42 protein-coding genes, 2 tRNA genes, 1 other RNA gene and 2 pseudogenes are annotated in these 46,372 nt (G+C 63.8%); 19 read left to right on the forward strand and 28 right to left on the reverse strand.

Features of this window, described 5'->3' with window-relative positions:
- The 7 genes from HMPREF2559_RS12665 to HMPREF2559_RS02450 form a co-directional block, all read right to left on the reverse strand.
- A partial coding sequence (locus HMPREF2559_RS12665) for a DUF3558 domain-containing protein (RefSeq protein ID WP_148138762.1) occupies positions 1 to 614 on the reverse strand: 614 nt, incomplete at its 3' end.
- 237 nt (positions 615 to 851) lie between these two features.
- Positions 852 to 1,217: a hypothetical protein gene (locus tag HMPREF2559_RS02425; RefSeq protein ID WP_066488496.1), complete on the reverse strand. Its 366-nt coding sequence runs from the start codon at positions 1,215 to 1,217 to the stop codon at positions 852 to 854.
- Between the two features lie 76 nt (positions 1,218 to 1,293).
- Positions 1,294 to 2,703 carry a ribonuclease catalytic domain-containing protein gene (locus HMPREF2559_RS02430; RefSeq protein ID WP_070539432.1) on the reverse strand — a complete coding sequence of 470 codons (1,410 nt, stop codon included), beginning with the start codon at positions 2,701 to 2,703 and terminating at the stop codon, positions 1,294 to 1,296.
- A gap of 28 nt (positions 2,704 to 2,731) precedes the next feature.
- Positions 2,732 to 3,151, reverse strand: an RNA gene (gene rnpB, locus HMPREF2559_RS02435) — RNase P RNA component class A.
- An 11-nt stretch (positions 3,152 to 3,162) separates the two neighbouring features.
- Positions 3,163 to 4,314, reverse strand: a complete 1,152-nt coding sequence (locus HMPREF2559_RS02440) for a bifunctional RNase H/acid phosphatase (protein WP_070539434.1) — start codon at positions 4,312 to 4,314, stop codon at positions 3,163 to 3,165.
- A 21-nt stretch (positions 4,315 to 4,335) separates the two neighbouring features.
- Entirely contained in the window at positions 4,336 to 5,043 is a 708-nt protein-coding gene (locus HMPREF2559_RS02445; protein WP_068802216.1) for a zinc ribbon domain-containing protein, read from the reverse strand.
- A gap of 3 nt (positions 5,044 to 5,046) precedes the next feature.
- Entirely contained in the window at positions 5,047 to 6,180 is a 1,134-nt protein-coding gene (locus HMPREF2559_RS02450; protein WP_070539436.1) for a Nif3-like dinuclear metal center hexameric protein, read from the reverse strand.
- A 46-nt stretch (positions 6,181 to 6,226) separates the two neighbouring features.
- Between HMPREF2559_RS02450 and HMPREF2559_RS02455 the strand changes: the two genes are divergently transcribed.
- The 4 genes and pseudogenes from HMPREF2559_RS02455 to HMPREF2559_RS02465 all read left to right on the forward strand — a co-directional run bounded on the left by HMPREF2559_RS02455 (position 6,227) and on the right by HMPREF2559_RS02465 (position 8,997).
- Positions 6,227 to 6,727: a low molecular weight protein-tyrosine-phosphatase gene (locus HMPREF2559_RS02455; protein WP_066488471.1), complete on the forward strand. Its 501-nt coding sequence runs from the start codon at positions 6,227 to 6,229 to the stop codon at positions 6,725 to 6,727.
- A gap of 11 nt (positions 6,728 to 6,738) precedes the next feature.
- Positions 6,739 to 7,725, forward strand: a complete 987-nt coding sequence (locus HMPREF2559_RS02460) for an SURF1 family cytochrome oxidase biogenesis protein (protein ID WP_068801943.1) — start codon at positions 6,739 to 6,741, stop codon at positions 7,723 to 7,725.
- Between the two features lie 340 nt (positions 7,726 to 8,065).
- A pseudogene (locus tag HMPREF2559_RS13215) lies at positions 8,066 to 8,367 on the forward strand (helix-turn-helix domain-containing protein); the annotation flags it as partial.
- A 204-nt stretch (positions 8,368 to 8,571) separates the two neighbouring features.
- Positions 8,572 to 8,997, forward strand: a complete 426-nt coding sequence (locus HMPREF2559_RS02465) for a hypothetical protein (RefSeq protein WP_070539439.1) — start codon at positions 8,572 to 8,574, stop codon at positions 8,995 to 8,997.
- Between the two features lie 702 nt (positions 8,998 to 9,699).
- Here the strand turns inward: HMPREF2559_RS02465 and HMPREF2559_RS02470 are convergent.
- Both HMPREF2559_RS02470 and HMPREF2559_RS02475 read right to left on the reverse strand, forming a co-directional pair.
- A tRNA-Val gene (locus HMPREF2559_RS02470) sits at positions 9,700 to 9,775 on the reverse strand.
- A 77-nt stretch (positions 9,776 to 9,852) separates the two neighbouring features.
- Positions 9,853 to 10,263 (reverse strand): DUF3052 domain-containing protein, encoded by a 411-nt coding sequence (locus HMPREF2559_RS02475; protein ID WP_066488459.1) that lies wholly within the window; start codon positions 10,261 to 10,263, stop codon positions 9,853 to 9,855.
- 276 nt (positions 10,264 to 10,539) lie between these two features.
- Here HMPREF2559_RS02475 and aceE point away from each other — a divergent pair, with 276 nt between their 5' ends.
- The gene (gene aceE, locus HMPREF2559_RS02480) at positions 10,540 to 13,296 is read left to right on the forward strand and encodes a pyruvate dehydrogenase (acetyl-transferring), homodimeric type (protein WP_070539441.1); all 2,757 of its coding nucleotides are present in this window, start codon (positions 10,540 to 10,542) and stop codon (positions 13,294 to 13,296) included.
- A 71-nt stretch (positions 13,297 to 13,367) separates the two neighbouring features.
- Here the strand turns inward: aceE and HMPREF2559_RS02485 are convergent, their stop codons facing one another.
- A complete protein-coding gene (locus HMPREF2559_RS02485) occupies positions 13,368 to 14,336 on the reverse strand; it encodes an alpha/beta fold hydrolase (protein WP_066510289.1) in 969 nt (322 codons plus the stop codon).
- Positions 14,337 to 14,374: 38 nt separating this feature from the next.
- Between HMPREF2559_RS02485 and HMPREF2559_RS02490 the strand changes: the two genes are divergently transcribed.
- Positions 14,375 to 14,683 (forward strand): acyl carrier protein, encoded by a 309-nt coding sequence (locus tag HMPREF2559_RS02490; RefSeq protein ID WP_070539443.1) that lies wholly within the window; start codon positions 14,375 to 14,377, stop codon positions 14,681 to 14,683.
- Here the strand turns inward: HMPREF2559_RS02490 and HMPREF2559_RS02495 are convergent.
- On the reverse strand, positions 14,653 to 15,030 hold the full coding sequence (locus HMPREF2559_RS02495; RefSeq protein ID WP_066488431.1) for a hypothetical protein: 378 nt from the start codon (positions 15,028 to 15,030) through the stop codon (positions 14,653 to 14,655). The two genes, HMPREF2559_RS02490 and HMPREF2559_RS02495, sit on opposite strands and share 31 nt — an antisense overlap.
- Positions 15,031 to 15,334: 304 nt before the next feature.
- Here HMPREF2559_RS02495 and HMPREF2559_RS02500 point away from each other — a divergent pair, with 304 nt between their 5' ends.
- Positions 15,335 to 16,321 carry a CE1 family esterase gene (locus HMPREF2559_RS02500; RefSeq protein WP_070539445.1) on the forward strand — a complete coding sequence of 329 codons (987 nt, stop codon included), beginning with the start codon at positions 15,335 to 15,337 and terminating at the stop codon, positions 16,319 to 16,321.
- Between the two features lie 59 nt (positions 16,322 to 16,380).
- Here HMPREF2559_RS02500 and HMPREF2559_RS02505 read toward each other — a convergent pair whose 3' ends face one another.
- Positions 16,381 to 17,178 carry a serine hydrolase domain-containing protein gene (locus tag HMPREF2559_RS02505; protein WP_066510285.1) on the reverse strand — a complete coding sequence of 266 codons (798 nt, stop codon included), beginning with the start codon at positions 17,176 to 17,178 and terminating at the stop codon, positions 16,381 to 16,383.
- Positions 17,179 to 17,317: 139 nt separating this feature from the next.
- On the opposite strand from HMPREF2559_RS02505, the gene HMPREF2559_RS02510 reads away from it, so the two are divergent.
- A complete protein-coding gene (locus HMPREF2559_RS02510; RefSeq protein ID WP_070539447.1) occupies positions 17,318 to 18,574 on the forward strand; it encodes an amino acid permease in 1,257 nt (418 codons plus the stop codon).
- Positions 18,575 to 18,661: 87 nt separating this feature from the next.
- Here the strand turns inward: HMPREF2559_RS02510 and HMPREF2559_RS02515 are convergent.
- From HMPREF2559_RS02515 to HMPREF2559_RS02530, 4 genes and pseudogenes are all read right to left on the reverse strand, one after another.
- Positions 18,662 to 18,943, reverse strand: a pseudogene (locus HMPREF2559_RS02515) (SDR family oxidoreductase); the annotation flags it as partial.
- 37 nt (positions 18,944 to 18,980) lie between these two features.
- Entirely contained in the window at positions 18,981 to 20,105 is a 1,125-nt protein-coding gene (locus HMPREF2559_RS02520) for a trimeric intracellular cation channel family protein (RefSeq protein WP_066488409.1), read from the reverse strand.
- A gap of 103 nt (positions 20,106 to 20,208) precedes the next feature.
- Positions 20,209 to 21,870, reverse strand: coding sequence for a mechanosensitive ion channel family protein (locus HMPREF2559_RS02525; RefSeq protein ID WP_070539452.1), 1,662 nt, complete (start codon positions 21,868 to 21,870; stop codon positions 20,209 to 20,211).
- A gap of 466 nt (positions 21,871 to 22,336) precedes the next feature.
- Positions 22,337 to 22,410, reverse strand: a tRNA-Ile gene (locus HMPREF2559_RS02530).
- 228 nt (positions 22,411 to 22,638) lie between these two features.
- Between HMPREF2559_RS02530 and HMPREF2559_RS02535 the strand changes: the two genes are divergently transcribed.
- Complete coding sequence (locus tag HMPREF2559_RS02535) at positions 22,639 to 23,604, forward strand: DUF1906 domain-containing protein (RefSeq protein WP_066488403.1); 966 nt, start codon at positions 22,639 to 22,641, stop codon at positions 23,602 to 23,604.
- Here HMPREF2559_RS02535 and HMPREF2559_RS02540 read toward each other — a convergent pair.
- The 6 genes from HMPREF2559_RS02540 to HMPREF2559_RS02565 form a co-directional block, all read right to left on the reverse strand.
- On the reverse strand, positions 23,601 to 24,440 hold the full coding sequence (locus HMPREF2559_RS02540; RefSeq protein ID WP_148138763.1) for a hypothetical protein: 840 nt from the start codon (positions 24,438 to 24,440) through the stop codon (positions 23,601 to 23,603). The two genes, HMPREF2559_RS02535 and HMPREF2559_RS02540, sit on opposite strands and share 4 nt — an antisense overlap.
- 147 nt (positions 24,441 to 24,587) lie before the next feature.
- On the reverse strand, positions 24,588 to 26,240 hold the full coding sequence (locus HMPREF2559_RS02545) for a solute symporter family protein (RefSeq protein ID WP_066488399.1): 1,653 nt from the start codon (positions 26,238 to 26,240) through the stop codon (positions 24,588 to 24,590).
- A gap of 3 nt (positions 26,241 to 26,243) precedes the next feature.
- Positions 26,244 to 26,576, reverse strand: a complete 333-nt coding sequence (locus HMPREF2559_RS02550; RefSeq protein WP_066488599.1) for a DUF485 domain-containing protein — start codon at positions 26,574 to 26,576, stop codon at positions 26,244 to 26,246.
- 390 nt (positions 26,577 to 26,966) lie between these two features.
- Complete coding sequence (locus HMPREF2559_RS02555) at positions 26,967 to 27,830, reverse strand: aldo/keto reductase (protein ID WP_066488396.1); 864 nt, start codon at positions 27,828 to 27,830, stop codon at positions 26,967 to 26,969.
- A 194-nt stretch (positions 27,831 to 28,024) separates the two neighbouring features.
- Positions 28,025 to 28,384 (reverse strand): FKBP-type peptidyl-prolyl cis-trans isomerase FkpA, encoded by a 360-nt coding sequence (gene fkpA / locus HMPREF2559_RS02560; protein WP_066488386.1) that lies wholly within the window; start codon positions 28,382 to 28,384, stop codon positions 28,025 to 28,027.
- A 168-nt stretch (positions 28,385 to 28,552) separates the two neighbouring features.
- Positions 28,553 to 29,848 carry a citrate synthase gene (locus HMPREF2559_RS02565; RefSeq protein ID WP_077210084.1) on the reverse strand — a complete coding sequence of 432 codons (1,296 nt, stop codon included), beginning with the start codon at positions 29,846 to 29,848 and terminating at the stop codon, positions 28,553 to 28,555.
- 245 nt (positions 29,849 to 30,093) lie between these two features.
- Between HMPREF2559_RS02565 and serC the strand changes: the two genes are divergently transcribed.
- The 3 genes from serC (at position 30,094) to HMPREF2559_RS02580 (ending at position 33,343) form a co-directional block, all read left to right on the forward strand.
- The gene (gene serC / locus HMPREF2559_RS02570; protein ID WP_066488376.1) at positions 30,094 to 31,230 is read left to right on the forward strand and encodes a phosphoserine transaminase; all 1,137 of its coding nucleotides are present in this window, start codon (positions 30,094 to 30,096) and stop codon (positions 31,228 to 31,230) included.
- Positions 31,231 to 31,296: 66 nt separating this feature from the next.
- Complete coding sequence (sepH, locus tag HMPREF2559_RS02575) at positions 31,297 to 32,430, forward strand: septation protein SepH (RefSeq protein WP_066488373.1); 1,134 nt, start codon at positions 31,297 to 31,299, stop codon at positions 32,428 to 32,430.
- A 46-nt stretch (positions 32,431 to 32,476) separates the two neighbouring features.
- On the forward strand, positions 32,477 to 33,343 hold the full coding sequence (locus HMPREF2559_RS02580) for a DUF6928 family protein (RefSeq protein ID WP_066488372.1): 867 nt from the start codon (positions 32,477 to 32,479) through the stop codon (positions 33,341 to 33,343).
- A 211-nt stretch (positions 33,344 to 33,554) separates the two neighbouring features.
- On the opposite strand, the gene HMPREF2559_RS02585 is transcribed toward HMPREF2559_RS02580, so the two are convergent.
- The 3 genes from HMPREF2559_RS02585 to HMPREF2559_RS02595 form a co-directional block, all read right to left on the reverse strand.
- Complete coding sequence (locus HMPREF2559_RS02585) at positions 33,555 to 34,364, reverse strand: TrmH family RNA methyltransferase (protein ID WP_066488370.1); 810 nt, start codon at positions 34,362 to 34,364, stop codon at positions 33,555 to 33,557.
- Positions 34,365 to 34,398: 34 nt separating this feature from the next.
- Entirely contained in the window at positions 34,399 to 35,802 is a 1,404-nt protein-coding gene (locus HMPREF2559_RS02590; RefSeq protein ID WP_068801954.1) for an NCS2 family permease, read from the reverse strand.
- A gap of 91 nt (positions 35,803 to 35,893) precedes the next feature.
- A complete protein-coding gene (locus tag HMPREF2559_RS02595) occupies positions 35,894 to 36,553 on the reverse strand; it encodes a DUF3027 domain-containing protein (protein WP_070539454.1) in 660 nt (219 codons plus the stop codon).
- 44 nt (positions 36,554 to 36,597) lie between these two features.
- Here HMPREF2559_RS02595 and HMPREF2559_RS02600 point away from each other — a divergent pair, with 44 nt between their 5' ends.
- Both HMPREF2559_RS02600 and HMPREF2559_RS02605 read left to right on the forward strand, forming a co-directional pair.
- Complete coding sequence (locus tag HMPREF2559_RS02600) at positions 36,598 to 37,464, forward strand: glutaminyl-peptide cyclotransferase (RefSeq protein ID WP_083297755.1); 867 nt, start codon at positions 36,598 to 36,600, stop codon at positions 37,462 to 37,464.
- Positions 37,465 to 37,489: 25 nt separating this feature from the next.
- Positions 37,490 to 38,062 (forward strand): DUF2771 domain-containing protein, encoded by a 573-nt coding sequence (locus HMPREF2559_RS02605; protein WP_066510266.1) that lies wholly within the window; start codon positions 37,490 to 37,492, stop codon positions 38,060 to 38,062.
- A 60-nt stretch (positions 38,063 to 38,122) separates the two neighbouring features.
- Here HMPREF2559_RS02605 and HMPREF2559_RS02610 read toward each other — a convergent pair whose 3' ends face one another.
- The gene (locus HMPREF2559_RS02610) at positions 38,123 to 38,503 is read right to left on the reverse strand and encodes a cold-shock protein (protein ID WP_066488595.1); all 381 of its coding nucleotides are present in this window, start codon (positions 38,501 to 38,503) and stop codon (positions 38,123 to 38,125) included.
- Between the two features lie 406 nt (positions 38,504 to 38,909).
- On the opposite strand from HMPREF2559_RS02610, the gene HMPREF2559_RS02615 reads away from it, so the two are divergent.
- Complete coding sequence (locus HMPREF2559_RS02615) at positions 38,910 to 39,554, forward strand: resuscitation-promoting factor Rpf1 domain-containing protein (protein ID WP_070539457.1); 645 nt, start codon at positions 38,910 to 38,912, stop codon at positions 39,552 to 39,554.
- Positions 39,555 to 39,758: 204 nt separating this feature from the next.
- Here HMPREF2559_RS02615 and HMPREF2559_RS02620 read toward each other — a convergent pair whose 3' ends face one another.
- Positions 39,759 to 39,947 carry a hypothetical protein gene (locus tag HMPREF2559_RS02620; protein ID WP_066488345.1) on the reverse strand — a complete coding sequence of 63 codons (189 nt, stop codon included), beginning with the start codon at positions 39,945 to 39,947 and terminating at the stop codon, positions 39,759 to 39,761.
- A 65-nt stretch (positions 39,948 to 40,012) separates the two neighbouring features.
- Between HMPREF2559_RS02620 and HMPREF2559_RS02625 the strand changes: the two genes are divergently transcribed.
- The 4 genes from HMPREF2559_RS02625 to HMPREF2559_RS02640 are packed head-to-tail and all read left to right on the forward strand — an operon-like array spanning position 40,013 to position 45,480.
- On the forward strand, positions 40,013 to 42,079 hold the full coding sequence (locus HMPREF2559_RS02625) for a helicase-associated domain-containing protein (RefSeq protein ID WP_070539459.1): 2,067 nt from the start codon (positions 40,013 to 40,015) through the stop codon (positions 42,077 to 42,079).
- 10 nt (positions 42,080 to 42,089) lie between these two features.
- Positions 42,090 to 43,730, forward strand: coding sequence for a DNA repair helicase XPB (locus tag HMPREF2559_RS02630; protein ID WP_066488334.1), 1,641 nt, complete (start codon positions 42,090 to 42,092; stop codon positions 43,728 to 43,730).
- Complete coding sequence (locus HMPREF2559_RS02635; protein WP_066488329.1) at positions 43,727 to 44,368, forward strand: DUF3239 domain-containing protein; 642 nt, start codon at positions 43,727 to 43,729, stop codon at positions 44,366 to 44,368. Before HMPREF2559_RS02630 ends, HMPREF2559_RS02635 begins: the two co-directional genes overlap by 4 nt.
- Positions 44,368 to 45,480, forward strand: a complete 1,113-nt coding sequence (locus tag HMPREF2559_RS02640) for an aminotransferase class I/II-fold pyridoxal phosphate-dependent enzyme (RefSeq protein ID WP_070539460.1) — start codon at positions 44,368 to 44,370, stop codon at positions 45,478 to 45,480. The genes HMPREF2559_RS02635 and HMPREF2559_RS02640 overlap by 1 nt, the downstream gene beginning before the upstream one ends.
- Here the strand turns inward: HMPREF2559_RS02640 and HMPREF2559_RS02645 are convergent.
- A complete protein-coding gene (locus HMPREF2559_RS02645) occupies positions 45,461 to 45,817 on the reverse strand; it encodes a DUF2200 family protein (RefSeq protein ID WP_070539462.1) in 357 nt (118 codons plus the stop codon). The genes HMPREF2559_RS02640 and HMPREF2559_RS02645 overlap by 20 nt on opposite strands.
- Positions 45,818 to 46,372 lie beyond the last annotated feature (555 nt).

The raw sequence follows: 46,372 nt of genomic DNA on the forward strand, positions 1-46,372 counted from the left end.
ACTACGTGTCCACGATTTGCGGGCAACCCCACTGACAAGTTCCGATAATGAATAGCGACCGTACCGCGCTCCGTTTCCAGCGCTACAAGACAACCTCGATCCTTTGATGAGTCAGAATTCTGACCTATCTTTGCAGCAGGTACTCCACTTACAGTGTCATCAAGTATCGCTACGCCGCGGCTCGGAAGATCGTCAACCGGAAAATCTTCAGAAGTCATGAACAAATTACCGCCATGCAGATCTCGCTGAAGTGGAACCAAAACACAGGGGTATGGCAGCAGATCCGAGACGGTTATTTCTTGAGTTCGGTATCCCAGTCGCTGCAACACTTCATCTGGGATTTCCTTACACGGCTCGAAAGGATCTGCTTGATAGGTTGCCAAATCAAAAGGTCCCGGTTCAGGCATCGACCAGCCGCCCAAATCAATTGACGCTTGGTCCTCTCGTGCTTCGTCGTCAGCGGTGTCTGGTGCAGGCGCCGCGGGGCTTGCGGCGGCGGCAGTTCCGACGGCAGTTCCGACGGCAGGCTGTGGCTCGGCGTCGCTGACGGTGCAGCCTGTGAGAAAGGCTGCAACTATGCCAAGGCACGCCACATTATGCAGTGGTCTTAACATGTATTTTCCTTAAAACTTCGATCAACAAATAAACGTTGGGGAGTTCAAGGAGTTCAACGCCGTCGGCTGGGGCCCGAAAGGCGTCCCCCTCTGCCCACCAAGCATGCCTGAAACTCGATGATTTGTCGCGTTGGAAACCAAAAATTCACTTTGCGCTGGCGGAAGGTTGAGCGGATAAAAAGAAGCGTGGGACGAACAAGTCGTTCGTCCCACGCTGTTGCACGCTGGCGCGGATGATTAGAAGAAATTCTTATAGCGAATCTGGAATTCTTCCTCGGTTTCACACTCGCCGTCGCCGTTCATTTCCCGCATGCCCTGTTCAAGGATGGCGTCGTACTCATCGGGGTCGTCGGGCACTGGGATGGGCGTGATGGTGGCCAGACGGTCCTCATGGGCGCGGCGCTGGCGTTCGCCTTCGACGACCTCGTCGATGTACTGGGCTTGGACGACTTCGCGGGCCACGGTCTCATTCATGCCGGTGGCGACAAGCTGGTTGAACGCGCCGCGGACGGTCTGCCGATACTCATCGACTTTGCTGTCATCACCGTAGAGTGCAGTGCATGCCTTCACGAGGCTGGCCTCAGATACTGGATAGTCCATCATCAATCCGGTCCTTCCTACTCAATGGGTGGATGGACCGACAGGCTAACAATCGCCCCTGCCACGAATGCCAGGAAAGCTAATCCGCAGGCCAGGCGAAGGCAACAGAGCGCGCGGCGGGATTGGCGCGCACGAGAGAGATGGCGGTTTCGGCGCCGGATTCGGGCGCACCGATGACGTCGGCGACGATGGGCGGCGTGGTGACGAACGCGCGGGCCTTGGACTTCTCGGGATCCGAGTCGAGGATGATCGAATCGAAGTTGGTGCCCACCCACGGGGCGAGGACGGTGGCCTCGGTGAGCTTGAGACAGGCGCGGTCGACTTGGGAGGCGACGGTGTTCGTGCGCTTCATTGTTTCCAGGAGATCATCTGCGCGGGAGGAGACCCACTCGGGCACAGGCTCGCCGGCAGACAGGGCGAGGCAGACCTCGGTGGCGAAGCGGTCCGCGAGACGGCGCAGCGGCGCGGTGACGTGGGCATAGTAGCCGCCGATACCGGCGTGGACCTCAGGCTCCTCGTCAGGGGTGAGCCACTGGTAGCCGGCGCCGCGGAGGAGGTACTGGGCTTCACGCATCGCGGCCATGCCACGCGGGGTATCGGGATCGACACTGAGCAAAAATTCCGAAATCGACTGGTCCGTAAGGTCGAAACCGAGTGCGGCGACTTCGGAGCGAAAGGAAGCCTCGGACTCAGGCGAAGCAGCCGGCAAGGTGCGCAAGAGCCCGACGCCGTGGGAGGCCATGAGCTGGCCCGCGCACATGCCGGTAAGAAGGGAGATCTCCGAGTTGAAGTCCATCACCTCGTAGCGCGGCTCGGCGAGCAATTCGAAGACAGTCTCGCCGGACTCGGTGGTGGTCTCCTCGACGGATTGGGAAGGCACGCGCAGGTTGATGGCGGAGCGGCGCAGGCTCGAAGCCTGGCGCAGGGCGCCGACCTCGGGCAGGAGCGCGATGGAGGAATGCAGGTGGCCTGCCACGAGATCGGCGTGGACGGCCTCGTAATCAAGTCGGGCGCGGGATTGGACGAGGGCGCGCTCGACGTCGAAGGAGGACACCTCGCCGGCAGAGTCAAGCTGGAAGGTCCAGAGGACGGCGGGGCGGGGTGCATCGGGAAGCAAGCTGGCGGCGTCCTCAGACAAGGCTGCGGGATGCAGGCGTGCGGGTTCGTCCGGCAGGTAGATGGTTTGGCCGCGCTTGAAGCCCTCGACTTCCAGCGGCGAGCCCGGCGCAATGAACGCCATAACATCAGCGATGGCGTAGTGGACGGTGTAGCCGGTGGCGGTGGCCTCGATGTGGACGGCCTGGTCCAAATCCATGGAGCCGGCCGGGTCGATGGTCACCAGCGGGGTGTCGCGCGCGTCGCGACGGATATCAGCGAAGCGGTCGCGCGCGTTGCGGGCTTCCTCCTCGACAGCGGGCGGGAAGGCACGCTCGATGCCGAATTCCTCGGCGACGGGTTGGAAATCGAGCGGGGCGGCATACAGCTTCATAGTGAGCCAGCCTAGCCGTTAAAAAGGGCGAATGAGTCGACCTATAAGCCGGATTCTGTACGCCGCCCGTGTGGGTGGCGCGACGAACATCCATCTAGACCAACCGTTGCCAGTTGGTTCAAGCAGCTACCTTCAGGCTTGGGCGAGCAGCCCTCAATCACCTGAGCAGGCCCGCCAGTGGCGAGCCGTGATGCCTTGCTCCCAGTGGGGTTTACCCAGCTACCGCCATCGCTGACGGTACTGGTGCGCTCTTACCGCACCGTTTCACCCTTACCGGGGACATCGCAAACGATGTCCCCGGCGGTCTACTTTCTGTTGCACTTGCCCGCGGGTCGCCCCGGGTTGCTGTTAGCAACCACCGTGCTCTGTGGAGTCCAGACTTTCCTCGGCGTCCGCTGGCCGCTGTCAAAGCGGTAGTTCGGCGCGTCGCGTTCGTCCGGTCGGCTCATTCGCGACTTTCTAGTTTAGCCCCAGGTGCGAGACATCGTTAATCGAGCGGACGAGCGAGCCTGAATCCCAGAACTCGACAACGGAGACGGAGGCCAGGTCGAGGAAGATGTGGTTTACGGTCGCGGCGCCGGTGCCGAGGGCCTGGCGCAGGAGATCCTTGATGGGGCCCACGTGGCTTACCACGAGGACGGTCTTTCCGGGGTACTCATCGACGAGGGCGCGGCGGGCTTTGAGCACGCGGCGGTGCAGCGCCTGCTGGGACTCGCCGCCCGGCGGGGCGATGGACGTGTCCTCGAGCCACTCGGAGTGTAGTTCGGGGTCGCGCTGGTGGGCTTCGTCGAAGGTGTGGCCTTCCCAGGCACCAAAGTCCATCTCGCGCAGGTTGTCGGCGGTGAGCACGGGCAGGTTCACAGCGGAGCCGACAGCCTGCGCGGTGTCGCGGCAGCGTTGCAAAGGGCTCGAGACGATGGCATCTATGCTCCAGCGGGAGGCGGCGCGGGCGGCGGCCTCGGCTTGGGCGCGGCCCGCGGAGGACAGCTCAGCGTCGGTGCGCCCGGCGTACTGGTGGGCCTCGCTCATGGCGGTGGCACCGTGCCGCAGGAGGATGAGGCGCGTGACGGGTCCGCGCTCCCCGAGCCAGGACAGGTTGGAGGCAGGAATAGGGGTCTCCGAGTCAGAGGCCGGCGCGGGGGCGGGAGACGGAGTCTCGGTAGCGGGGGCATCGGCACGCTGGACAATGCCGACGGGGTGCCCGGCAGCACAGGCGTCCATGGCGTCGTTGGACAGGGCGTCGGCCACCTTGTTCTTCGCACGCGGGACCCAGGTAATGGAAAAAGACTGGAAGCCAGAGATGATCCGGCGGGCCTCGAGCGCGAGCTTTTGCATGTCCGGGTGCTTGATTTTCCAGCGCCCGGAAATCTGCTCGACGACGAGCTTGGAGTCCATGTAGGTCTCCACCTCGGTGGCACCTAGGTCGCGGGCGGCCTCGAGGCCACGCAGGAGTCCGTGGTACTCGGCGACGTTATTGGTAGAACCCTTGCCCACGACGTAGGCGATTTCACGCAGGACGGTGACTCCGTCCGCGGCGTAGACGACGGTGCCGGAGCCGGCGACGCCGGGGTTGCCGCGCGAGCCGCCGTCCGTGTACATGACGACCTTCATTGACCAGCCTTTAAAAAATAGTTAGCGAACGAGGAGCGCGCCGCAGTCCGGGCACTCGGGCAGCTCTTCTGGAGCGGCGCCGCGGATGGAGCCCACGGCGGCCGGCGGGAGCTCGATGTAGCAGGATCCGCACGCGCGGTTCTTGAACTTCGCGGCGCCCACGCCGTTTTCGACGCGGAGGCGGTCGTATTCCTCGAGCACGTCCGTGGGCAGCAGGTCGCGCAGCTCAGAGATGCGCACCGTGGGATCCGGCTGGGCCTCGAGGGCATCGCGGGCAGCCTGAGCTTCGCGGCGGGCGGCCTCAAGCTGACGCTCGGCCTCGGAAATCTGGGCGCCGTGGACGTCCACGTTGTTGCGCAGCGCGTGAATCTCGTTGTGGGCTTCCTGCAGCTCGCTCATGAGATCCGCAATGCGAGACTTCGCGGTGTAGCGGTCGTGCTCCAGGTCACGGCGCTTTTCCGGGTCGAGCTCCGCGGTGAGCTGCGCCTTGTCGTCGCGCTCGCGGCGACGCAGCTTGCGCTCGTCAGACTGGATGCGCAGAATCTCCGCCTCCATATCGTCCACAGCCATCTGGGCCGAACCCGCGGCGTTGCGCAGGCGGGCGAGCTTCTGTTCCTGCTTGGCGACTTCCTTCTCCTCAGGCAGCTGTTCATCTACAGCCACGCCCTGGGAGCGCTGAAGGTTCGCCAACTCGAGCAGTACCTCGTGCAGTTCTACGCGCAGTTTCATAGTTCAGTTCTCCTTGTGTGCGCTGATCGTCCATGGGTCGGTGCGCAACTCGATAATCTCGGCGCTGACGCCGGTTGCCTCCACCACAATATCGCGCGCCTGCCCGGTCCACGGAAATTCGCTCGCCCAATGTGCGGCATCGATCACCGCGATATCGTGTGCGCGCAAGGTCTCATCCACCGGATGGTGGCGCAGATCCGAGGTCACGTACACATCCGCGCCGAGCTTCGCCGCCGCCTCCAGGAAGCTATCGCCCGAGCCGGAGCTCACCGCGACGGTCTCCACCGTCCGGTCCGGGTCGCCGGCCGCGCGCACGCCCCACACCGTCTCCGGCAGAGCATTGGCCACCTGCTGCGTAAATTCCCGCAGACGCATAGGCCGCTCAAGCTTGCCGATGCGCCCCAGCCCCAGCGCCGTGTCCAGGTCCTTACGGCCGACTGTCTCGACGATCTCGAAAGCCGGCACCTCGTACGGATGCGCCTCAAAGATCGCCTGTTCAATGGCACCGCGCTTCGAGGAGGGCGCGACAAATTCCACGCGCAGTTCGTCGACGCGCTCAAGCTTTCCGATGTCCCCTTCCGTCGGGTTGGCTCCCTCCACCGGCTTGAATTGGCCCTGGCCCGCAAATTCGAAGGAGCACTCGTGGTAATTGCCGATGGCGCCAGCGCCCGCGGCGAAGACGGCGGCCTTGACGGTCTCGGCATCCTTGGCCGGGACGTGGAGTCCCCAGTGGTCGATGACCTCAGGGTCGACCGGCACGATGGGACGGCCAGGCTTTATGCCCACGAGCTCGGCGAGGCGATCGTTCACACCCGGGCGGGCCTTGTCCGCGTTGGTATGCGCGGCGAAAAGGGCAACCCCTCCGGCGAGGAGGGTGTGGACGACCTTGCCCTTAGGGGTATCGGCAGCAACGCTTGTCACGCCGCGCAGCAGCAGAGGATGATGGACGATGAGCATGTCGGCGCCGATCGCCACGGCACGCTCGGCGACGGCCTGCGTGCAGTCGAGCGCGAAGGCTACTTTCTTCACCTCGGCCGCGGGGTCGCCGCAGATAAGCCCCACCGCATCCCACTTCTCCGCCAGGTGCGGCGGGTAGGCCGCATCCATCACCGCGCGAATGTCGCCAACAGTAGTCATAATCTCGCTTTCTCGTTTCAGGCTCTGGCCCACTATCCTAGACGCCATGACCACACCTCATGTCGACTCCGGCGAGCCGGATAAGCGCCTGCACCTCGTCTTTGTTTGCACCGGCAATATCTGCCGCTCCCCCATGGCCGAGGTCATTGTCCGCGACGCCATGGAAAACGACATGCTCGATCTCGCCGCCCGTACCTCTTCGTGCGGCCTCGGCGGCTGGCACGTGGGCCAGGGCGCGGACGAGCGCGCCATCGCCGAACTGCGCCGCGCTGGCCACGACGGCGCCGCCCACCGCGCCGCCCAGCTGGGCGAAGAACACATGGACGCCGACCTCTTTATCGCCATGGACTCCGGCCACCGCGAGGAACTCCTCAAGCGCGGCGTTGATCCGGAGCGCGTCGTCCTCATGCGCTCCTTCGACCCGAATGCGTCTGGCCCCGATGTCGCTGACCCGTATTACGGGACGGAGGACGACTTCACGACGACCCGCAAGAACATCGAAGCGGCGGTTCCCGGGCTACTCGATTGGATTCGCGAGAACGCGTAGACTTCCCAACTGTGTTGAAGACGTTTCTCAAGCCCCAGTGGGTTCTGCTCACGCTCTTCGTCGTGGTCTTTTCCTACTTCGCATTCACCACGCTCGCGCCGTGGCAGCTGGGCAAGGACCACGACATCGTCGAGCGCAATCACGAGATCGAGGCCGCCTACGAGTCCGATCCCGTCCCGCTCATTGATGCGGTGACGTCCACCGGCGAAATCGCCAACAAGGAATGGACCCGCGTCACGCTGCAGGGTCGCTACCTCGCGGACAAGGAAGTCCTCCTGCGTCTGCGCCCCGTCGAGTCCGGCCCCACGTATCAGTCGCTCGTGCCCTTCGAAACGAACGACGGACTCACCATGCTCGTCGACCGCGGCTGGGTCGCCGCCGGCGAGGGCAACGCTGTGCCGACCATCGAGCCGGTACCCACCGGCGAGGTCACGCTCACCGCGATGCTGCGCACCGCCGAGCGCGTCCACACCTCCGCCCCCATCGAGGACCAGGGCTACACGCAGGTCTACTCCATCAACCCCGGCCAGGTGGGCAAGCTTGAGAACCTCACGCTGGGCACGGACTACGTCCAAATTTCCCACGACGACCAGCCCGGCGTGCTCAACCCCATTCCGGTCCCCCAACTCGACCGCGGCTCGCACCTGTCCTACGGCTTCCAGTGGATCGCCTTCGGCATCATGGCTCCGCTAGGCCTTATCTACTTCGTCTACGCCGAGCTGCGTGAACGCCGCCGCCTGCGCGAAGAAGAAGCCGCCATGGCTGCCGCCGCGACGACCGACGCCGAGGCCGCGGGTTCCGCGCCGGAGCCTTCGCCAGAACCGGCTGAGTCCTCTGAGTCTGCGGAATCTGCTCAAACAGCTGCAGCGCCTGCCGAGACCGCAACACCCGCGACCACCCCCGCTGCGCCCGCGTCGCGCCGTTCCCGCACGCGCTACGGCGACGCGAAGCCGGACTACTACGAGAAGTTCAACAAGCGCGGGCGCGAGCGCTTCTAGCCAGACTCTGGGACGCCCTCGCCACGTCAGTTGATTGAACCTAAGGACGGCTTTCGCGACGGCGGACCGGATTAAGTTCAAGGAAGTGTGCGGCTCATACACGAAACCCCGTTCTGGGAGCCAGAACGGGGTTTCTTGTGGTGCGGCATGAGGTGTCTGGTTCCGTGACATCGATCCGCTATGTCTCGCGACATCGATCCGCCCACCCACGCCCCTGATGTCCGACAACACCGTTCCGCTGTTCCACCCAAACTAAGCCGGCCTGCACAAATGAGTCCAACTGAAGCCCCCGGCGATGTAGCGAGACATCGATCCGCCCATTTCCAGCCACAATCAGCACATGGGAAAGCAACAAACCTCCAACTGCGTCATCGTCGAGACCATCCTTATGACCGGCATGAAACACACCGACGCAGCCGAACTCTTCGGCGTAAGCACCCGATGGATCCGCACCCTCCTAAGCGCTACCGCCACGGCGGCCTACAAGCCCTAGAACCCCAATCCAAACGCCCGCACACCAACCCCCGAGCAACCCCGACACAGATCGTTAAACGCATCCTCGAACTGCGCCAGGAACTCACCGACACCGGCCAAGACAACGGCGCCCACACCATCCGCTGGCACCTCGAAAAAGAAGGAACTGAAGTGCCCCGAGTTTTGTTCCTAGGCATTTGCCTTGATCGTTATTATTTCCTGTGGCGGGATCTGCTTCCAAAAGGTCAAGTCCGCGTCCGTGGTTCGGGCGCTTGCCCGCATCCACATGTTGTTTTCGTCCTACGCCGCACCCCTGCAGGCGCTGGTAGCGTTTATACATACCGCAACCGACAGCCACGGGAGGCCTATTCTATGAACGGCGATGTTACTGTGCTGCTTGTATGCGCCGGGTTAGTGCTTGTCATGGTGCTCTACTGGACCTACTACATCCGGTGCGTGCGGAGGCAACCCAGATCGGAAAAGTGGTACGACGACGTCGACTTTGTAGGCGCAGAAAGTGATGGGGTCCTTTTCATTTATCCTTACTGCTCGCTCATTATGGGCGTTGGCGGCGCCATGGGGTTGGTCGCAAGTGCCAACCCTCCCGAGTTTGTCTACACGGTGCTGAAGGTTCCGCTCGTGGCAGCTTTCGTTGTCGGAGTCATTGGATTTACGGGCGCGGTTGGGGTTCCACTTCCGTGGCCTTTTGTTCCGCGTTGGGTCGTCGATATCCGCAAAGCAAAGCGTGCCCAAAGGCGTGAGCGCAGACAAGCCAGAAAAAGAGAAAAGGCAGAATAGGCCTGGCAGCTTTTCCCGTGTTCGAAGTTCGTCGGAAATCTCCGCTATCTGGCTGCAGGTTCTCCAGCCCAGTAGTAAAGCAACTGAAGATGGTTTGAGGCGTTTGGGGCCAAACTCTGCTTTGGTGATGTACATCAACACGGAGAGGAATCCGTAGATGAAGGCCGCTAGAGCAGTAGTCGTGGTAGTCAACGGGTTTGAGTATTCAGAGGTTGGAGAGCCCGATTCTCCTTTGGATGGGGCTTTAACGGCGCACCGTGATGCAAAACAAAGCTTTGCGTGACCTGGGTACGGGGCTAAGGAATAGAAGGGGATGCGGACGAAATCTTAGATGTCGACGGGCACTATTCCACGGTCGTGTTTCCCGATTGGGTCATTGAGCCCACCGGCGTCATGGGTGAGATGAGGCAAAGTAACCCTCAGATGGAAAGGGCAACTGCGCAAACTCTACGTCGGACGAAAACACGCAACAGCCGACATCAACCTCGTATGCATCAACAACAACATCACAGCAGTAGACCCTCACACCGGAGAAATATGGGACAAACACAAACTCGACGAATCAAAGAAATACCACCCAAACTTACTGGGTCAGGACCCACCAAATGAGGCTTAAGGGACATTGTCCCTTAACCCATGAACCCCCGAAAAATAATTAAAATCTCGCGACATCGATAGGAACGATTTCGCGAGACTTCAGAGTGGTGCGGCATGAGGGGCTCGAACCCCCGACCTACTGGGTGTAAACCAGTTGCTCTCCCAGCTGAGCTAACGCCGCGTGAATGCCGGCCGCGCGGAGCGCGTCACAACACTCAAGAAAGTGTATAGGACGCGCGACGCCGGACAAAATGGGGGTTATTTCTTGGTGTAGCCGCGGCCGACGAGGCAGGAGCCTTGCCAGTCGCCGAGACGCTCCGCCTTGGTCTGGACGAGGCCGGCGAGCTGCGCGGACTCGGCAATCACGCCAGGGGCGATGGTGCCAGACAGGCCAGCACCCGGGGTCAAAAGCCAAATGGTGCCGTGGTCGGCGAGGGGGCGCAGTGCATCGACGAGGCCGTCGACCAAGTCGCCGTCCTCCTCGCGCCACCAGATGACAACGACGTCACACAATTCATCAGTTTCTTCATCGAGGAAATCGTCACCCAAGACATCTTCAATGGCTTCGGAGATGGCAGGGTCGCAGTCTTCGTCCCAACCCAGTTCCAGGGCGACCTGCCCCTCTTCGATGCCTAACTTGCGTGCGTAATCCTCCAATTGAGTGGTCATATCTGGGCACTTTAACGCATTATTAGGGAAAATTCTCGTTGTCCACGCCACTTTCGGTGGTTGCGGTGGGCAGGACACGGTGGGGCGAGGGGGCATCGGAAAGCGGGGCCGCAAAGGTAAAGGCCACAAAGTTAGCAATATTCACAGGACGACCGGGATTAAGCTGCAGGATTTAACACGAGAGATTCTTCACTTATCCTTAGCAAAGCTCCGGGGTCGTTTACGCGTATTCTGGAACGTACTGTTTTAAAAGCCCACCATTTGGAGGAATGCACCATGGCAGAATTGGAATCGCTCGGCAGCGACTCTAACTTCCCGCTCATCCGCGACGGCGTCGCGTCGTACATGCACGACACTGACCCGGAAGAAACTCGTGAGTGGATGGATTCTCTCGACGGTCTGCTGGAGGACAACACCCCGGAACGCGCGCGCTACCTCATGCTGCGCCTGCTGGAGCGTGCGTCTGCGAAGCGCGTGCCCATGCCGTCGCTGACCTCCACTGACTTCGTGAACACCATCCCCACCACCCTCGAGCCCGAGTTCCCTGGTGATGAGGAACTGGAGAAGCGCTACCGCCGTTGGATCCGCTGGAACGCGGCCATTATGGTGCACCGCGCGCAGCGCCCGGGCGTTGGCGTGGGCGGCCACATCTCCACGTACGCAGGCGCAGCTCCGCTCTACGAGGTCGGCTTCAACCACTTCTTCAAGGGCAAGGACGATCCGTCCGGCGGCGACCAGGTTTTCTTCCAGGGCCACGCCTCCCCGGGCATGTACGCGCGCGCCTTCATGGAGGGCCGCCTGTCCGAGCATGACTTGGACGGCTTCCGCCAGGAGCACTCCCGCGGCGAGGGCGAGGGCCTTCCCTCCTACCCGCACCCGCGCGGCTTGCCGTGGTTCTGGGAGTTCCCGACCGTGTCCATGGGTCTCGGCCCGATTAACGCGATTTACCAGGCACGCTTCAACAAGTACCTGGAGCAGCGCGGCATCAAGGACACCTCAGACCAGCACGTGTGGGCATTCCTGGGCGACGGCGAGATGGACGAGCCGGAGTCTCGCGGTCTGCTGCAGATGGCGCCGCTCTACGGCCTAGACAACCTCACCTTCGTCATCAACTGCAACCTGCAGCGTCTCGACGGCCCGGTGCGTGGCAACACGCAGATCATCCAGGAGCTCGAGTCCTTCTTCACCGGCGCAGGCTGGGACGTCATCAAGATCATCTGGGGCCGCGAGTGGGACAAGCTCATTGAGGCCGATAAAGACGGCGCGCTCATCAACATCATGAACACCACGCCGGACGGTGACTACCAGACGTTCAAGGCGAATGACGGTGCGTACGTGCGTGAGCACTTCTTCGGCCGCGACGAGCGCACGCTCAAGTTGGTCGAGGACATGTCGGATGAGGAAATCTGGGCGCTGCGCCGCGGCGGCCACGACTACCGCAAGATCTACGCCGCCTACTCCAAGGCGCTGGAGAACCGCGGCACCGGCAAGCCGACCGTCATCCTGGCCCACACGATTAAGGGCTACGGCCTGGGCCACAACTTCGAGGGCCGCAACGCCACCCACCAGATGAAGAAGCTCACGCTGGAGGACCTCAAGCTCTTCCGCGACAAGCAGGGTATCCCGATTCCGGATGAGGTCCTCGAGGCCGATCCGTACAACCCGCCGTACTTCCACCCGGGCATGGATGCACCGGAGATCAAGTACATGCTCGAGCGTCGTAAAGAGCTGGGCGGCTTCCTGCCGGAGCGCCGCGCGGACTTCGAGCGTCTGCACGTGCAGGACATCGACAAGCTGCGTTCCGTGCGCAAGGGCTCGGGCAAGCAGAAGGTCGCCACGACCATGGCTCTGGTGCGTACCTTCAAGGAGATCATGCGCGACAAGGAGATTGGCAAGCGCATTGTCCCGATGATGCCAGACGAGGCCCGTACCTTCGGCCTGGATTCCTGGTTCCCGACGCTGAAGATCTGGAACCCCAAGGGCCAGAACTACGTGCCGGTCGACCACGACCTCATGCTCTCCTACCGTGAGTCCGAGACGGGCCAGATTCTCGCCGAGGGTCTGACCGAGGCCGGCGCCACCGCGTCGTTTACCGCGGCGGCGACGTCGTATGCGACGCAGGGCGAGGCCATGATCCCGCTCTACATCTTCTACTCGATGTTCGGTTTCCAGCGCACCGGCGACGCATTCTGGGCGGCGGCGGACCAGATGGCCCGCGGCTTCATCATCGGCGCCACGGCTGGCCGCACCACGCTCACGGGCGAGGGCCTGCAGCACATGGACGGCCACTCCCCGGTGCTCGCGTCCACGAACCCGGCGGTCGTCTCCTACGACCCGGCGTTCGCGTACGAGATTGCGCACCTCGTCCACCGCGGTATTGACCGCATGTACGGCGACAACGACGAGGCCATCATGTACTACCTCACCGTGTACAACGAGCCGGTCCACCAGCCGGCCGAGCCGGAGAACCTCGACGTCGAGGGTCTCCATCGCGGTATCTACCACTACTCCACCCCGGAGAAGGGTTCGATTCCGGCCAACATCCTGGCTTCTGGCGTGGGTGTCCACCAGGCGCTGCGCGCACAGGAGATCCTGGCGGAGAACTACGACGTTAAGGCCTCGCTGTTCTCCGTGACCTCGTGGGTCGAGCTGGCCCGCGATGGCGCCGCCAAGGCCAAGGCTGCTCTGCAGAAGGGCCAGGAGCCGGAGAAGGCGTTCGCCACGCAGCAGCTCGAGGGCTTCGACGGCCCGTTCGTGGGTGTCTCTGACTTCACCACGGACCTGCAGGAAATGATCCGTCCGTACGTCCCGGGCACCTATATCGCGCTGGGTACCGACGGCTTTGGCTTCTCCGATACACGTGAGGCGGCTCGCCGCTTCTTCAACTCGGATACCGAATCCATCGTAGTGGCCGTGCTCTCGGGCCTGGCCCAGGACGGCACGATCGACCGCTCCGTCGCCGAGCAGGCTGCGAAGGACCTCCACCTGGATGATCCGACGAAGACCTACTCCACGAGCACCGACGAGGAGTAATTCCACGCCGCGCTCATGAAAAGCCCGTCAGCAGTTCTGCTGGCGGGCTTTCGGCATACGCGGTGCGTATGTCAGCGTTGAGCGAGGACCGGCTCGATAAGCTCGGCGAGCGCTTGGGAGACGGCCTCGGGTTCTTCGAGGATGACCATGTGGCCGGAGCCGTCGACGACGCGGAGCTCGGCCTCGGGCCAGTGGGAGCAGATGAGCTCGGACTGGGAGCGCGGGGTGACGATATCCATGGAGCCGACGAGGACGATGCCGGGCAGGCCGGCGAGGCGGTCCGCGGCGGCGAGCTCGGAGTGGTCGACGAGGTCGTCGAAGAAACCTACAAAGGAATCGAGCGGGGTGTCGAGCAGCATGTCGACGTGGAATTCGAGGCGTTCCATGCGGGGATAACCGGTCACGCCGGCGGCGAAGATGGGCGCGATGATGCGCGCGATGCGCTGGCGGGCGCGGTTGACCTTGTTGGGTAGGCGCTGGGCGGCGTCGTAGAGGGCTTCCGCGGCGTGGGTCTGGAGAAGCGCCGCGACGCCAGTCTCTGCGAAGGGACGCATGGACGTGGAAATAAGAAGCACCCCGGCGATGCGCTCGTAGTCCTCAACAGGCAGGCGGCGAATGAGGTTTTCGACGACCATGCCTCCGAGCGAATGGCCCACGATAATGAGCGGCCCGGTGGGTGCCTGGGCGGTAAGGATGGCAGCGACGTCATCCGCGGCGTCGTCGACGGTGCAGTCCTCGGCCGGGACGCGGTCCGAGCTGCCGTGCCCGCGAAGGTCGAGCAGCACCGCACGCACGCGCGGATACGACGCGCGCAGGAAGTCAACCTGGTCGTAGAAGCTCTCCGCCGCGAGACCGTAACCGTGAACGAAGATAACGGTGACGGGGGCATCGGAAGGCTCGGGGCCCGAGGTATACCAGGCGATGCCATCGGACATGTCGTGGGAGTACGGCTGTGTGAGGCCGGGGTGGCGGTCGTGAGTGTGGCGGCGGCGCCAAACCTGGGTGGCGGTGCGCACACGGCGGCGGGATGGGGTGGACATAACACGTCTAGTCTAGTCGCTCACTTACACTGGTACGCATGGCCGATGGACAAGACTTTGCCGCGCAGCTGCGCGCAGCGCTGGGAAGAGAAGAACACGAGGATAAGCCCGCCGCGATGGATACGTATGGGGAGCTCGCGCGGCTCATCACCCAGGTCGCGGGGGTGGAGGAACCGGCGCGTGAAGACCGGCTGGAAGATGTGGGGATTACGTCGCTCAACCTGATTGAGCTGACGGTGCGCGCGGAAGAGCGCTTCAAGGTCCGCTTCGATGAGGGCACCGCCGCGGCCTTTGAGACCGTGGGCGAGGTCGCCGACTACATCGACACGCGGACCGAGAAGCAGTAGCGCTGCGCGAGATCGCGCACCGCCGTCTCCAGCGCGTGCAGCTCCGCTTGAGTACCCGTGAGTACCTGGCGGCAGCCAATGCCCGGCGGCACGGCGTCAAACTCGCTGCCTGCACCTGCGGCAAGAGCCGCGAGATCCTGGCCCGGCCAGTCCTTGTACCAGCGGGTACACCACTGAGCCGTGAGGGGATCATCGCCCGGGATCTCCCACGTCGACGCGCTGGGCAGGCACGTGACCATGAGCTCTTCCACGCGCGGGCGCAGTCGAGCAGGCATACTCTCAATGATGAGCACGCCGGAGGTTATCGGGCGCACTGGCGCCGAGGGTTCGGCGGCAGTGGTTTTCACGCATGTTTCCACAAGCCGAATACCTTTCATTTCCTGTTACAAGACGAGCATCGTCTTCCCCAACGAACCGACTCGAACAGTTTTGTGAAATGACATCGGATGTAATTACCGTGCGTAACGCAACCCATTTTGTTCCCCTCCAGTCACACGAGCAACCCTAAACCCCTGCTTCAACCCCCATTTACTGAAGTTTCACTTGAGACTTAGAACTTCCCTGTGACCGCGCCCCGCAGATCGTTACAGCGCAACGAAATCATCACAAAAGTTAGGGTTTCGATACCTTGCCCCGCTACTCTTAGACCTCATGTTGAAGACTTTTGCTACTCGCGTGGCTGCCCTCGCCTCCGCCACGGTTCTGTGGACCTCCGTCGGCCTGCCCGTCGCGAACGCCCTCACGAGCTCGGACATGAGCTCCACCTCGAGCAAGGGCTCGAGCAACGGCTCCTCCATCTCTGACGCGTTCACGCTGTCGTCAAAGTTGGGCCAGGCCCTCACCATGGGCAATGGCACGACGACCCATTCCACGAAGAAGGTTTCCGTCTCCGGCCAGGGCACGCGCTCCTACGAGCTCTACGTCCCCTCCGACTATGACTCATCCCGCGACTACCCCGTCGTCTTCGCTTACTCCGGCATGGACTTCGATGGCTCAGACATGCACGGCCACTCCCACTTTGAGCGTGCCACGGGCTCCGATGCCATCGTCGTCTACCCCAACCCGCGCGCGAGCGTCAACGGCGGCCTGGCGTGGGAAGGCCCCAACTACGCCACGACGAGCCGCGGCGAGGACGTCGCCTTCACCAAGGCCATCCTCAATGACGTAGCCAATAGCTACTCCGTCGACCGCAGCCGCGTCTACGCCACCGGCCTGTCCAACGGCGGCGGCATGGCGCTCGCCGCCGCGTGCCAGGCCCCGGAGACCTTCGCCGCCGTTGCCGGCGTCTCCACCGCCGCGTACACGCGTATCTTCGACGGCTGCACAGGCCAGGTGCCCACGCTGCTCATCCACGGCACCGACGACAAGATTGCGCCGTACTACAACGATGGTTCCAACGGCCACGGCGGTTCCTACTACGCCACCCGCGGCGCCTGGGAGCGCATCGGCAAGCGCAACGCCTGCGACACCTCCGGCGCGTCCATGCGCACCGGCTCCGGCAACGGCTACAACTCCTTCAGCTACTCCGGCTGCCTCGCTGAGACCACGCTCTACCGCGTGAACGGCGGCAGCCACACGTGGTTTGCCTCCAACCCCAACGCCACGCGCGAGGTGTGGAACTTCTTCCAGCGCCACTAGCTTCCCGCTAGCCTGTCCGTGCCCCGGTCCTGCCGGGGTATTTTTATGCCTCCAGCTTTTTATGACTGCAGCTCGCTCCAGATCGCCGAGTTCGTCTCCGCCCACAGCGGCTTGGCCCAGTCCCCGAAGTCGTGGTCAGTGAGCATGACCATAGCTTTCCCCTCCGCCAGCCAGAGGTAGGTTCCCGACATACCAAAGTGCCCCGCAGCCTCCGCGGGCAACGAGCCCATCCAGTGCTCCTTGTCCCCGTGGAGCTCGAAGCCCAGGCCCCAGGAGCAGTCCTTAAAGGAGCCATAGCCTGGCACGAGGCCGCGCAGGCCCGGGAACTGCGGCGTGAGCATTTCCTCGACCGTTGTGGGGTGCAACAACTGCGGGTCGAGCACCTCGCGGGCGAACCGGACCAGGTCGTCCACCGTCGTGTCAAGGCCGTGTCCCGCCGAGCCAACCAAAGCCGAATCCTTCATTCCCAGTGGTTCGAAGACGCCCTCGCGCAAGTACTCCGGAAACTCCATGCCGGTGGCTTCCGCCACGATATCCGCGGCCCATTCATAGCCCGCTGAGGAATAGATGCGCCGCTCCCCCACGGGCTTCTGCGACTCGCGCGTATCAAACCCCACACCAGACGCGTGCGCCAACAGATGCCGAAGCGTGGAACCGGAAGGCCCCGCCGGCTGGTCGAGCTCCACCGCCCCCTCCTCGACGGCGAGCATGATGCCGTAGGCCACCACAGGTTTGGTCACCGAGGCAATCGAATACACGCGGGACGTATCCCCCAACGTCCGAACATCACCGTCTACAAGCAACGCGGCGGAGACATGGTCAGCCGGGAAATCGGCCACAGAATCAAAGGCAGTCATAGGACCCTAGCCTAGCGAACCCGCCCGCACGCCGACGCACATCAACTGAATAAAAGTACCGCTCGGTCTAGTCTTTTGAGCGTGTCCTGTCGCACAATCAATGGCAACACATTCCTCGATCTCTCTTGGAGGCCCCGCGATGTCTGCGACCACCGCACCCAGCTCGACCTACGTCCAGGACCCCACGATGGCAAGCTCCCACTCGACGTTTGGCTGGGCCTCCACGCTTTTTGGCACCGCCATCGGTGCGGGCATTCTCTTCCTACCTCTGTCCGCCGGCGCCTATGGATTCTGGCCGCTGCTCATTGCCACCGTGCTCATCGGTCCGCTTACGTATCTCTCCCACTACGCCTACGCGCGCATCATCGCTCGCTCCCCGCAGCCCGGCGCGGATCTCCTCGCGGCGCTTACCAGCTACTTCGGCCAGAGTACCGGCGCATGGCTCGCCGTGGCCTACCTCATCATGCTCTTTCCCGTGCTCCTCGTGTATTCGGTGAGCATCACCACCACCGTCGATAACTTCATCGTCAACCAGCTCGGCGGCCCGGAGATCCCGCGGTGGATACTCGCACCGATCCTCATCGGTCTCCTCGTCGCAGCCCTGGCCTTCGGCGAACGCATCATGCTCGCCGCCGCAGAGCTTCTCGTCGTCCCGCTGCTCATTGCACTCGGCGCCTTCTCGCTCTACCTCATCCCGCAGTGGGACTTAGGCTCCTTCCTCACGGTCTCCTCCGAGCACTCCTTCTGGGAATCCCTGGTGCTCATCCTTCCGGTGCTGGTCTTCTCGTTTACCTTCATCGGCTCGCTGTCCCAGTTCGCCGTCTCCACCCAGCGCAGTCACGGCGAGTTCGCCGAAGCTCGCCTCTCCCGAGTCATTATGCTCACCACGGTCCTGCTCACCGTTTTCACGATGTTCTTCGTCTGGTCCTGCGCGCTCGCCCTAGGCGCAGACGGCATGGCTCAGGCCGCCGCGGATAACCTGCCGGTGCTCTCCTACTTCGCGAACACCACGGGCACCCCGTTCCTGGCGCTTGTCACCCCGATCGTCGCCATCTGCGCCATCGCCTCCAGCTTTATCGGCGTAGCCCTAGGCGCACGCGAAGGCTTGCAGTTCCTCGGCGCTCGCTTGAATCCCTCCCAGCGTGAGCTTTCCGATGCCCCCGTCTACCTGTTCATCTTCACCGTCGCCACCTTCGTGGCCATCGTCGAGCCCTCCGTCATGGACCTCATCACGGTCGCCGGCGGCCTCCTCATCACCATCTTCCAGTTCGGCGTGCCCATGCTCGCCGTCTACGCTGTCGCACGCCTGGCGCCGCTGCGCCGCAGCCCCGGCAACGCCGTCATCATCGCCTTCGGTGCGGTCGTTCTCGGCTCGACCATCTGGGGTTTCTTCTAAACCCACCGCGTTCTAGGCCCACCGGGACACACGAAAGCCCACGGCACGGTTGCACACCTGCGCCGTGGGCTTTTCTCGCGCCTTAAGCTACGGAGTTGGGAAACCACCCGTCGCGCCGATGGTCTCACCCGAGACGAAGCTCGCCTCCTCCGAGGCCAGGAAGACGTACGCACCGGCCATCTCCACCGGCTGCCCGGCGCGGCCGAGGAAGGACTTCGAGTCGAATTCCATAACCCCCTCGGTTGGCTGGCCACCCGCGGGCTGCAGCGGCGTCCACACGGGGCCGGGCGCCACGGCGTTGACGCGAATGCCGCGCGGCGCAAGCTGCGTGGACAGGCCCTTGGACATCGAGTTCATCGCCGCCATCGTGGGCGTCGTCGTGGCCCCGATGTAAAAGTCGCAACCTCTAAGCGTTAGCCCCTGGCTGACGCTTATCGTATTTTTCCACCAGCTTGTCAATGAGCTCGTCCGTGAGCTTGTCGTCCGCAAGAATCGCGTCGAGCATGCGCTGATGGTCCGGCTTGTCCTGATAGGAGTCGCCGGCTAAGTCCATGCCGATGTCGTTGGCAAAAGTGCTCAGCACAGTCGAGCCCGTCTCCGCCGCGCTTTCCGATGCCCCCTTCTCCCCCGCGTCGGCCGCTACCTGCGAGGCTTCGCTCAGCTGCGCGACCTCGGAGTTGAACTCCTCGAGGAACTCGTTGGCCGCCGCCTGGGCTTCGGCGGGACGCTTGCCCTCGCGGATCTCGCGGGCGATACGCCGCTCGAGGGCATTTTCCATCTGCTTGTGCCGCCACGAACGCAGGCGGCGCGGCTCGAGGCGGCGGCCCACGGCACGCGACTTGTCCTCGGCCTTACGCGCGAGGACGGCAACCTGCGCTGCAGTCTCGTTGACCGGCGCCCACTCTTGGTCCGTGGACACGCGCCAGCCGGTCCAATACCCCAAGAGCGCGAGCGCAAAGCTCGCCACGGGTCCGAGTATCATGCCCCACGCCAGGAAACCGAGCCCATTGCCGGCGAGCACGATGACGGAGCAGACAGCTGCCGGGATGACGATGGGCTGGTTGCCACCAAAGACAGCGGGCTCACGGCCCATGCACACGTCGCGAATCATGGAGCCGCCGGTCGCGGTGAACACGCCCATCATGATGCACGGAACGACGGGCAGGCCATAGGTAAGAGCCTTCACCGTGCCAGTCCCGGCCCACAGTGCGGAGACGAGGGCGTCGCCGTGGGCTTGCAGGTGTTCCCACGTTTTACCCTTGAAATAGACGAAGCGCGCGATGAGCGCACCGGCGAAAGCGAGGTAAAGGTATTCGGGCTGGCTCATCGCCGCGACGGTGCCGCGGTTGATGAGCACGTCGCGGATCATGCCGCCGCCCAGCGCCGAAAACATCGCAATGAAGAAGAACCCGATGATGTCATAGCCGCGTTGGCGCGCAATTGTGCCGCCGATAATGCCCATGAGCAACACGCCGCTCACGTCCGACCAGCGATAGATCGATTCGATGAGCGGGTCAACCTCGGAAACCATGGTCGCTATTGTAGCCAGCGCCTTGCCCCGCCGCCCACGTGGCTACGGGGCAGCTGCGCGCCGCGCGAGCAGAGGCTGCACAGAGGCTGCGCAGACTGCACAGTTACTGCGCGGCCGTGGCCTCCGCGCCACCCGTAACCGCTGCTGCGCCGGTGGGCTGCTCCGCCGCACCCGTGGGCTCGACGGTCGGCTCCTCGGCAGGCGCGGTCGTGACGGCCTGTGTCGTCGCCGCGGGCGTCTCCTCGTCCTCGCTATCGCGGCGTGCGGCGCGTTCCCGACGCGCCGTTGTGGTTGTTTGCTCCGCAGTGGTGCCGTTCTCCTGCGCCGCGGTCGGCTCGTCAGTGGCCGTGTCCTCGGACGCGTCTGTGGGCTGCTCGACGGTCTCCTGCGTCGGCTCGACGCTCTCCTCCGGCTGCGTTGCCGCGGTCGGCGCAGGCGCGGTTGTCGCCGCACTTTCCGTCTCACTGGACTTCGACGTCCAGTAGGACGGCGAGAGCCAGCCAGCGTCCGCGTCCTCCGGGTTCGCCGAGAAGAGCAGCAACAGGCCGGTCACGGCGAGCCCCACAAAGAGGCCCGTCGTCGAGCCACGCACGCGACCGCCAAGCGTCCACAGCTTGTCCCAGCGCGTCGTGGGATGGTCATCGCGCCAGATGGTACGCGGTGCCGCGTCGACGGCGTTCATGACCTCAGTCTGTGAGGCATCCGGGTGCTGCGCCGCCACATCCGGGTCCGACTCGGACGGCCGGCCCGGTCCTTGGTCGCTCGGGTCGTGCGTATCGCGCGCGGCCGCATGAGCCACAGCGTCGCGCACCTCCGCCTTGTCGGTTCCTGCCGCAGCCGGCATGACTTCGGTCGGCGCGCCGGCTCCAGCCGACCCTGCGGGGGCGGGCGGAGCGGCGGTGACGGGGGCATCGGCTAGCGGGGCGGCCGAGGACAAGTTGTAGTGATCCCAGAAGGCCGCGACGAGGGCGGAGCGAATGCCGCGCTCGACGGCCCACTGGCGGGAGGGATTGACCACGACCATGACGCGGTACTTGATCTGCCACGGCTGACCAGCGACGGTGGGCTCGATAAGGCCAGTGACCGGCAGAATCTCGATCTCGCCCGCGATATCTTCGGCGATGGCTGCGTCCTGCGCCGCATGCGAGGAAATCTCCTCAACCTTGCGGGTGACCTCGGCCAGCGTCTCGCCTGCGCGCACCGGCACCTGCAAGTCGACGACGGCGCGCGACCAATCCTGTGAGTAGTTCGTCACCACGCCGCCCGAGCCGTTAGGCACCATGACGACCTCGCCCGTCGGCGTGCGAACCTTCGTCGTGCGCAGCGTCAACGCCACGACGGTGCCTTCCACCGCCCCAGACGTGCCGTCGAAGCTCACGTAATCGCCCACACCGTACTGCTTCTCGCTCAAAATGAAGAAGCCCGCCAGGAAGTCGCCGATGATCTTCTGCGCACCGAAACCAAGGGCAGCCGAGACGACCGTCGCGGGAATCGCCGCACCGAGCGCCGGCACGCCCACGTTGGTAAGCGCCGCGATGGCAAGCAGGAAATACGCCACCGCCTGCGCAACGTAGACCAACGCGCCTGCCAGGGCGAGACGGGTCTTCGTGGATTCCTCATTGTCATCCAGCCGCGAGTCAATAAGCCTGATGACCAGGCGCCCGACACGCGGCACCAAAATCGCCATGAGCAACAACGCCGCCAACGGCAACGCGTGGTCGACGATAAGTTGCCAGAACTGGAAAAAGAAATACCGGACGTTCATACTCTCCGATACTAAAACCACCGCCGACACGGCGGGCGTGGCAGCGGTGGATTAATAGCGTTTTCTACGATTGGCGCGAGCGTTAGGACGCTGCGGGGAAAGGATCATCTTCGCGGTAGAGATACCGCGCGTGCGTATGCCGCAGGCTTTCCAGGCTCGGTGCGGCGATAGCGGTGCTCTCGACATCCGACATCCGGGTCGTCGTTGCGTTCGTGGAGAACCGCGCGCGCCCGCGTCGCCTCGGTCAACAAGAAATACTCTCACACTCACAGCACCCGTGCTGCGGCGGTATTCAATGAGAAACGCTGGGAAACTATTCATTACCGTTCCCCCTTCCCGCTGGACCCCTTGCACGTATTCTTCCAGTTCCTGTAACAACGCGCTATCAGGACGCGTTTTAGGGGGACGCGTTGGAACTGCGCAGGACGCTATTACCAGGTATACGCGCAGTTCAACGACTACAAAGTGGGGCCACCGGGGCTCGAACCCGGGACCAACGGATTATGAGTCCGTAGCTCTAACCGACTGAGCTATAACCCCTTAAAACGCACCGTGCGAGGTGCTGCGAAGTATCTTATCGTGCCCTGCGCCGCGGACTGCAATTGCTCCCCCGCGGGTGCATAAAGCGAGTCCGTCGGACGCTGGGCGCGTCACCCTCGACGGCATCGGAAGCCGGTGGTACGGTACAGATGTTAATTAGAGTGACTGTTGTGACAACAATCTCGTAACCTAGGGCGTCGCGACAGTCCGTCTTCTCTAGGAGCCTCTATGTCGTCCACCTCGCATTCTTCCGTCCACTTCAGTCGCCGCAGCCTCCTGCGCGCGGGCACGATTGCCCTCGCCGCGGGTGCCGTGGGCACGGCCGCCCCGCAGGCGTTTGCGCTCGGCCCAGTGCTCGGCACCGTTGTCGACTTCTCGGCGGGTGTTCCCTCCTCCGCCGCACTCAAGGCCGCGGGTCAGATGGGCGCGGTGCGCTACGTCTCCAAGCCGCGCGCAGGCTGGATGGCCGGCAAGCCGGTCACCCGCGCCCAGGCTGCTGCCGATGCCGCCGCCGGCCTCGCCGTTGCTTCCGTCTACCAATACAACGGCTCGGACAATCCGGACTGGGCGGGCGGGGCGGCATCGGCAGCCCAACACGCGCCGCAGGCCATCGCCATCCATAAGGCAGCGGGCGGCCCCACGGGCCGACCGATTTATATCGCGATCGACAACAACCCGTCCCGCGCACAGTACGACGGCCAGATTAAGCCCTACCTCATGGCGTTCTCCACCGCACTCAAGGCGGCGGGCTACCAGGTGGGCGTGTACGGCAACTACAACGTCATCGATTGGTGCGTACGCGACGGGATTGGCAGCTTCTTCTGGATGCATGACTGGGGCTCGGGCGGCCGCATTCATCCGCGCACGACCATCCACCAGCTGCCGCAGAACCGCCAGCGCACCATCGGCGGCGTGGTCTGCGATATCAATGACGTCTACGCGAAGGACTGGGGCCAGTGGACGCCGGGAGGCGCTGCAGCGCCGGCACCGGCCGCGCCCGCCGCCCCCGCCCACAACAGCAACCCGCTGAACGCCGTCGGCCAGATGTCCTCGCAGGTCCAGAACGCCGTGCCGGGACTCAACCTGCCGCAGGTCTCCCCTGAGGGCGTGAGCTTCAACGGCTCGTCCGTCGACTCCAAGCAGATTCAGGCGGGCGTGGACCTCGTCCAGACCGTCCTGGGGGCGATGCGCTAGGACTTCTGCCCTTCAATAAATTTCGTCGTCGCCTCGTTAAGGGCCTTGACGGTGACTTCTTTCTTCACGAACTTCGTAAGATCCTCCGCCGAGCCCGACACCGAGGCGGCGACGATGAAGTTTTTCCCGAAGCTCACGGAGGAGTGCAGCGTCTTATCGTCGGACCAGCCCCACTTGGAGCCCAGCACATTCGACAGCCGCGCCGTGCCGTAATCCTGACGGTAGCCATCTTCCGCCGTGGTCGTAGCCTGCGCCATCGCGACGAGGATGGGATGCGTGGGTGATTCCTCGCGCAGCGCCTTGATGAAGTTGACCACGTCGTAGACGGACGTCACAGACTTGCCCCACTCGCTTCCCGCGCGCGTGGATTCGAGCTCATAGTCTTCCGCCACCGTGTCGATGGACTCCGGGTAGCGCTTGAAGAGATCCGACGCGGAGACGTCCGATGAATCCGCAATCATGTCGAGCGCTTCGTACTGGTCTTCCAGCGTGCCGTGGTCAAGCACGTACTTGGCGAGATAGAGCTTGATAAGGCTCAGTGCCGGCATGGCGTTGCGCTCCCCGTCGGTGCCCATGCGCATGCCGTCCATGCGGTAATAGGACAACTCGCGGGCCTTTGCGTTGGCGACGAACTTCACTTCGCCGTCGAGGTCCGCGGCGATATTCTTTTTCGACGGCGGGGCTTCCACCGTGAGCGTTTCCACGGGGCGCGGCGCCGACAGCCGCGCGGCGGTCATCTCCCCTGTTTCCTGAGCCGCGTCCGCAGGCTTTTCATGCGGCGGTGTACACGCCACCAGCGTCCCCGCCAGCGCCGCGGCGAGGACCAGACTTATCATCCGATTCACTCACCACATATTACTAATGCCACCGCCTTCTTCAGAAAGAAGGCGGTGGCATTCAGCGTATGCGACGGGGCGGGCTACCCCTGCGGGTGTGAGCGTTGAGAAGCTAACCGTTGCGTGTTCGACCTTTAGCGGTCCCCTTTAGTGGTCAACCGGAGCCTCAACGCCCACGCCGGTGAGGGAACGAACTTCCATCTCGGCGGAGAGCTCTTCGAAGTTGTCCGGCTTGGTCATGAGCGAGACAGCCCAGCCGACGATGAATGCGAGCGGGATGGTGACGATACCCGGCGAGGACAGCGGGAACAGTGCCCAGTCCGCGTTGGGGAACATCGAGGTCTCGGTGCCGGAGACTGCCGGGGAGAAGAAGATGAGGACCAGGCAGGAGATGACACCGGTGTACATGGAGGCCACAGCACCCGCGGTGTTGAAGCGCCTCCAGTACAGGGAGTACAGGATAGTGGGCAGGTTAGCCGAGGCCGCGATGGCGAAGGCCAGGGAGACCAGGAAGGCGACGTTCTGGGTCATGGCCAGGATGCCGAGGATGATGGCGACGACACCGAGGACAACGACGGTCATCTGGGAGACGCGGACCTGCTCAGCCTCCGTGGACTGACCGTTACGGATAACGGAGTGGTAGACGTCGTGGGCGATGGACGCCGAGGCGGTAATCGCCAGGCCAGCGACGACCGCGAGGACGGTTGCGAAGGCAACGGCGGAGATGACCGCCATGAACACGGAGCCACCCAGCTCGAGGGCCAGCAGCGGTGCGGCGGAGTTCGCGCCACCCGGCGCGGCGAGGATGCGGTCCGGACCAACCAGAGCGGCGGCGCCGAAGCCCAGGATGAGCGTCATGAGGTAGAAAGCACCGATGATGACGATGGCCCAGGTCACGGAGCGGCGAGCTTCCTTCGCAGTCGGAACCGTGTAGAAGCGCATGAGGACGTGCGGGAGTCCACCGACACCGAGGACGAGGGCGATACCCAGGGAGATGAAGTCAATCTTCGTAGTGAGGGACTTGCCGTACTTCAAGCCCGGCTCCATAATCTGGGAGGCCTCGTAGCCCTTCTGCGCCAGGTACTCAGAGCCAGCGTGCGCCTGCACCGCGCCATCGAAGAGGGCACCGAAGCCACCCTTGATGGAGATGAAGACCATGGCGCACATCGCAACAACACCGGTAACAAGCAGGACGGCCTTAATCATCTGAACGTAGGTCGTGCCCTTCATGCCGCCCACGAGGACGTAGACAATCATGAGGACGCCCACGATACCAACGACGACGGCCTGCCAGAAGAAGTCGTGGATGTTGAGCAGGACCGAAACCAGGGAGCCGGCGCCGGCCATCTGCGCGATGAGGTAGAACAGCGAGACGAAGAGCGTCGCGATAGCGGCGGCCACACGGACCGGCTTCTGCTTGAGACGGAAGCTCAGCACGTCAGCCATGGTGAAGCGACCCACGTTACGCAGCGGCTCAGCCACGAGCATGAGCGCCACGAGCCATGCGACGAAGAAGCCCACGGAGTACAGGAAGCCGTCGTAACCGGTGAGCGCGACGGCGCCGACGATACCAAGGAAGGACGCGGCGGACAGGTAGTCACCGGAGATGGCGAGGCCGTTCTGGCGGCCAGAGAAGGAGCCGCCACCGGTGTAGAAGTCTGAGGCTTCCTTCGTCGACTTGCCGGCACGCAGGACCACCCACATGGTCACGACAAGGAAGACGACGAAGACGGAAATATTGAGAATCGGGTTGCCCGCGGCGGCATCGGCGCTCGCGGCGGCGAGGTGGAACGTAGTCATTGTCTATCCCTCCAGTTCTTCACGAATCTTGGCCGCACGCGGCTCGATGTTCTTATTGGCATACTTCACGTAAACCCACGTAATGATGAACGTGGTCGCGAACTGAGCAATACCGAAGGCCAGGCCAACGTTCCAGCCGCCCGGCAGCTCGGTACCCATAAAGCCCGGCGCGAAGACCGCGGCCAGCACGTAGACGATGTACCACGAGAAGAACGCGACGGTCATGGGGAACGTAAAGTTGCGGTAGGCCCCGCGCAGCTTGCCAAATTCGGCGCTCTCGCGCATGGCGATGAATTCCTCCGCAGTCGGCTCCCGGCGTTGCGCCGGGGCCGTCATGCTGGAGTCGGCAGAGAGTGCAGACATTGCATGTGCTCCTTCCAAAAGGGCGAGGGATAGGTCAAAAATTTAAGCCCGACCCCGCCGCACCGGCTCACACCGCCTGAGGCAGAGGTCACATTTTTTGCTTGATGTGTAAGTTACAGAGGATTATGTGCAACGTTGTAGCTGTCGCTAAAAATTCATCCTTTGCAAGAATTAACTACCCCCATACCCACCCTCAACATGGATATTTACAGCTTGCAAAACTACCCCCAACTTGCATACAAGCGCCTTTTGCCAACTTTGCAAACCCCAATGTGTCACACGTCTCACTAGGAAAACCGCACTCAAAAGGCCGCTGCCCCACCAGGGACAGCGGCCTCAACGTTCGCGGCCGGCGAGTGCGAACTAGCCTTCCGCACCCGGAAAGTCGCGCGGATCATTAAACATGCGCCCGAATCCCTCACGTCCGTCGAGGGAGTTCATGACGTCCATCTCCGCGCGCGTGAGCGTAAGCTCTGCCGCCGCGAAGTTCTCCGCCAGCCGCTCCTTGCGCGCGGACTTGGGGATAACCGAGATGCCCAGCTGTAGCAGGTACGCGAGCACCACCTGGCCCGTGGTCACCTCATACTTCGCAGCGATCGCCTTGATATCCGGATTAGTGAGCACCACACCGCGCGCGAGCGGCGACCACGCCTCGGTGATAATGCCGTGTTCGTCGTGGTACGCGCGCAGCTCCGGCTGTGTGAAGCCCGGGTGCAGCTCCACCTGGTTGAGCACCGGCACAATGCCGGATTCCTTGATGAGCGTATCGAGCGTCTCCTCGTAGAAGTTGGCCACGCCGATGGATGCAATCTGGCCCATGCCTTGCAGGCGCGCAATCGCATTGAACGTCTCCACGTACTTGCCACCCTGCGGCCACGGCCAGTGGATGAGGTAAAGGTCGATGTAGTCCAGCCCCAGCTTGTCCAGGGACTCATGGAAAGCCTGCGGCGCGAGATCCGCGCCGTGGTGATCGTGCCATACCTTCGTCGTCACAAAGATCTCATCGCGGGTGACGTCGCCGGCATCCATGGCCTGCTTCAAGGCCTTGCCCACGGCTTCCTCGTTCTTGTACAAGGTCGCGGTGTCGAACTTGCGGTAACCAATCTCGATGGCCTCGCGGATGGTGCGCACGCACTCGTCGTCGCGCAGCTTGTAGGTGCCCAAGCCCAGCTGGGGCATCTCACGGTCGTCATTAAAAGAAACGTTCTCTACAGTCATGTCCCCCATTGTGCCCTACCGCGGCCTGCCGCCGCCGCGTTTCTCACACTAGGCAGGGACAAGAGCTCGAAAAGTGAATGAGTCACGGGAAAATTTCAAGAAATCGACCAACTCATTCACACTAGGAACCCCAGAGATCGCGAAAGCCCCCGAGCCCGCCGTAAAGACAGACCCGAGGGCGCCACGAAATGAGGCCGTGTGGCTTAGGCCGCGCGAATGAGGTCGATGATGAAGACCAGGGTGCGACCGGAGAGCGGGTGTCCGCCGCCCACGGGGCCATAAGCCTTCTCCGGCGGGATGGTGAGCTGGCGGCGGCCGCCCACCTTCATGCCCGGAATACCTTCCTGCCAACCGGCGATGAGGCCGGTGAGCGGGAACTCGATGGATTGTCCGCGGTCCCAAGAAGAATCGAATTCCTGGTTCGTCTCATAATCGGCGCCCACGTAGTGGACCTCCACGACGCCGCCCGGCTGCGCCTCGGCGCCGTCGCCGACCACGATGTCCTCGATGACGAGTTCCGTCGGGGCCGGGCCGGTCTGGGCTTCGATCAGTGGCTTTTCCATGGGATGCACCTCTCCTTGGAGCGAATTGTTAAGCGAGATTTAGCGGTAGCGCTGCGGCCGCACAGTGGACTACAACAGCTATGAGAAAACCGCACTAGCAGCCCATTATACGGGACACCGTGCGGTTTCTCGCTATTTATGCAGCGAAGGCGCCACAAAAATTAGGGATTACTTACGCTCCGAGCGCGGGGTGAAGGCGCGGAGGGACTCACCGGTGTAGATCTGGCGCGGGCGGTTGATCTTCGTGTTGAGCTCCAGCTGCTCGCGGTACTGAGCGATCCAGCCCGGCAGACGGCCGATGGCGAAGAGCACGGTGAAGAAGTCCGTGGGGAAGCCCATGGCGCGGTAGATAAGGCCGGTGTAGAAGTCGACGTTCGGGTACAGCTTGCGGGAGACGAAGTAGTCGTCCGAGAGTGCAATCTGCTCGAGTTCCATGGCCAGGTCGAGCATCGGGTCGCCGCCGAGGTGCTCGAGGATCTCATGTGCGGTCTCCTTGACGATGGCCGCGCGCGGGTCGTAGTTCTTGTAGACGCGGTGGCCGAAGCCCATGAGGCGAACGCCCTTTTCCTTATTCTTCACGCGGTTCATGAAGTCGGTTGCGTCGCCGCCGTTGTTCTTCTGGATGTCCTCGAGCATCTCCAGGACGGCCTGGTTGGCGCCACCGTGCAGCGGGCCGGACAGGGCGTTGATGCCACCAGCGATGGAGACGAACATGTTGGCCTGGGCGGAACCAATCATGCGGACCGTGGAGGTAGAGCAGTTCTGCTCGTGGTCTGCGTGGAGGATAAGCAGCTTGTCCAGAGCCTTGGAGACGACCGGGTCAACCTCGTAGTCCTCGGTCGGGTAACCGAACATCATGCGCAGGAAGTTCTCGCGTGCGTTGAGGTTGTTATCCGGGTACATGTAGGGCTTACCTTCCGAGGCACGGTAAGCGTAAGCCGCGAGCATCGGCACCTTGGCGAGCAGGCGGACGGTCGCCTTGTCGAGCTGCTCCGGGTCCAGCGGGTTGAGCTGGTCCTGGTAGTAGGTGGAGAGAATGTTCACGGAGGAGGCGAGCACAGCCATCGGGTGCGCGTCGCGCGGGAAGATGGAGAACTGCGCCTTGAAGTCCTCATCGAGGAGGGTGTGGTGGCGGATCTCAGTGTTGAACTTGGTGAGCTGCTCCTGGTTCGGCAGTTCGCCGTTGATGAGCAGGTAGGACACCTCGTTGAAGGTGGCGTTCTGCGCCAGGTCAGCAATGTCGTAGCCACGGTAACGGAGGATGCCCTCTTCGCCGTTGATGAAGGTAATCTTCGACTCGGTGGAGCCGGTGGCGGCGTAGCCCGGGTCGAACGTGACGAGACCGGTCTCGTTACGCAGCTTGGCGATGTCAAAGCCGGAGTCGCCTTCGGTGGACTGCTTGATGTCCATCTCGTACTCGCCACCCGGGTAGTGGAGAACAACCTTGTTATTGTCGGTAGCCACGTTGGTTCCTTTCTTTGTTAAACCAGTGAATAAAGCATGTGCCATCGCTGGAGGCACCTCATAAGGCTCTCGCAGTGCGCGCTTTAAGGATTACTTTACTAGTAAACAGTACGCGCATTTCGGTTTTGCCAACTCCCCACCCTACCAGGAAATGTGACCACTACTACAACCTGCGGTCGGGGTGAATTAGTCCCCTTTTTCTAGTAAGCAACCGAAAACCCGTGAGTGGTGGCTATTATAACCGCATGAGCAACCCCAGCATTCAGATTCCTGCAGAGTTTGTCCCGTCCGATGGCCGCTTTGGTTGCGGTCCGTCCAAGGTTCGTCCGTCCCAGATCGAGGCCATCGCCAACCACGGCATCGACATCATCGGCACTTCCCACCGCAAGCCCGCTGTTAAGGACGTCGTCGGCCGCGTCCGTGACGGCCTGTCTGAATTCTTCTCTCTGCCCGACGGTTACGAGATCATCCTCTCCCTGGGCGGCGCCACCGCCTTCTGGGATGCCGCCACCTTCGGCCTTATCGAAAAGAAGTCCTCGCACCTTACATTCGGTGAGTTCTCCGGCAAGTTCGCCAAGGCCTCCAAGCAGGCTCCGTGGCTCGACGAGCCGAACATCACGGATGCCCCCGTCGGCACCGCCCCCTCCTCCGCAGATCTCAACCTCGAGGGCGCAGACGTCGTCGCGTGGGCACACAACGAGACCTCCACGGGTGCCATGACTCAGATCAAGCGCCCCAACTCGGACGCCCTCGTTGCTATCGACGCGACCTCCGGCGCCGGCGGCCTGCCTGTCGACATGAAGGAAGCTGACGTCTACTACTTCTCCCCGCAGAAGTGCTTCGCCTCGGACGGCGGCCTGTGGCTCGCTGCCATGAGCCCGGCGGCTCTGGAGCGCATCGAGAAGATCAACGTCTCGGACCGCTTCATCCCGGCCTTCCTCAACCTGCAGACCGCCGTAGACAACTCGCGTAAGAACCAGACCTACAACACGCCGGCCGTCGCTACCCTGCTCATGCTCGCCGACCAGGTCGAGTGGATGAACGCCAACGGCAAGCTCGAGGGCATGGTCAAACGCACCACCGCCAACTCGGATGTCCTCTACAACTGGGCCGAGGCCCGCGAGGGTGTTACCCCGTTCGTCGCCGAAAAGGACGCACGCTCCCTCGTCGTCGGCACCATCGACTTCGATGACTCCATCGACGCCGCCGCTCTTGCCGCTGCCCTGCGCGCCAACGGCATCCTAGACACGGAGCCCTACCGCAAGCTCGGCCGCAACCAGCTGCGCATCGGCATGTTCCCCGCCATCGAGACCGAGGACGTCGAAAAGCTCACGAAGGCTATCGATTACGTGCTCGATTCGGGCGCGGCAGCCGCCAAGTAGCTCCTTTCCTGCGATATGGTGGACACCACAGTCCGCCATCGCGACAGGAATTAAAGGAGAGCGATCATGCGCGAATTATTCGTGGTCGACAACGAGTCGACCGAGACCTCTTTGGTGCTGCGCACCGAAGACGGAGAGGAATTCTTCCTCGATCTCGGCGCCCTCGCCCCGGATATTCGCGCCCAGCTTGCCGCCCAGCCTGACGATGCCCCCTCTACCGCACCGGAGCCCCAGGCTCCGGCCGAGCAGGATGTGCCGGAGGCACCGGCGGCATCGGAAGCACCCGCAGCACCTGCTCCTGCCCCGCGGCTGACGGCCGTCGGCTCCGCGCCGCGCCGTCCCACCACCGAGAAGCTGAGCATGCGCCCGCCGGAGATTCAGCACCGCATCCGCGCTGGCGCCACCGTCGCCGAACTTGCCGAGGAAATGGGCGTCGCCGAATCCCGCGTCGAGCCCTTCGCACACCCCGTGCTCATGGAGCGCTCGCGCATCGCGGAGCTCGCCAAACAGGCCCACCCGGTCCGCGAGGACGGCCCAGCCAAGCTCACCATCTACGAGGTCCTCGCCACCGCCTTCGCCGCCCGCGGCCACTCACTTTCTGACGCCGCGTGGGACGCCTACCGCGAGAAGGGCCAGCCCTGGACCGTCCGCGTCACGTGGAAGACGGGCCTGAGCGAAAACGAGGCCGAGTGGACCTTGCGTGAGTCCTCCGGCTCCGCGTCCACCCTCGTCGCCCGCAACACCGTGGCCGCTGACCTCACTGACCCGGACTTCGTCCAGCCGGTACGCTCGCTCACCTCCGTCGGCCGCGGTTCCCGCCGTGTCGAGGCACTCGACGCCCGCGAGGACGAGGACTTCGATCCGTATTCCTACGGCGAGCAGGACGAACTGGACGCGCTGCGCCACTCCCGCCGCGCCGACGCCTCCGAGGAGGACGAGACCGTGGTCGAGGTCACCGACGTCACGGACCTCACCGCTCCTACCATCGCGCCCGTGGGCACCCCGCACGACTCCGAGGATGCGGAGCCCTCTGAGGAAAAAGCCAACGCAGCGTCCGAGTCCAACGACAAGGACGAGGAGTTTCTCCAGCATCCGTCGCCCGCGCCCAAGCCGTCCAAGCGCCGTCGTCGCGCCTCGACGCCGAACTGGGAAGACGTCCTCCTCGGCGTGCGCGGCAACACGAAGCGTCCCCGCGACTAACCGCCCAGTCCAGCTCTAGACGTTCACTCAAGAAAGATTCCCTCTCATGAACATCTCACGCGCAGTCCTTACTCTCTGGTACGTCACCGTGGGCGACAGCTCCGAGCCCGCCGCTGACATCGCGAAGGTCCTCAACGCCGATCCCAAGGCGGACCGCGGCTTCGGGCGCAAGTACTTGAGCCAGCTCAATCCGGCGTTCCCCGTGACGCCCATTGGCCAGTTCCCGCTCGGCCGCTCCGCGCAGGCTGACGTGGGCGAGTTCTACATCGGCGGCTACCCCGGCGTGACCGTGGTCCAGACCGTCATCATGGACGACGCCCTCACGCTCTCCAAGCTCTCCCCGCTCCTGCTGCGCGCCATCAACGCCAAGCACATCTTCGCCTTCGCGTCCAACGAGGAGGAGGGCTACGCCGGCATGGCACACTGGGAGAACTACGAGCTCAAGCGCTCCCTGTGCTCGACGCGCACCGAGTTCATCGAGGACATCGGCCTGCCCGAGCCTTACGAAGGCCCCTACTGGGCCGGCGAGCACCGCCCCTCCACCTTCGGTGCCATCACTCTGCCCTTCGTCCCCCAGGAGCTCATGCAGGAAGCCGAGCGCACCTGGCTCGGCGTGGAAATCGGCGAGAACGGTCCCAACCTCGACGTCGTGGGCTACGCCATCGACGGCCGCCCCGAACCCAAGGTCGACCCGGCCCCCGCACCTAAGTCCACCTCCGAGCTCGTCGAGACCTCCGCCGCGAAGCTGGGCGTCGGCCCCGCCAACGGCGCTTACGACGACTACGCAGACCCCGAGGCCGAGCCCGAGTCCACCATCGCCGAGTCCGCCCAGCGCACCGCGCACGACCTCGCGGACCTCGGCCGCACCATTGCCTCGCGCGTCGTCACGTTCTTCAAGAACCGCCGCCGCTAGCCCCTCCGCGCACGCCGACAATCGACGCAAAAATCCCTTCAGGACATATAAGCCCCTCCCCGAGCGCCCACGCGGAGCCTTCAATCTCCTGAACGTGGAACCCCACCGCGGCCAATCACACTCCAAGCCGACTGTGCCCTCCGCGTGAGCCGAAAATCGGCACATCTCGGCCTGAAGCGTAACAATGCCGCCAGGACTGGGGAGCGCGGGGCTAGAAGTCGAGCAGCGAGCGCTGGCGCTCGTAGAACGCAATCGCCGCGGACGTCGCCACGTTCAAGGAATCGGTTCCCGGGGCCATCGGAATGCGTGCGCGGACGTCCGTGGCCTTCATCGCGTGTTCGGTAAGGCCGGGGCCTTCGGCGCCCACGAGGAGCGCGACCTTCTCGGCGCCCTTGAGAGCTTGGGCCAGGTGGACCGCGTCCTCGCTGGGGGTTAAGGAGACGAGACGGAAGCCGGCATCGGAAAGCTTGGCCAGCTTATGTTGCCAATTGGTGTAGCCGCCCTCGAAGCGGGCCCACGGCAGGCGCAGGACGTGGCCCATGGACACGCGGACGCTGCGTCGGTAGAGCGGGTCCGCGGTGCCGGAGCCCAGCAGCACGCCGTCGACATCCATACCCGCGGCGTTGCGGAAGATGCCGCCGATATTCTCGTGGTCGCCCACGCCTTCCATGACGACGAGCGTCTGTGCACCCTCGATGACCTCGTCGACCGACCAGGCGTCCAGGCGGTCCGCGGACGCGAGCAGGCCGCGGTGCATGTCAAAGCCGGCGACCTCAGTGAGCATGTCGCGGGTGACCTCGTAGATGGGCACGTCGTCGGGCACCTCGTGCTGCGACAGGTAGGTGTCGATCTTCGCCTTGAAGCCCACAATGCAGCGGGTGGGGTACGCGGAGGCGAGCAGGCGCTCGACGATGATGGGGCCCTCGCCAATGACAAGACCCTCGCCGTGGGCGTCGGACTTTTTCAAGTTCCGAACGTCATCCAGGCGAGGGTCGTTGACGTCTTCAATTACGTAGCGCATGTACCCGACACTACCGTGTCGGGAATGCAGCGAACTAAACGATAACGGAGGAAATCGGTCCCATGCCGAAATAGACCACAAACATCGCGGCCACGAGCCACATGATCCAGTGGACCTGCTTGGCCTTGCCTGCGAAGACAGCCATGGCAGCGAAGGCGATGAAGCCCACGCCAATGCCGTTGGCGATGGAGTAAGTAAACGGCATGACCACGATGGTGAGGAACGCCGGGATGGCGACCTCCATCTTGTGCCACTCGATCTCGGTGATCTGGGAGGCCATGAGCACGCCCACGATGACGAGGACCGGTGCGGCGGCCTCGATCGGGACGATCTCATAGAGCGGGGTCAAGAACATGGCGAGCAGGAAGAGCACACCCGTCGTGATGTTGGCCAGGCCGGTGCGGGCGCCATCGGCGATGCCCGCAGAAGAGTCTGCAAAGACGGTGTTGGAGGAGGCGGAGCCCAGGCCGCCGGCCACGGCGCCGAAGCCCTCGACGACCAGGGCCTTCTTCATGTCCGGCAGAACGCCGTCCTCGTCGACGAGGTCGCCCTGCTTGCCCAGGCCCGTCATGGTGCCCATGGCGTCGAAGAAGTTGGTGAGCAGCAGCGTGAAGATGAGTAGCACGGTGGCGACGACGCCCAGCTTGGTGAACGCGCCGAAGAGGCTCACCTCACCCACGATGGAGAGATCCGGCATGCCGCCGAGCGACGACGGGGCGCCCGGGGTGGCCATGCCCCAGTCCTCGTTGGGGAAGAGAGCCTGCAGGATGATCGCGATGACGGTCGTGATGACAATCGCCAGGAACAGGCCGCCCGGGACGTTGCGGATGACGCAGAAGGCGCAGATGAGCAGGCCGATAACGAAGACGAAGGCCGGCCAGGTCGCAATGGAGCCGTTGATACCCAGGCCAACCGGCACGGTGGTGTGCGCGGCGTCCGGCACGCGGGTGACAAACCCGCCGTCCACGAAGCCGATGATGGCGATGAACATACCAATACCGACGCCCATCGCGGCCTTCATGGAGTGCGGGATGGCCTCAAAGACGGCGGTGCGGAAGCCGGAGACGGCCAACAGCACGATGATGATGCCCTCGATGACCACGAGACCCATGGCCTCCTGCCAGGACAGGCCCTTGGTGGCGACCATCGTGACCGCAACAAAGGTGTTCATACCCAGGCCCGCCGCCATGGCGAATGGGTAGCGGGCGATAGCGCCGAAGGCGATGGTCATAATGCCGGCGATAAGCGCCGTGGCGGCGGCGACCTGCGGGATGCCGAGCGCGTGGCCGTTGACGTCGGGTGTGGTGCCCAAGATGAGCGGGTTGAGCAGGATGATGTACGCCATCGCGAAGAACGAGACCGTTCCCGCGCGGACTTCGGTTCCTACAGTGGAACCGCGTTCAGAGATATGGAAATACCGATCGAGAGCAGTCTTCACGAGCAAGAGCCCCTTTACCTAGTGCCAGGAGGATTGAGTTTTACCTGCAAAGATTCCCCCACCACAGGCAAAAACGCAAAACTGGACTAGATCAGAAGATGGGCTTTTCGTCGTCGAAGGCGCGGCCGGGCTCGTTGTCGGTCTCTGTGACCGTGGTTTTTGAGTGCGCGCCGCAGCCATACGTGGCGTGGACCACGCGGCCATCGGCGGAATATGCGTTTGCACACACTCCGAAGTTGGGCATGAACGGAACCATGAAAGCGCACGTCTTGCACTGCAGCGGGGCCGCAGCCGCCATGGCGGAATTCGGGCCGAACTCGCCGGTGCGCCAACGTGTGCGGGCGTCCTGGACGGCGGCTTCGGTGAGGTTGCCAAAGTCGTCGAGACGGTCATCGTCAGGCACCGGCATGAGGTCACCCGGGCCGAGGTCGCCGGGACGCACGCGCTCGGCATAGGGCACCCACTCGGGTGCCTGGAGGGCGTCGCCGCCGGGCACGAGCGCGACCTCGTTGACGGTCACGTCCTCCGATCCCGCCGCGCACGCGAGCACCGCCTGCCACTCCCAGCCCGGGTAGCCAGGCATGTCGGCCTCAAAGCGGTGCGTCGCGACGTTGCGCGTGAGCCCGGCGACGCCAATATGCTTGCCGATGCCCCCTTCGCCCAGCTCGGCAACGGCCTCCCGCGCCACCTCCACAGCGCGCGCGCCGAGGAGCGGGTTGTGGTGGGTGGACTCTCTCTTTTTGCTTGACACGCTTCCTATTATGGGTCATCCGCGCCGTGGTAGCGTCCTTAGGTATGCTTCGCTCTCTCACGGCCCGATTTTCCTCTCCCCCTGCGACCACTCCACGGTCGCAGGTCGCCGCCGGGGTCGCCGCGCTCATCGTGCCCGCCGCGCTCCTCGCCGCGTGCGGCACTGATGGTTCCTCCTCCCCCACCTCCGCCGCCCCGGCCGAGGTGGAGAAACTCACCGCGGTCGTCCACGAGACGCTGCCTTTTGATGCGACGTCGTTTACGCAGGGCCTCGAGACCACCGAGGACGGCGAGCTGTGGGTAGGCACCGGCCAGTACGGCGAGTCCCGCCTCTACCGCTTTGATCCGGTCACGGGCGACGAGCGCGCGTCGGTCGACCTGGACCCGCAGCTCTTCGGCGAGGGCATTACCCAGTTTGAGGATTCCATCTGGCAACTCACGTGGAAGGCCGGCGAGGCCATCCGCTACAACGCGGCGACGCTGAAAGAAACCGGCCGCGCCCACTACGAGGGCGAAGGCTGGGGTCTGTGCGCGCTCGACAACGAACTCATCATGTCGGACGGCACAGCGGAACTGCGCCACCTCGACCCGGATAACTTCGAGGAGCGCTCGCGCGTCACGGTCACGCGGGACGGCGCACCGGTCAACGAGATTAACGAGCTCGAGTGCGTCGACGGCCACGTCTATGCCAACGTGTGGTTTAGCACGGACATCCTGCGTATCGACCCGGCCACCGGCGAGGTCACCGGCGTCATCGACGCGTCGGGCGTGAAGAATAACGCGGCGGACGATCCCAATAACGTGCTCAACGGCATCGCGCACATCAAGGGCACGGACCAGTTCTACGTCACGGGCAAGCGCTGGCCGGATCTGTACCGAGTGAGCTTCGAGCCCGCTGCGTCCGACACGTAGTGTCCGTCGAGTAGTATTTTGCACCATGGCAACGCGCAAAGAGGCTAAGAAGAAATCCCTCCTCCAATTACTGGCGGTCATCATCGCCGTCGTCGTGATCGTCGTGGCGGTCGTACTCTTCCAGAACTGGCGCAGCAATAAGCCAGGGGCGCAGCCGCAGGATATTAAGGTCACCGCATCCGTCGGTGATGAATCCATGGAGGTCGCCCCGTACATGGTGTGCGAGCCCGGCGCGGACTGCCCCGAGGGCGAGGTGCCCAACCTCGTCGTCGGCGAGAATGACACCTTGAAGATCGAGGTGCCTGACGATATCGCGTCCAACCAGTGGCAGCTGCTCACCATCTACGACGACCCGGCGGCCAACGATGAGCAGCTCCACGGCGCCGGCGAGACGACGGTGGTGGAAGTTCCGGGCTCGGTGGAGGGGGCATCGGAAGGCAAGAAGGCGCACCTGGCCGTCGTGGAGATTTCTGCGGTGCTGCTGGGCACCAATGAGGGCGGCGAGGAAACGCCGTATACGGCTGTATGGTCCCTGTCTACTCTTGCCCCGGATGAGCTCGCGGCGGCGACGGCGACGTCTTCTGCCCCGGCTGAATAATCTTCTCCCCAATAACAAACGCGCGTCACTGTGGTCTCACGGTGACGCGCGGTGCGTTTTCTATGAATCAAGCTCCTTGGCGATGGCGCGCAGGATGGCGGCGACATCGCGTCCGGTCTTGCGGTCCGGGTAGTGCCCTGCGGTGAGCGAAGGCTGCACCTGGGACTCGAGGACCGTCATGACGTCTGCAATCATGGAGCCCAATTCCTCGGGCTTGCGGGACGGGGTGCGGCGACGCGGCTTGTCGAGCACGTTCACGCGCAGCGCCTGCGGGCCGCGGCGGCCGGCCGCGAAGTCGAACTCGATGCGCTGGCCTTGCACCAGCTCCTCAACGCCCTCCGGGAGTACGGAACGTCCAACGAAGACGTCCTCGCTGCCGGGATTGGAGACAAAGCCAAAGCCCTTCTCCGCGTCGTACCACTTCACTTTGCCGATAGGCACGAGGCTCACCACTTTCTTGTGTCTTAGGGATAAAAGAGTATTCAGGGGAAGATGTCATTTTACTACGCGCCCGCCGGTTGCGAAATCACAGCACAATCGTGGCGCGGCGACCCGTGTGGCGCGTCTCACAAAATTGGATGTAACGCTTCTCAAAATCCGTTCACCTGGGATTTTTCATTAGGCGGCCGGCTCCGGCGAGCGGACATTGTCACGAAAAGGTCAAAGAACGTGACACTTTCGTTATAAACCGGTACCGTGTCCCCCAAGCGCTTAAGTCGGAGCACCACGGCTCACGGCCGGCAACCACCCGCTTATCAATCCAAACGGTTGCAGCCTGACCCAGCCCGACACTTTTGACCGACGCGCATTCAGTACTTATAGCGGGAAGAGAGAGGAACACTCAATCATGGGACGTCATTCCGCTAAGAAGCACACGGCCGCTAAGTTCGCCGCCACCACCGTTGCCTTCGGCGCCGCTGCCACCCTCATGGCCCCGACCGCCTCCGCGGCTCCGGATTCTGACTGGGACCGCCTCGCACAGTGCGAGTCCGGCGGCAACTGGGCCATCAACACCGGCAACGGCTACCACGGCGGCCTGCAGTTCTCCGCCTCCACCTGGCAGGCCTACGGCGGCGGCGAGTTCGCCCCGACCGCCAACCAGGCCACCCGTGAGCAGCAGATTGCTGTCGCCGAGCGCACCCTCGCCGCACAGGGCTGGGGCGCATGGCCGGCCTGCTCCGCGTCCCTGGGCCTGAACTCCGCCCCGACGCCGCGCAACCTCGACGCCGCCCCGGCGCCGGCACCGGCTCCGGCTCCGGCCCCTGCCGTCCAGCCTGAGGCCGCCGCTCCGGCACAGGCTTCCTCCGAGTCCGATGACCTCGCCGTGGACAACCTCTACGCGCTGATCACGGACACCGCCACTAAGTACGGCTACCAGCTGCCCGCCAACTTCAAGGAGCAGTACAAGGCCAACCGCGAGTCCCTCAACAACCTCTACGCGGCCAACCGCAACTCGGTCGACCCGATTGCCGCTGTCATCGCTTCCCTGTAAGCACCGATAGCGTTCAGCCCACGCGCTCCCCTGCGGAGCGGCGTGGGCTTTCGTGGTTTTGGGGTCGCGTAGCCACGAACAAAAGTCGCCACAATCTGCGCCCAGTGAGGCTCTGCAGCCACGAAGTGAGGCAGATTCTGCTCGCCTGCTCCACCCGAAAACGATGAAAGGCACCCCGAAGGGTGCCATGCGTGCGCCGAAACCTTAGCGGTTGATGCGCGTGTACGGGTGAACGTAGTTCAGCTTCTCAGCCGGGAGAGGCAGAACAGTGTCGTCACCGTACGGGCTCGAAGCGCCGGCAAACGGAGCGGAAATTTCGGTAATTGCGTGCTCGCGGGCGTCGTTCTTCGGCCAAGCCGGGGACACGTGGCCCTTCTTCTCTACATTCGACATGCCCTATATTCTGCCAAACCTGCGCGGAAAACGTAACTTAATCGGGGTTAGACTTGTCACCCGATATGGTTTCTTCTCACACGCTGGCCACCCCAGCCACTGATTTCCGCTCCTGGCTGGGCAAACGCAGCGACGATGAACTCGCGCGCATCCTCACTCACCGCCCCGATGCCACGCATCCGCTACCCCCAGGCATTGCCCCGCTCGCCACGCGCCTGCTCCTGCGCACCTCCCTCGCCCGCGCGCTCGCCACGTGCACCGCAGCAGAACTGGCCACACTGGAACGACTCGTGGCAGCCGGCGCAGAATTCGAACCCGTGGAGTTCGCTCCTTCAGGCACCGCCGCGGTCATCGACGCGTTGAAAGACAAAGCCCTCGTCTTTAACACCGACGACTCCCGCGTCATGGTCCCCCGCGAGGTCATGGCGGCACTTCCCGCAGACTGGTCGCTGCTCGAACAGCACACCGTGGACCCGGCGGATATCGAGAAACTCGACAATGAACAACGCCGCGTGCTGGAGACCCTCGCGCCCACGGGCCTGGGCACCACGCGCGACGCTGCCCCAGACGCGGACCCGGCGCGCCCCATCCCCCGGCTTATCGCGGCGGGGCTCCTCCAGCGCGTCGACGCGCGGACCGTCCGCCTGCCGCGGGCCACGCGCCTCGCGCTCCGAGGCCAAGCGCCGCTCAACATCCCGCTGGAGCCGTCCGGCCGCCAAGGTGGGCCGGTACAGGACCAGAAGACTAACGAAGCCGGCGCCGCCGCGGGCCTCGACGTCGTGCGTCTCATGGGCCGTCTCATCGACATCCTGGGACAAGAGCCGGTCGAGCTGCTCAAGGACAAGACGGTGGGCGTCCGACCCCTCGCACACCTGGCCAGGAAACTCGACACGGACTACGTCAAGGAACTCATCGCGCTAGGCTTCCACGCGCGCCTCCTCGGCCGCGGAGAACCGAAGGGCGGTCCGGAGGGCAACTTCCTGGCTCCCACGCAGGCGGCACAAGAATGGGCCGACGCCCCACTCCCCGACCGCCTCCAGGTCCTCCTCGACGCGTGGGAGACCTCCCCGTGGGCCGCGTGGGAGTCGCAGCGCGGCCTCGACCAGGAGACCGCTCACGACTATCTGCCGCGCCACCGGGCGAGAATCCTCGACGTCTACAGGAACAGCAGCCAACCGCTCAACCTCGAAGAGTTCTGGGAAGACCTCCGCTTTGCCAGTCCTCTCTTCGCCGCGCACACGCAACCGGCCACCATCGAGCGCCTCCACGCCGAGGCCCAGTGGCTGGGCGTTACCGCCCGCGGCGCCCTCGTCCAGGAGCGCCCCGTGCCCGAGGCCGTCGAGCAATTCATCATGCAGGCTGACATGACGGTGCTCACCCCGGGCCCGCTCGTCACGGAGCTGCTGCGCACGCTGGAGAATCTCGCGGATCTCGAGTCACCGGGCCTGGCCAGCGTCTACCGCATCTCCACCGAGTCGCTGCGCCGCGGCATGGACTCCGGTATGACGGCCCAGGAGATCAAGGACTTCCTCCAGGCCCATGCCCTCGGCGAGGTCCCTCAGGCCGTGGAATTCCTCATCGACGACGTCGCCCGCCGGCACGGCACACTGCGCTCCGGCACGGCGCTCGCTTACGTCCGCTGCGAGGACGAGGCCCTGCTCGCCCAAGCCGTCGCCGCCGTGGACTCCCTTAGGCTGCTTGCGCCCACCGTCGCCATCTCCCAGCAACGCTTAGGCATCGTCCTCGAAGAGCTACGAAGCAACGGTTTCGCTCCCGCCGCCGAAGACGAGCATGGCGCCTCCATCGCTGTCCACCCCGAGCCAGCGCTCCTGCCCACGCCTCGCGCGCACGCGCCCCGCCGCGAGGAGCCCGATGTCGCGCGTGCCGTCGCCGCCATCCGCACCGCCGAGCCCAATCAAACTCCAGAAGGACCGGACATCGGACTCATCGAGGCAGCCGCCCGCGGCTCCCGACTCATCGTTGTGGGCTACGCGGACCGCAACGGCCGCCCGCGCGAGGTCACCGTCACCCCGCTCACCGTCGCCGGCGGCCAGGTCGACGCCCTCGACCGCGACGGCCACCCCGTCCGCTTCCCCCTCCACCGGATTATGAGCGCGCGGCTTAAGGACTAAACTGGGCCGAATGAATGGCCCGCTTATCGTCCAGTCGGATAAGACCGTCCTCCTTGAGGTCGACCACGAGCTTGCCGATGCCGCCCGCGCAGCCCTGGCCCCCTTCGCCGAGCTCGAGCGCGCCCCGGAGCATATCCATACCTACCGCATCACCCCGCTCGCGCTGTGGAACGCCCGCGCCGCCGGCTTCGACGCGGAGCAAGTCGTCGACGTCCTCGAGACGTATTCGCGCTTCCCCGTCCCGCAGGCGCTGCTCATCGACGTCGCGGAGACAATGTCGCGCTACGGCCGCGTGCGCCTCCAGGCCCACCCGGCCCACGGACTCATCCTCGAATCCGATGAGCCTGCCATCCTCGTCGAGCTCGAACGTCACAAGAAGGTCGGCGGCATGCTCGGCGCGCGCATCGACGGCAACACCATCGCCGTCCCGCCCTCAGAGCGCGGCCGCCTCAAGCAGGAGCTGCTCAAGGTCGGCTGGCCCGCAGAGGACCTCGCCGGCTACGTCGACGGCGAGTCCCACCCCATCGCGCTCACCGAGGATGACTGGCACCTGCGTGACTACCAGCAGTACGCCGCGGACTCCTTCTGGGCCGGCGGCTCCGGCGTCGTCGTGCTGCCCTGCGGCGCCGGCAAGACCGTCGTGGGCGCGGCCGCCATGTCCAAGGCCCAGGCCACCACGCTCATCCTCGTCACTAACACCGTCGCCGGCCGGCAATGGCGCGATGAGCTGCTCAAGCGCACCACGCTTACCGAGAATGAAATCGGCGAATACTCCGGCGAGAAGAAGGAAATAAAACCCGTCACCATCGCCACCTACCAGGTCGTCACCCGCAAGACGAAGGGCGAATACCGCGCGCTCGAGCTCTTCGACTCCCGCGACTGGGGCCTTATCATCTACGACGAGGTCCATCTCCTGCCCGCACCCGTGTTCCGCATGACCTCGGATCTCCAGTCTCGCCGTCGCCTCGGGCTTACCGCCACTCTCGTCCGCGAGGACGGCGCCGAGGGTGACGTCTTCTCCCTCATCGGCCCCAAGCGCTACGACGCGCCTTGGAAGGAGCTCGAACAGCAGGGCTTTATCGCCACCGCCGACTGCGTCGAGGTTCGCGTCGACCTCGGCCCCGAGGAACGCATGCTCTACGCCACCGCCCAGCCGCGCGACCGCTACCGCATCGCCGCTTCCGCCGAAGCCAAGGACCATGTCGTCGAAACCTTGCTCAAGCAGCACGAAGGCCAGCAAGCCCTCATCATCGGCGGCTACCTCGAGCAGCTCGAGGGCATCGGAAAGCGCATAGGCGCACCCGTCATTCATGGAAAGACCTCCAATGCCAAGCGCGAGAAACTCTTCCAGCAATTCCGCGACGGCGAGATCCACACCCTCGTTGTCTCCAAGGTCGCCAACTTCTCGATCGACCTTCCCGAGGCCGCCCTGGCCATCCAGGTCTCCGGCACCTTCGGCTCCCGCCAGGAGGAGGCCCAGCGGCTGGGCCGCCTGCTGCGGCCTAAGTCGGACGGGCGCGAGGCGCATTTCTACACGCTGGTCACCCGCGATACCCTCGACGCCGAATACGCCGTCCACCGCCAACGCTTCCTCGCGGAGCAGGGTTACGCGTACCGGCTCGTGGACGCACTAGACTTGGAGGAACTATGAAGATCTTCAAATTCGACGTCGACGAGGCGTTCGCCAAGAAAAACAACGAACTTCTCCGCGACTCCGTACGTCTACGCAATTCGGGTCTCGTCATGGGCCTCGTGCTCATCCTCGCCGGCATCGCCGTCTACGTCCTCGTAGACGCCATCTGGTCCATCACCATCGGCATCGGCCTAGCGCTCTTCGGCATCATGATGGCCATCGTCGGCGTCGTCGCCTCCCGCAAGGTCGGCACCGCCCAGGAGCTCTACAACGCGTATCCGCTCGCCCCCGCCGTCATCGCCGAGGTCAACGAGCGCGACATGGTCCTCATGGCTCTCGTCAACACCAACGTCGACCCGAACCTCCCACCGCGTTGGGGCGCAGCACTGCGCACCGTCACCACTATCCCGGGCCTGGCGAACCGCACCGTCGGCACGAAGATTCCCGTCGCCGCCGTCTCCGGCCACCGCGCCAGCAGCGACCAGGACCACTGGCAGCAGATCACCCCCATGCCCATCGCCTGGGGCACGCCTGACCAGGACATCGTCAAGATCGCGCGCACCTCCATCCCCGAGGAAGAGTGGCACCGCCTCGACCGCGCCCGCAAGCGCCTCACGGACGTCAAGGCCACCAAGTTCGATTTATTGGTGCTCTAATGACAGTCCAGCGCCTCCAGCAGTGTGGCGAGACCGTCTTCTCCACCATGACCGCCCTCGCCACCAAGCACAACGCAATTAACCTTGGCCAGGGCTTCCCAGACACCGACGGCCCCGCCCGCATGCTCGAGATCGCCCAGGAGCAGATCGCCACCGGCCATAACCAGTACGCGCCCCTGCGCGGTGTGCCCCAGCTTCTCGATGCCCTCTCCGCCCACTACGGCGTCCCCACCGACCACCTCGTGGTCACCGCCGGCGCCACGGAGGCCATCACGGCCACCGTCCTCGGCCTCGTCGAGCCCGGCCAAGAGGTCATTGTCCTCGAGCCCTACTACGACGCCTACGCCGCGGCCATCGCGCTTGCCGATGCCACCCGCGTCCCCGTCCCCCTCACCCCTACCGTCGGCACGTGGGACCTCGACGTAGACGCCGTGCGCGCCGCCGTGACGGACAAGACGGCGATGATCATCATCAACTCTCCGCATAACCCGACGGGCTCCGTCTTCTCCCGCCCCGCACTCGACGCCCTTGCCGAGCTCTGCGTCGAGCACGACCTCCTTATCCTCGCTGATGAAGTCTACGAGGACCTCGTCTTCCACGGCTCCTTTACCTCCGTGCGCGACTTGCCGGGCATGGCCGAGCGCACCATCAAGATCTCGTCTGCCGCCAAGTCCTTCAACGCGACCGGCTGGAAGACCGGCTGGGCTATCGCGACTCCGGAGCTACTCGACGGCGTCATCAAGGCCAAGCAGTTCATGTCCTTCGTCTCCACGACGCCCTTCCAGCCCGCCGTCGCCCACGCCCTCACCCACGAGCAGCAGTGGCAGACCAACATGGTCACCGGCCTCGAAGAGTGCCGCGACATCCTCGCTGAAGGCCTGGCCTCGCTGGGATACGAAGTCTTCGCTACCCCTGGCACCTATTACCTGGTGGCCGACGTCCACGAAGACGCCATCGAATTCTGCACCCGCCTACCTGCCGAGCGCGGCGTCGCCGCCATCCCTTTGTCCCCTTTTACGGACAACCCCGAGCCGTGGAAGAACTTCGTGCGCTTCGCCTTCTGCAAGCGCCCCGAGGTCATCCGCGAGGCCGTTAAGCGTTTGACCGCTTAATCTTTTCCATTGCTTTGCCCTTCGCCAGCTCGTCAATGACCTTGTCGAGCTGGCGAATCAGTTTCATCAGCGGGTTTTCCAACTCCTGAATCTTCACGCCGCAGATGCTGCCCGTCACCAGTTCCCTGGCAGGGTTGAGCGCCGGCGCCTTCTCAAAGCACTCCCGCATGGTCGTGCCATCAGCACGCACCTCGTCAAGGCCGTCATCGTCGTAGCCCGTCATCCACTGGATGAGCTCACGCACCTCCGACTCCGTGGGCTCCTTCCGCTCGGCCTTCGCCACATAGGCGTCGTAGATGTCACCAAACGCAAACGAGTAAATCTTATGCTCTGCCATAGAGAATGAGCCTATACGCGACCATCTCTCCCAACAGAAAGTCTTCCGATGCGCACAGTCACACGCAACACCCTCGTCGCCGTCGCGGCAACCCTCGTGGTGACTGCCGTGGCCCTCCTCATCACCGTGCACGCCTTTAACCCGTCTCGAGGTCTACTCCCTCACCTCCCAAGCGCACAGCCAGGACTACGAGCTCATCATTCACAACCCGGTGCTCTATACCTATAGCTTCCTGCCCGAGTAGCCTCTGCCGACCGCGACTTCACCGCAGCGAACCTTGTGTCACCGCCCCTATGTTTTGCCACTGTGTCGGTAAAAGGCCATTTAGTTCTGCGGCTTACGGCCCAGTTGCGAAAAAGCTTCGACGGTTGACAGTGGTTTTTCTTGTCCGCACAGTGTGGCCACTTCCGACTGTCTGATTCGTCGGGCCAAGAAAAGACGTGCCGAAGCGCGCCCTCGTCGTCATGGGCGCTAGAACTTCAACGAAGGCCGCCATCCTCAGGAGCCAGGCCGGTGCGACTTACCCGCTACGTGCGTTGAAGTGTGAATGAGTCG

The organism is Corynebacterium sp. HMSC072G08 (genome assembly GCF_001809185.1).
In the GTDB taxonomy this organism is placed as follows: Bacteria; Actinomycetota; Actinomycetes; order Mycobacteriales; family Mycobacteriaceae; genus Corynebacterium; species Corynebacterium phoceense.

Bases quoted from the DNA above. Each gene is read 5' to 3' on its own strand.
- HMPREF2559_RS02425 (WP_066488496.1), bottom strand. From the start codon at position 1,217: ATGATGGACTATCCAGTATCTGAGGCCAGCCTCGTGAAGGCATGCACT.
- HMPREF2559_RS02430 (WP_070539432.1), bottom strand. From the start codon at position 2,703: ATGAAGCTGTATGCCGCCCCGCTCGATTTCCAACCCGTCGCCGAGGAA.
- HMPREF2559_RS02440 (WP_070539434.1), bottom strand. From the start codon at position 4,314: ATGAAGGTCGTCATGTACACGGACGGCGGCTCGCGCGGCAACCCCGGC.
- HMPREF2559_RS02445 (WP_068802216.1), bottom strand. From the start codon at position 5,043: ATGAAACTGCGCGTAGAACTGCACGAGGTACTGCTCGAGTTGGCGAAC.
- HMPREF2559_RS02450 (WP_070539436.1), bottom strand. From the start codon at position 6,180: ATGACTACTGTTGGCGACATTCGCGCGGTGATGGATGCGGCCTACCCG.
- HMPREF2559_RS02455 (WP_066488471.1), top strand. From the start codon at position 6,227: ATGACCACACCTCATGTCGACTCCGGCGAGCCGGATAAGCGCCTGCAC.
- HMPREF2559_RS02465 (WP_070539439.1), top strand. From the start codon at position 8,572: ATGAACGGCGATGTTACTGTGCTGCTTGTATGCGCCGGGTTAGTGCTT.
- HMPREF2559_RS02475 (WP_066488459.1), bottom strand. From the start codon at position 10,263: ATGACCACTCAATTGGAGGATTACGCACGCAAGTTAGGCATCGAAGAG.
- aceE (WP_070539441.1), top strand. From the start codon at position 10,540: ATGGCAGAATTGGAATCGCTCGGCAGCGACTCTAACTTCCCGCTCATC.
- HMPREF2559_RS02485 (WP_066510289.1), bottom strand. From the start codon at position 14,336: ATGTCCACCCCATCCCGCCGCCGTGTGCGCACCGCCACCCAGGTTTGG.
- HMPREF2559_RS02490 (WP_070539443.1), top strand. From the start codon at position 14,375: ATGGCCGATGGACAAGACTTTGCCGCGCAGCTGCGCGCAGCGCTGGGA.
- HMPREF2559_RS02500 (WP_070539445.1), top strand. From the start codon at position 15,335: ATGTTGAAGACTTTTGCTACTCGCGTGGCTGCCCTCGCCTCCGCCACG.
- HMPREF2559_RS02505 (WP_066510285.1), bottom strand. From the start codon at position 17,178: ATGACTGCCTTTGATTCTGTGGCCGATTTCCCGGCTGACCATGTCTCC.
- HMPREF2559_RS02510 (WP_070539447.1), top strand. From the start codon at position 17,318: ATGTCTGCGACCACCGCACCCAGCTCGACCTACGTCCAGGACCCCACG.
- HMPREF2559_RS02520 (WP_066488409.1), bottom strand. From the start codon at position 20,105: ATGGTTTCCGAGGTTGACCCGCTCATCGAATCGATCTATCGCTGGTCG.
- HMPREF2559_RS02525 (WP_070539452.1), bottom strand. From the start codon at position 21,870: ATGAACGTCCGGTATTTCTTTTTCCAGTTCTGGCAACTTATCGTCGAC.
- HMPREF2559_RS02535 (WP_066488403.1), top strand. From the start codon at position 22,639: ATGTCGTCCACCTCGCATTCTTCCGTCCACTTCAGTCGCCGCAGCCTC.
- HMPREF2559_RS02540 (WP_148138763.1), bottom strand. From the start codon at position 24,440: ATGATAAGTCTGGTCCTCGCCGCGGCGCTGGCGGGGACGCTGGTGGCG.
- HMPREF2559_RS02545 (WP_066488399.1), bottom strand. From the start codon at position 26,240: ATGACTACGTTCCACCTCGCCGCCGCGAGCGCCGATGCCGCCGCGGGC.
- HMPREF2559_RS02550 (WP_066488599.1), bottom strand. From the start codon at position 26,576: ATGACGGCCCCGGCGCAACGCCGGGAGCCGACTGCGGAGGAATTCATC.
- HMPREF2559_RS02555 (WP_066488396.1), bottom strand. From the start codon at position 27,830: ATGGGGGACATGACTGTAGAGAACGTTTCTTTTAATGACGACCGTGAG.
- fkpA (WP_066488386.1), bottom strand. From the start codon at position 28,384: ATGGAAAAGCCACTGATCGAAGCCCAGACCGGCCCGGCCCCGACGGAA.
- serC (WP_066488376.1), top strand. From the start codon at position 30,094: ATGAGCAACCCCAGCATTCAGATTCCTGCAGAGTTTGTCCCGTCCGAT.
- sepH (WP_066488373.1), top strand. From the start codon at position 31,297: ATGCGCGAATTATTCGTGGTCGACAACGAGTCGACCGAGACCTCTTTG.
- HMPREF2559_RS02580 (WP_066488372.1), top strand. From the start codon at position 32,477: ATGAACATCTCACGCGCAGTCCTTACTCTCTGGTACGTCACCGTGGGC.
- HMPREF2559_RS02585 (WP_066488370.1), bottom strand. From the start codon at position 34,364: ATGCGCTACGTAATTGAAGACGTCAACGACCCTCGCCTGGATGACGTT.
- HMPREF2559_RS02600 (WP_083297755.1), top strand. From the start codon at position 36,598: ATGCTTCGCTCTCTCACGGCCCGATTTTCCTCTCCCCCTGCGACCACT.
- HMPREF2559_RS02605 (WP_066510266.1), top strand. From the start codon at position 37,490: ATGGCAACGCGCAAAGAGGCTAAGAAGAAATCCCTCCTCCAATTACTG.
- HMPREF2559_RS02615 (WP_070539457.1), top strand. From the start codon at position 38,910: ATGGGACGTCATTCCGCTAAGAAGCACACGGCCGCTAAGTTCGCCGCC.
- HMPREF2559_RS02620 (WP_066488345.1), bottom strand. From the start codon at position 39,947: ATGTCGAATGTAGAGAAGAAGGGCCACGTGTCCCCGGCTTGGCCGAAG.
- HMPREF2559_RS02625 (WP_070539459.1), top strand. From the start codon at position 40,013: ATGGTTTCTTCTCACACGCTGGCCACCCCAGCCACTGATTTCCGCTCC.
- HMPREF2559_RS02630 (WP_066488334.1), top strand. From the start codon at position 42,090: ATGAATGGCCCGCTTATCGTCCAGTCGGATAAGACCGTCCTCCTTGAG.
- HMPREF2559_RS02635 (WP_066488329.1), top strand. From the start codon at position 43,727: ATGAAGATCTTCAAATTCGACGTCGACGAGGCGTTCGCCAAGAAAAAC.
- HMPREF2559_RS02640 (WP_070539460.1), top strand. From the start codon at position 44,368: ATGACAGTCCAGCGCCTCCAGCAGTGTGGCGAGACCGTCTTCTCCACC.
- HMPREF2559_RS02645 (WP_070539462.1), bottom strand. From the start codon at position 45,817: ATGGCAGAGCATAAGATTTACTCGTTTGCGTTTGGTGACATCTACGAC.